The sequence below is a fragment of the Campylobacter sp. US25a genome (assembly GCF_004379075.1).
Classification (GTDB): Bacteria; Campylobacterota; Campylobacteria; order Campylobacterales; family Campylobacteraceae; genus Campylobacter_D; species Campylobacter_D jejuni.
This window is the reverse complement of record NZ_RYYM01000009.1, coordinates 1-56878: the sequence shown is the minus strand read 5'-3', so window position 1 is coordinate 56878 and position 56878 is coordinate 1. Positions and strand designations below refer to the sequence as shown.

Annotated in this window: 63 protein-coding genes and 4 tRNA genes (1 of these 67 cut by a window edge); 48 read left to right on the top strand and 19 right to left on the bottom strand. The window is 32.3% G+C overall.

Features of this window, described 5'->3' with window-relative positions; translation table 11 throughout:
* On the bottom strand, positions 1–103 hold the beginning of the coding sequence (gene ilvD, locus ELQ12_RS07295) for a dihydroxy-acid dehydratase (RefSeq protein ID WP_070274832.1). 1574 nt of this gene lie to the left of the window's left edge; the window shows 103 of its 1677 coding nt (coding positions 1–103); it begins with the start codon at positions 101–103; its stop codon lies beyond the left edge, outside the window.
* Between the two features lie 158 nt (positions 104–261).
* On the opposite strand from ilvD, the gene ELQ12_RS07290 reads away from it, so the two are divergent.
* The 3 genes from ELQ12_RS07290 to ELQ12_RS07280 all read left to right on the top strand — a co-directional run bounded on the left by ELQ12_RS07290 (position 262) and on the right by ELQ12_RS07280 (position 1821).
* Positions 262–909 carry a ferritin family protein gene (locus ELQ12_RS07290; protein WP_002855562.1) on the top strand — a complete coding sequence of 216 codons (648 nt, stop codon included), beginning with the start codon at positions 262–264 and terminating at the stop codon, positions 907–909.
* A 64-nt stretch (positions 910–973) separates the two neighbouring features.
* On the top strand, positions 974–1213 hold the full coding sequence (locus ELQ12_RS07285) for a ComEA family DNA-binding protein (RefSeq protein WP_044778569.1): 240 nt from the start codon (positions 974–976) through the stop codon (positions 1211–1213).
* Between the two features lie 32 nt (positions 1214–1245).
* On the top strand, positions 1246–1821 hold the full coding sequence (locus ELQ12_RS07280; RefSeq protein ID WP_070243334.1) for a ribonuclease HII: 576 nt from the start codon (positions 1246–1248) through the stop codon (positions 1819–1821).
* Here the strand turns inward: ELQ12_RS07280 and ELQ12_RS07275 are convergent, their stop codons facing one another.
* The 3 genes from ELQ12_RS07275 to ELQ12_RS07265 all read right to left on the bottom strand — a co-directional run bounded on the left by ELQ12_RS07275 (position 1822) and on the right by ELQ12_RS07265 (position 9209).
* Positions 1822–3267 (bottom strand): glutamate synthase subunit beta, encoded by a 1446-nt coding sequence (locus ELQ12_RS07275; RefSeq protein ID WP_134264675.1) that lies wholly within the window; start codon positions 3265–3267, stop codon positions 1822–1824. It abuts the gene before it with no gap.
* A gap of 10 nt (positions 3268–3277) precedes the next feature.
* Positions 3278–7768, bottom strand: coding sequence for a glutamate synthase large subunit (gene gltB / locus ELQ12_RS07270; protein ID WP_134264674.1), 4491 nt, complete (start codon positions 7766–7768; stop codon positions 3278–3280).
* A 133-nt stretch (positions 7769–7901) separates the two neighbouring features.
* On the bottom strand, positions 7902–9209 hold the full coding sequence (locus ELQ12_RS07265; protein ID WP_070243337.1) for a Na+/H+ antiporter family protein: 1308 nt from the start codon (positions 9207–9209) through the stop codon (positions 7902–7904).
* 204 nt (positions 9210–9413) lie between these two features.
* On the opposite strand from ELQ12_RS07265, the gene ELQ12_RS07260 reads away from it, so the two are divergent.
* Both ELQ12_RS07260 and ELQ12_RS07255 read left to right on the top strand, forming a co-directional pair.
* Positions 9414–10652, top strand: a complete 1239-nt coding sequence (locus ELQ12_RS07260; protein ID WP_044778576.1) for a sulfite oxidase — start codon at positions 9414–9416, stop codon at positions 10650–10652.
* A 2-nt stretch (positions 10653–10654) separates the two neighbouring features.
* Positions 10655–10996, top strand: a complete 342-nt coding sequence (locus tag ELQ12_RS07255) for a monoheme cytochrome C (RefSeq protein ID WP_070274248.1) — start codon at positions 10655–10657, stop codon at positions 10994–10996.
* A 25-nt stretch (positions 10997–11021) separates the two neighbouring features.
* Here ELQ12_RS07255 and gyrB read toward each other — a convergent pair whose 3' ends face one another.
* The 3 genes from gyrB to dnaA form a co-directional block, all read right to left on the bottom strand.
* On the bottom strand, positions 11022–13331 hold the full coding sequence (gene gyrB, locus ELQ12_RS07250) for a DNA topoisomerase (ATP-hydrolyzing) subunit B (protein WP_126214476.1): 2310 nt from the start codon (positions 13329–13331) through the stop codon (positions 11022–11024).
* Positions 13332–13359: 28 nt separating this feature from the next.
* Entirely contained in the window at positions 13360–14427 is a 1068-nt protein-coding gene (dnaN, locus tag ELQ12_RS07245) for a DNA polymerase III subunit beta (RefSeq protein ID WP_002870441.1), read from the bottom strand.
* Positions 14428–14586: 159 nt separating this feature from the next.
* A complete protein-coding gene (gene dnaA / locus ELQ12_RS07240; RefSeq protein ID WP_126229064.1) occupies positions 14587–15909 on the bottom strand; it encodes a chromosomal replication initiator protein DnaA in 1323 nt (440 codons plus the stop codon).
* A gap of 94 nt (positions 15910–16003) precedes the next feature.
* On the opposite strand from dnaA, the gene ruvC reads away from it, so the two are divergent.
* The 4 genes from ruvC to ELQ12_RS07215 all read left to right on the top strand — a co-directional run bounded on the left by ruvC (position 16004) and on the right by ELQ12_RS07215 (position 20635).
* Positions 16004–16486, top strand: a complete 483-nt coding sequence (gene ruvC, locus ELQ12_RS07235; RefSeq protein ID WP_083265154.1) for a crossover junction endodeoxyribonuclease RuvC — start codon at positions 16004–16006, stop codon at positions 16484–16486.
* A gap of 202 nt (positions 16487–16688) precedes the next feature.
* Positions 16689–19223 (top strand): flagellar hook protein FlgE, encoded by a 2535-nt coding sequence (gene flgE, locus ELQ12_RS07230; protein WP_134264673.1) that lies wholly within the window; start codon positions 16689–16691, stop codon positions 19221–19223.
* 245 nt (positions 19224–19468) lie between these two features.
* The gene (queF, locus tag ELQ12_RS07220; RefSeq protein ID WP_044778580.1) at positions 19469–19852 is read left to right on the top strand and encodes a preQ(1) synthase; all 384 of its coding nucleotides are present in this window, start codon (positions 19469–19471) and stop codon (positions 19850–19852) included.
* 135 nt (positions 19853–19987) lie between these two features.
* On the top strand, positions 19988–20635 hold the full coding sequence (locus ELQ12_RS07215; RefSeq protein ID WP_052949455.1) for an outer membrane beta-barrel protein: 648 nt from the start codon (positions 19988–19990) through the stop codon (positions 20633–20635).
* Between the two features lie 35 nt (positions 20636–20670).
* Here ELQ12_RS07215 and ELQ12_RS07210 read toward each other — a convergent pair whose 3' ends face one another.
* Positions 20671–21300, bottom strand: coding sequence for a hypothetical protein (locus ELQ12_RS07210; RefSeq protein ID WP_002870446.1), 630 nt, complete (start codon positions 21298–21300; stop codon positions 20671–20673).
* 319 nt (positions 21301–21619) lie between these two features.
* On the opposite strand from ELQ12_RS07210, the gene leuA reads away from it, so the two are divergent.
* Genes leuA through leuD form a run of 4 tightly spaced genes read left to right on the top strand, consistent with a single transcriptional unit; the run spans position 21620 to position 26231 of the window.
* Complete coding sequence (leuA, locus tag ELQ12_RS07205; protein ID WP_002870447.1) at positions 21620–23155, top strand: 2-isopropylmalate synthase; 1536 nt, start codon at positions 21620–21622, stop codon at positions 23153–23155.
* Entirely contained in the window at positions 23152–24228 is a 1077-nt protein-coding gene (gene leuB, locus ELQ12_RS07200; RefSeq protein WP_052859143.1) for a 3-isopropylmalate dehydrogenase, read from the top strand. The genes leuA and leuB overlap by 4 nt, the downstream gene beginning before the upstream one ends.
* Positions 24215–25627, top strand: coding sequence for a 3-isopropylmalate dehydratase large subunit (gene leuC / locus ELQ12_RS07195; RefSeq protein WP_079463277.1), 1413 nt, complete (start codon positions 24215–24217; stop codon positions 25625–25627). The genes leuB and leuC overlap by 14 nt, the downstream gene beginning before the upstream one ends.
* A gap of 1 nt (position 25628) precedes the next feature.
* On the top strand, positions 25629–26231 hold the full coding sequence (gene leuD / locus ELQ12_RS07190) for a 3-isopropylmalate dehydratase small subunit (RefSeq protein WP_126222747.1): 603 nt from the start codon (positions 25629–25631) through the stop codon (positions 26229–26231).
* Here the strand turns inward: leuD and ELQ12_RS07185 are convergent.
* From ELQ12_RS07185 to ELQ12_RS07165, 5 genes are all read right to left on the bottom strand, one after another.
* A complete protein-coding gene (locus ELQ12_RS07185; RefSeq protein ID WP_002870451.1) occupies positions 26211–26741 on the bottom strand; it encodes a GNAT family N-acetyltransferase in 531 nt (176 codons plus the stop codon). The two genes, leuD and ELQ12_RS07185, sit on opposite strands and share 21 nt — an antisense overlap.
* Before the next feature lie 27 nt (positions 26742–26768).
* A tRNA-Val gene (locus ELQ12_RS07180) sits at positions 26769–26844 on the bottom strand.
* A gap of 3 nt (positions 26845–26847) precedes the next feature.
* A tRNA-Ala gene (locus ELQ12_RS07175) sits at positions 26848–26923 on the bottom strand.
* Between the two features lie 138 nt (positions 26924–27061).
* A complete protein-coding gene (locus tag ELQ12_RS07170; RefSeq protein ID WP_070261419.1) occupies positions 27062–28018 on the bottom strand; it encodes a glycosyl transferase family 90 in 957 nt (318 codons plus the stop codon).
* A gap of 112 nt (positions 28019–28130) precedes the next feature.
* A tRNA-Ser gene (locus ELQ12_RS07165) sits at positions 28131–28218 on the bottom strand.
* A 135-nt stretch (positions 28219–28353) separates the two neighbouring features.
* Here ELQ12_RS07165 and ELQ12_RS07160 point away from each other — a divergent pair.
* Positions 28354–28430, top strand: a tRNA-Met gene (locus ELQ12_RS07160).
* A 13-nt stretch (positions 28431–28443) separates the two neighbouring features.
* Here the strand turns inward: ELQ12_RS07160 and ELQ12_RS07155 are convergent.
* From ELQ12_RS07155 to ELQ12_RS07145, 3 genes are read right to left on the bottom strand one after another with little or no spacing between them, the layout of a single operon-like run.
* Positions 28444–28542 (bottom strand): hypothetical protein, encoded by a 99-nt coding sequence (locus tag ELQ12_RS07155; protein ID WP_070261418.1) that lies wholly within the window; start codon positions 28540–28542, stop codon positions 28444–28446.
* Positions 28539–29609 carry a 23S rRNA (adenine(2503)-C(2))-methyltransferase RlmN gene (gene rlmN / locus ELQ12_RS07150; protein WP_070261417.1) on the bottom strand — a complete coding sequence of 357 codons (1071 nt, stop codon included), beginning with the start codon at positions 29607–29609 and terminating at the stop codon, positions 28539–28541. Before rlmN ends, ELQ12_RS07155 begins: the two co-directional genes overlap by 4 nt.
* Before the next feature lie 22 nt (positions 29610–29631).
* Positions 29632–30168, bottom strand: coding sequence for a purine-nucleoside phosphorylase (locus ELQ12_RS07145; RefSeq protein WP_070261416.1), 537 nt, complete (start codon positions 30166–30168; stop codon positions 29632–29634).
* Between the two features lie 79 nt (positions 30169–30247).
* Here ELQ12_RS07145 and rsmA point away from each other — a divergent pair, with 79 nt between their 5' ends.
* Genes rsmA through ELQ12_RS07130 form a run of 3 tightly spaced genes read left to right on the top strand, consistent with a single transcriptional unit; the run spans position 30248 to position 33807 of the window.
* Positions 30248–31048 carry a 16S rRNA (adenine(1518)-N(6)/adenine(1519)-N(6))-dimethyltransferase RsmA gene (gene rsmA / locus ELQ12_RS07140; RefSeq protein ID WP_002937496.1) on the top strand — a complete coding sequence of 267 codons (801 nt, stop codon included), beginning with the start codon at positions 30248–30250 and terminating at the stop codon, positions 31046–31048.
* Positions 31017–33011 (top strand): ribonuclease J, encoded by a 1995-nt coding sequence (locus ELQ12_RS07135; RefSeq protein ID WP_079264310.1) that lies wholly within the window; start codon positions 31017–31019, stop codon positions 33009–33011. The genes rsmA and ELQ12_RS07135 overlap by 32 nt, the downstream gene beginning before the upstream one ends.
* Before the next feature lie 34 nt (positions 33012–33045).
* Entirely contained in the window at positions 33046–33807 is a 762-nt protein-coding gene (locus ELQ12_RS07130) for a pseudouridine synthase (RefSeq protein WP_070261415.1), read from the top strand.
* 110 nt (positions 33808–33917) lie between these two features.
* Here ELQ12_RS07130 and ELQ12_RS07125 read toward each other — a convergent pair whose 3' ends face one another.
* The gene (locus tag ELQ12_RS07125; RefSeq protein WP_002870457.1) at positions 33918–34478 is read right to left on the bottom strand and encodes a hypothetical protein; all 561 of its coding nucleotides are present in this window, start codon (positions 34476–34478) and stop codon (positions 33918–33920) included.
* Positions 34479–34911: 433 nt separating this feature from the next.
* On the opposite strand from ELQ12_RS07125, the gene rpsJ reads away from it, so the two are divergent.
* The 25 genes from rpsJ to ELQ12_RS10660 all read left to right on the top strand — a co-directional run bounded on the left by rpsJ (position 34912) and on the right by ELQ12_RS10660 (position 48097).
* Complete coding sequence (rpsJ, locus tag ELQ12_RS07120) at positions 34912–35223, top strand: 30S ribosomal protein S10 (RefSeq protein WP_002779353.1); 312 nt, start codon at positions 34912–34914, stop codon at positions 35221–35223.
* Between the two features lie 9 nt (positions 35224–35232).
* Positions 35233–35808: a 50S ribosomal protein L3 gene (gene rplC / locus ELQ12_RS07115; protein WP_002779987.1), complete on the top strand. Its 576-nt coding sequence runs from the start codon at positions 35233–35235 to the stop codon at positions 35806–35808.
* Positions 35805–36419 (top strand): 50S ribosomal protein L4, encoded by a 615-nt coding sequence (gene rplD, locus ELQ12_RS07110; protein WP_053872657.1) that lies wholly within the window; start codon positions 35805–35807, stop codon positions 36417–36419. Before rplC ends, rplD begins: the two co-directional genes overlap by 4 nt.
* Positions 36420–36421: 2 nt before the next feature.
* On the top strand, positions 36422–36703 hold the full coding sequence (locus tag ELQ12_RS07105; protein ID WP_002856384.1) for a 50S ribosomal protein L23: 282 nt from the start codon (positions 36422–36424) through the stop codon (positions 36701–36703).
* A 1-nt stretch (position 36704) separates the two neighbouring features.
* Positions 36705–37535 (top strand): 50S ribosomal protein L2, encoded by an 831-nt coding sequence (rplB, locus tag ELQ12_RS07100; RefSeq protein ID WP_052949462.1) that lies wholly within the window; start codon positions 36705–36707, stop codon positions 37533–37535.
* Position 37536: 1 nt separating this feature from the next.
* Positions 37537–37818 carry a 30S ribosomal protein S19 gene (gene rpsS, locus ELQ12_RS07095; RefSeq protein WP_002851509.1) on the top strand — a complete coding sequence of 94 codons (282 nt, stop codon included), beginning with the start codon at positions 37537–37539 and terminating at the stop codon, positions 37816–37818.
* A gap of 10 nt (positions 37819–37828) precedes the next feature.
* Positions 37829–38254, top strand: a complete 426-nt coding sequence (gene rplV / locus ELQ12_RS07090; protein WP_002860832.1) for a 50S ribosomal protein L22 — start codon at positions 37829–37831, stop codon at positions 38252–38254.
* Entirely contained in the window at positions 38254–38955 is a 702-nt protein-coding gene (rpsC, locus tag ELQ12_RS07085; protein WP_002851138.1) for a 30S ribosomal protein S3, read from the top strand. Before rplV ends, rpsC begins: the two co-directional genes overlap by 1 nt.
* 2 nt (positions 38956–38957) lie before the next feature.
* Positions 38958–39383 (top strand): 50S ribosomal protein L16, encoded by a 426-nt coding sequence (gene rplP, locus ELQ12_RS07080; protein WP_002779441.1) that lies wholly within the window; start codon positions 38958–38960, stop codon positions 39381–39383.
* Entirely contained in the window at positions 39370–39555 is a 186-nt protein-coding gene (gene rpmC, locus ELQ12_RS07075) for a 50S ribosomal protein L29 (protein ID WP_002851566.1), read from the top strand. Before rplP ends, rpmC begins: the two co-directional genes overlap by 14 nt.
* An 11-nt stretch (positions 39556–39566) precedes the next feature.
* Positions 39567–39818: a 30S ribosomal protein S17 gene (rpsQ, locus tag ELQ12_RS07070; protein WP_002851549.1), complete on the top strand. Its 252-nt coding sequence runs from the start codon at positions 39567–39569 to the stop codon at positions 39816–39818.
* Positions 39818–40186, top strand: a complete 369-nt coding sequence (gene rplN / locus ELQ12_RS07065) for a 50S ribosomal protein L14 (RefSeq protein ID WP_002779438.1) — start codon at positions 39818–39820, stop codon at positions 40184–40186. The genes rpsQ and rplN overlap by 1 nt, the downstream gene beginning before the upstream one ends.
* Entirely contained in the window at positions 40186–40419 is a 234-nt protein-coding gene (gene rplX / locus ELQ12_RS07060) for a 50S ribosomal protein L24 (protein ID WP_002779437.1), read from the top strand. The genes rplN and rplX overlap by 1 nt, the downstream gene beginning before the upstream one ends.
* Positions 40420–40422: 3 nt before the next feature.
* Entirely contained in the window at positions 40423–40968 is a 546-nt protein-coding gene (rplE, locus tag ELQ12_RS07055) for a 50S ribosomal protein L5 (protein WP_002870460.1), read from the top strand.
* A gap of 1 nt (position 40969) precedes the next feature.
* The gene (locus tag ELQ12_RS07050) at positions 40970–41155 is read left to right on the top strand and encodes a type Z 30S ribosomal protein S14 (protein ID WP_002851478.1); all 186 of its coding nucleotides are present in this window, start codon (positions 40970–40972) and stop codon (positions 41153–41155) included.
* 9 nt (positions 41156–41164) lie between these two features.
* Positions 41165–41560 (top strand): 30S ribosomal protein S8, encoded by a 396-nt coding sequence (rpsH, locus tag ELQ12_RS07045; protein ID WP_002860830.1) that lies wholly within the window; start codon positions 41165–41167, stop codon positions 41558–41560.
* Positions 41561–41638: 78 nt separating this feature from the next.
* Positions 41639–42175, top strand: a complete 537-nt coding sequence (gene rplF, locus ELQ12_RS07040; protein ID WP_002851302.1) for a 50S ribosomal protein L6 — start codon at positions 41639–41641, stop codon at positions 42173–42175.
* Positions 42176–42184: 9 nt separating this feature from the next.
* Entirely contained in the window at positions 42185–42541 is a 357-nt protein-coding gene (gene rplR / locus ELQ12_RS07035; RefSeq protein WP_002870461.1) for a 50S ribosomal protein L18, read from the top strand.
* 11 nt (positions 42542–42552) lie between these two features.
* Positions 42553–42996 carry a 30S ribosomal protein S5 gene (rpsE, locus tag ELQ12_RS07030; RefSeq protein WP_002779428.1) on the top strand — a complete coding sequence of 148 codons (444 nt, stop codon included), beginning with the start codon at positions 42553–42555 and terminating at the stop codon, positions 42994–42996.
* A 4-nt stretch (positions 42997–43000) separates the two neighbouring features.
* Entirely contained in the window at positions 43001–43393 is a 393-nt protein-coding gene (rplO, locus tag ELQ12_RS07025) for a 50S ribosomal protein L15 (protein WP_002851292.1), read from the top strand.
* Complete coding sequence (gene secY / locus ELQ12_RS07020) at positions 43393–44658, top strand: preprotein translocase subunit SecY (protein WP_070261414.1); 1266 nt, start codon at positions 43393–43395, stop codon at positions 44656–44658. Before rplO ends, secY begins: the two co-directional genes overlap by 1 nt.
* 191 nt (positions 44659–44849) lie before the next feature.
* Positions 44850–45590 carry an MFS transporter gene (locus ELQ12_RS10675; RefSeq protein ID WP_243834133.1) on the top strand — a complete coding sequence of 247 codons (741 nt, stop codon included), beginning with the start codon at positions 44850–44852 and terminating at the stop codon, positions 45588–45590.
* A complete protein-coding gene (locus ELQ12_RS10670; protein WP_243834132.1) occupies positions 45530–46102 on the top strand; it encodes an MFS transporter in 573 nt (190 codons plus the stop codon). The genes ELQ12_RS10675 and ELQ12_RS10670 overlap by 61 nt, the downstream gene beginning before the upstream one ends.
* Entirely contained in the window at positions 46086–47015 is a 930-nt protein-coding gene (locus tag ELQ12_RS10665; RefSeq protein ID WP_243834131.1) for a CocE/NonD family hydrolase, read from the top strand. The genes ELQ12_RS10670 and ELQ12_RS10665 overlap by 17 nt, the downstream gene beginning before the upstream one ends.
* A 200-nt stretch (positions 47016–47215) precedes the next feature.
* Positions 47216–48097, top strand: a complete 882-nt coding sequence (locus ELQ12_RS10660) for a CocE/NonD family hydrolase C-terminal non-catalytic domain-containing protein (RefSeq protein ID WP_243834130.1) — start codon at positions 47216–47218, stop codon at positions 48095–48097.
* 67 nt (positions 48098–48164) lie between these two features.
* On the opposite strand, the gene ELQ12_RS07005 is transcribed toward ELQ12_RS10660, so the two are convergent.
* On the bottom strand, positions 48165–49436 hold the full coding sequence (locus ELQ12_RS07005) for an MFS transporter (protein WP_044778601.1): 1272 nt from the start codon (positions 49434–49436) through the stop codon (positions 48165–48167).
* A gap of 194 nt (positions 49437–49630) precedes the next feature.
* Here ELQ12_RS07005 and topA point away from each other — a divergent pair, with 194 nt between their 5' ends.
* The 6 genes from topA to ELQ12_RS06975 all read left to right on the top strand — a co-directional run bounded on the left by topA (position 49631) and on the right by ELQ12_RS06975 (position 56761).
* A complete protein-coding gene (gene topA / locus ELQ12_RS07000; RefSeq protein ID WP_134264672.1) occupies positions 49631–51733 on the top strand; it encodes a type I DNA topoisomerase in 2103 nt (700 codons plus the stop codon).
* A 1-nt stretch (position 51734) separates the two neighbouring features.
* A complete protein-coding gene (locus tag ELQ12_RS06995; RefSeq protein WP_126249715.1) occupies positions 51735–52571 on the top strand; it encodes a biotin synthase in 837 nt (278 codons plus the stop codon).
* The gene (locus tag ELQ12_RS06990; RefSeq protein WP_134264671.1) at positions 52552–53727 is read left to right on the top strand and encodes a cation:proton antiporter; all 1176 of its coding nucleotides are present in this window, start codon (positions 52552–52554) and stop codon (positions 53725–53727) included. Before ELQ12_RS06995 ends, ELQ12_RS06990 begins: the two co-directional genes overlap by 20 nt.
* 114 nt (positions 53728–53841) lie before the next feature.
* Entirely contained in the window at positions 53842–55110 is a 1269-nt protein-coding gene (locus ELQ12_RS06985; protein WP_002922091.1) for a citrate synthase, read from the top strand.
* 79 nt (positions 55111–55189) lie between these two features.
* Positions 55190–55954 carry a 3'(2'),5'-bisphosphate nucleotidase CysQ gene (locus ELQ12_RS06980; RefSeq protein WP_053872181.1) on the top strand — a complete coding sequence of 255 codons (765 nt, stop codon included), beginning with the start codon at positions 55190–55192 and terminating at the stop codon, positions 55952–55954.
* Positions 55955–55993: 39 nt separating this feature from the next.
* Positions 55994–56761: a hypothetical protein gene (locus ELQ12_RS06975; RefSeq protein ID WP_134264670.1), complete on the top strand. Its 768-nt coding sequence runs from the start codon at positions 55994–55996 to the stop codon at positions 56759–56761.
* A 3-nt stretch (positions 56762–56764) separates the two neighbouring features.
* On the opposite strand, the gene ELQ12_RS10655 is transcribed toward ELQ12_RS06975, so the two are convergent.
* The coding region (locus ELQ12_RS10655; RefSeq protein WP_243834134.1) for a hypothetical protein at positions 56765–56878 on the bottom strand (114 nt) is incomplete at its 5' end.

Here is a 56878-nt window from a genome sequence, read left to right as displayed (position 1 = left end):
CTATAAAAGGTTTGTCAAAATCTTCATCTTTCAAACCACAAGCACGAAGTAAAGAACGATTAGGTGCTTTTAAATGTCCTTTTTTTATCGCATCGCTTCTCATTGTAACTCCTGATAATAATTTTTTAAAATTATATTTAGCAAAGCTTAATTTTTGTGAAATTTATTTTGATATACATTTTCATAAATGATAAAAATTATTAATTGACAAAAATATTTTTTTATAATACAATGCTTTTTGATAATCAAAAAGGAGTCAAAATGAGACAATATGAAACCTATAAATGCCAAAAATGTGGCAATGAAGTAGAAGTTCAAAATGTAGGCGGTGGTAAACTTAGTTGTTGTGGTGAAGAAATGAAATGTATCACTACAGATTTAACTGCAGTAAATTTGATGAAAGCTTTTGCAGGCGAATCTATGGCAAGAAACAAATACGATTTGTTTGCTGATGTAGCTGAAGAAGAAGGTTGGCACGCGGTTGCTAGACATTTTAGAGAAGCAGCTGAAAATGAAAAATGGCATGCAAGAGCAGAATTTAAAGCTTATCATGAAATCGTTGATGGCAAACCTTTAGAGGTAACTACAAAAAATCTAGTAAGTGCTGCAGAAGGTGAAAACTATGAGCACACAACTATGTATCCAAATTTTGCAAAAATTGCTGAAGATGAAGGCAAAAAGGCTATAGCGAGATTATTTACAGCTATTGGCAAAGTAGAAATCGAACACGAAAGAGAATATCTAGCGCTTAAAAAAATGCTTGAAGAAGAAGAATTTTTTAATAGCGAAGTAGAAGAATTATGGGTTTGTGAAGTATGCGGACATATACATCGTGGTAAAAAAGCTCCAGCAGCCTGTCCTTTATGTAAAGCACCAAAAGAGTATTTTAAACGCGAATTTTTGGGTTAAGTTAAGAAATTCTTATCCTTTTTAAGATAATATTACAATTATTTTTTAATAAAAGGATAATAAAATGAAAAAATTACTATTTTTATTTTTTGCTTTAACGGCTTTTCTCTTTGGTGCTGTAAATATCAACACTGCAACGCTAAAAGAATTAAAAAGTTTAAATGGTATTGGCGAAGCTAAGGCTAAAGCAATTTTAGAATACCGCAAAGAAGCAAATTTTACAAGTATTGATGATCTTAAAAAAGTTAAAGGCATAGGTGATAAGCTTTTTGAAAAAATCAAAAATGATATCATAGTAGAATAAAAGGGCATTTTTGCCCTTCTTTTTAGAAAAATTTGAAAACTTTATTTGACACAAAAGAACTTTTAAACGAATTTGACATAAATTTAATTGGTATTGATGAAGCAGGACGTGGTGCTTTGGCAGGTCCTATGATGATGGCAGCTTGCAAACTGAACAAAAAACTTGATGGGTTGTGCGATTCTAAAAAACTAAGCGAAAAAAAACGCGAAGAACTTTATGAAATCATCATCAAAAATTCAAATTATCTCATACTTGCTTTTTCTTCAGAACAAATCGACGCACTAGGCTTAAGCACTTGTTTAAAAACAGGCTTAAAGCTTATAAAAAAGCACTTTAAAACAGAAAATAACTTCTTATATGATGGAAACACCAATCTAGGTATAAACGGGATAAAAACACAAATCAAAGCCGATGCTAGCATTTTGCAAGTAAGTGCAGCTAGCATACTTGCAAAAGTTAGTAAAGATAGGGTGATGAATTTCTTAGCTAAAGACTTTCCTTATTATAAATTTGAAAAAAACAAAGCCTATGGCACAAAAGCTCATAAAGAACTTATAGCTAAATTTGGAATTTGCAAACTCCACCGAAAAAGTTTTAAACTTTTATGATTATTTTGCTAAATTTTGATGCAAACTCAAAGCACATTCTATACCATCTTTTATAGCCCAAACAACTAAAGATTGTCCTTTTCTAGCATCTCCACAAGCAAAGATTTTTTTATGAGTGGTTTGGAATTTTTCTGTGCTTATGTTGTTTTTCTCATCTAATTTCACTCCAAAATTTTTAGCGATAGCTTCTTCGCACCCGCTAAAACCCATAGCTAAAAGCACTAAATCCGCTTTATAAGTTTTTTTAGAATTTGGAATTTCAACATTGATAGCTTTGCCTTCTTTAAACTCGCGTTTTAAATCATTTGCTTCAACACCTTCTACATGAGTTTTTCCTAAAAATTTCTTTGTCATTTTTTGATATTCCCTAGGATCTTTGCCATATACAGCAATGGCTTCTTCTAAACCATAATCAGTAGTAAAAATGTCAGCTTTTAAAGGCCAAGGATTGTTTTGGCTTCTTTGCAAAGGTCTTTTTGGACTTCTTTCAAAACGCACTATAGATTTAGCCCCTTGTCTTGTCGCTACAGCGATACAATCAATACTTGTATCCCCGCTTCCTATAACCAAGACATTTTTACCTTTGGCCGTATCTGCACCCTTGCCTGTTTTTAACAAAGTTTTGGTATTTTGCGTTAAAAAATCAAGGGCAAATTCAACCCCTTTTAGCTTTCTACCTTCTATATCAAGATCTATAGGCTTACTTGCTCCTGTACAAAGCACCAAAGCATCAAATTCTTTTAGAAGTTTTGAAACCTTATCTTTGCTGTCTATATTTTCATTCACTTTAAATTCAATCCCGCTTTTTTTAAGCAAATCCACCCGTCTTTGAACTATACTTTTATCAAGCTTCATATCAGGGATGCCATACATCAAAAGTCCGCCTATTTTATCGCTTCTTTCAAAAACACTTACTTTATAACCTAGTGAATTTAAAGTATTAGCACAAGCAAGTCCAGCGGGTCCACTTCCTATGATAGCGATTTTTTTGCCATTGTATTGCTTAGGTTTATTTACTCTTACTAAATTTTCCTTAAAAGCATTTTCTATAATGGATAATTCATTATTTTTGATGCTCACGCTTACACCATTTATCGCACACACACAAGAATCTTCACAAGGAGCAGGGCAAACACGACCGGTAAATTCAGGAAAAGGATTGGTAAGATCAAGTCTTTCATAAGCTTCTTTCCATAAAGAATGATAAATAAGATCGTTCCATTCAGGAATGAGATTGTTTAAAGGACAGCCTATATCTTTTCCTTCGCTCATCACGCCCGTATGACAAAAGGCCACACCACAATCCATACATCGTCCGCCCTGAATTTCTTGTTCTTTTTTATCCAAAGGTATAGTAAATTCTTTGAAATTTAAAACCCTTTCCTTGGGAGCAATTTTTTTAAAATCCATTCTTTTAAAGTCTAAAAAACCTCTTGCATTTCCCATTTTTTACTCCTTATTTTTGTGTGATTTTCAAAAATGCTGCTAAGTTCGGATCTTTTTCATTTTTACAAAGATCAAGCATTTTTAACATCTTTTCATAATCTCTTGGCATGACTTTAAAAAAGTCTTTTTTATCAAATTTTTCTAAGATATCTTTAGCCTTTTTAGAATCTGTATAAGCGATATGTTTTTCCATCACGGCTTTTAATTCTTTTTCATCCTTAGCATTAAGATCTTTAATGTCTACAAGCTCGGTATTTACATGCGCTTCATTGTGTCTTCCAAAGATATAAACAACGCCCCCACTCATACCAGCAGCGAAATTCGCACCCACATCGCCAAGCACTACAACTTGCCCACCTGTCATATATTCACAACCATGCACGCCTGTTCCTAAAACCACAGCTAAAGCTCCTGAATTTCTTACACAAAATCTTTCCCCTGCTATACCATCTAAATACACTTCACCTTTTGTAGCTCCGTATAAACAAGCATTTCCTGCGATGATATTTTCTTCAGGTGAAAAAGTCGCTTCATTTGAAATTTTTGCTATGATTTTTCCCCCGCTTAAACCCTTGCCTAAATAATCATTGCTATCGCCTATAATCTCAAGTTTAATGCCCTTTAACAAAAATGCTCCAAAACTATTGCCTGCATTGCCTATAGCTTTGATATGGATACTATCTTCATCTAAAGCATCTTTTCCATAAGTTTTTAAAATTTCACTTGAAAGCATAGTTGCAAAAGTACGACTTTGATTTCCTACTTCTAAAGAAAGTTTGATAGGCTCTTTTTTCTCCACAGCATTTTTACAAAGCGGAAGTAAAATTCTATAATCAATCGTTTTTTCAAGTTTATTGTCTTTATAGTCTTTAAAATGCACAGCGGTTCTATTATAAGTAGGCAAGGATTTTAAAATTTTATCCAAATTTAGCTTTCCTGCTTTACCTTGCACACTTTTTTGACGGAGTTTATCCACACGACCTATCATATCATCTAGGCGTTCAAAACCAAGCCTTGCCATGTATTCTCTAAGCTCCTGGGCTATAAAATACATGAAATTAATCACATCATCCACTTTGCCCTTGAAACGATCTCTAAGTTCTGTATCTTGAGTAGCTATACCAAAAGGACAGGTATTTAGATGACAAACTCTCATCATCGTACAACCTAAAACAATCAAAGGCGCGGTTGCAAAACCAAATTCTTCAGCTCCTAAAAGTGCTGCTATGGCTAAATCACGCCCATTCATAAGCTTTCCATCAGTTTCTAATCTTACCCTATCTCTAAGCTTGTTTAAAATCAAAGTTTGATGTGTTTCAGCCAAACCTAACTCCCAAGGAATTCCTGCATGCGGTATAGAAGTTCTAGGACTTGCACCCGTACCTCCATCATAACCTGAAACAAGGATTAAATTCGCTCCTGCCTTAGCCACACCTGCAGCAACCGTTCCTATGCCATTTTCGCTTACAAGTTTTACTGAAATTTTAGCGTCTTTGTTAGCATTTTTTAGGTCATAAATAAGTTGAGCTAAATCTTCTATAGAATAAATATCATGATGAGGAGGTGGGGAAATAAGCGTCACACCTGCAGTAGAATGTCTAGCTTTGGCTATCCAAGGATAGACTTTAAAGCCCATTAATTGTCCGCCTTCACCTGGTTTTGCGCCTTGAGCGACTTTGATTTGAATTTCTTTTGCATGACTTAAGTAGTTTAAATCCACGCCAAAACGCCCACTTGCTACTTGCTTAATGGCTGAGTTTTTATCCACACCCTCTTTGATTTCATAGCGTTCTTCATCCTCGCCACCTTCACCTGAATTTGATTTAGCACCTATTTTATTCATAGCTTGTGCTAAACACTCGTGTGCTTCTTTAGAAATAGAACCATAACTCATCGCCCCTGTTCTAAAGCGTTTAACTATACTTTCTACACTTTCAACCTTATCTATACTGATAGCTTCACTAAAATCAAATTCCATCAAAGAACGCAAATTAACTTGTTTTTCATCTACTAAAGCCGAGTATTTTTTAAAGCTTTCATAGTCTTTGTTACGACAGGCTTGCTGAAGATTAAAAATCACAAGCGGATCGATTAAATGTTCTTCTTTAGCACTTCTAAAACCATGAATTCCTTTAGAATCTAAAGCCTTATGTGTATCGTTAAAAGCATGTTTGTGTAAAGCAATGAGTTCTTTTTCAAAATCTTCTAAATCCATACCTTCAATGCGTGAAGTTGTAGAAGTGAAGTATTTATCAATCACCTTAGAGCTTAAGCCCAAACATTCAAAAAGTGCAGAGCCATTATAACTTTGCAAGGTAGAAACTCCCATTTTAGAAGCAATTTTGACTATGCCACTTGAACTTGCCTTGATGAAATTTTCTACCGCCTTTTCATAACTTAAATTTAAATCTTTATTGACAATAAGTTTTTGTATGCTCTCATAAACCAAATAAGGATTAATAACAGTCGCACCATAACCTAAAAGACATGCAAAATGATGAATTTCTCTAGGTTCACCACTTTCGATAATAAGACTTGTGTGTGTTCTTAAATTTTTTCTTACTAGATGATTATGCACTCCAGAAACAGCAAGCAAAGCGGGGATATAAGCGTTTTTTTCATCCACTCCTTTATCACTTAAAATGATAATAGAAACACCTTTTTTAACCTCATCTTCTATCTTAACGCAAAGTTCATCTAAAGCCTTTTCTAAAGTTTTTTTAGAATAATCATAAAGTATAGAAAATTCTTTAACTTGAAATTTATTTAAAGCCTTAACTTCAAAAAGTTCTTCATTGCTTATCACAGGCAGGGCTATTTTTACGCGTTTTGCATTGTTTTCATCCGGTTTTAATAAATTGCCTTCACTTCCTAGATAAATCCTTGTAGAAGTAACGATCTCTTCTCTTATAGCATCAAGAGGAGGATTAGTTACTTGTGCAAAAAGTTGTTTAAAATAATTATACAAAGGTTGATAAGTTTTAGAAAGTATAGCCAAAGGAGTATCTACACCCATAGCTGCTATAGCTTCTTTACCATTTTGAGCCATAGCAGCCACACTCATTTTAAGCTCATCATAACTCCAACCAAAAGCTTTTTGAAGTTTTAAAACCTCATCTTCTTTTAAAAACTGATGTTTATAAACTCCGCTTTTTTGTTTTTCAAGTTCAACTAAATTTTTAAGCCATTTTTTATAAGGCTTAGCATTAGCATAATGCTCTTTGATTTCATTATCAGCTATAACCCTACCTCTTGCTGTATCAACGAGTAAAAGTTTTCCAGGTTCTAAGCGTTTTTTGGCTTTAATATTTTTTTCATCTAACTTTAAAGCCCCTGTTTCACTTGAAAGTATGAGCATATCATCTTTTGTAAGATAATACCTTGAAGGACGAAAACCATTTCTATCCAAACTCGCCCCCATAATCACTCCATCAGTAAAAACTATAGCAGCAGGCCCATCCCAAGGCTCCATCAATAAAGAATGATATTCATAAAAAGCACGCTTTTTGCTTTCCATATTTTCATTTTTATGCCAAGGTTCTGGCACCATCATCATAAAAGCTTCTTCTAAAGTGCGACCATTTAGAGCTAAAAATTCTAAAGTATTATCAAACATTGCAGAATCACTGCTAGGTTTAGCTATGATGGGAAAAATTTCATCTAAATTTTCAAAATACTCACTTTGCATCAAGCCTTCTCTAGCTCTTATGCTATCAACATTTCCGCGTATGGTATTAATCTCTCCATTGTGCACCATATAACGGTTTGGATGGGCTCTTTCCCAACTTGGGAAAGTATTAGTCGAAAAGCGAGAATGCACCAAAGCAATGGCTGATTTCATATTGACATCTTTAAAATCAAGATAAAAATCGCTCAATTGAGTTGAAAGAAGCATTCCTTTATAAACTATGGTACGTGAAGAAAAACTTGAAAAATAAAATTTTGGCACATTAATAGCTCTTTTTTCTATAAGTCGACGCGTACTATAAAGCACTCTTTCAAACTCAAGTCCTGCACTTATTTTACTTGGTTTTTTCACAAAGGCTTGTAAAAAATAAGGCATAGCTTTTAAAGCACTTGCACCTATATCACTAGGATTAAAAGGCACTTCTCTAAAACCTAAAAATTCAAGTTTTTTATCCTTTAAACCTTGTAAAAATATCTCTTTTGCTTCTTCTTTTGCATCAGTATTGGGTGATAAAAACATCTGTGCTACAGCATAATCACCCTTTTTAGGAAGTTCAAAACCCAATTCTTGAGTTTTAAAAAAATCATGTGGAATTTGAATCAAAATCCCCGCCCCATCACCTGAATTTTCTTCAGCTCCTGCACCACCTCGGTGCTCAAGATTCATCAAAATTTCTAAAGCATCACAAATAACCTTATAAGAAGCAATACCGCGTATATTAGCAACTGCAGCAATACCACAGGCATCGTGTTCGTTCTTTGGGTGATATAAACCTATGCTTTGATTATTTTCTAGGATATTTTCTAAATCCATTTTGCTCTCCTTATAAGACTGATTTAAATTTTGTTAGCTTTATAAGGATTATAGCATACATTTTTCTAAAATCGATATAATTTTTATCTTAAAAATAAATAAATTAAAAAATATTTTAATAGATTTGCAAAAATTATAAAAACATGGCGATAATACTACCTAAAATCAATAATGGGCCATTATAGAAAATAAAAGTTGGTATGCAAGTATCTTTAATATGATCGTGTTGTTTATCAGCATTTAATCCTACAGTAGTTCCCATGGTTGTTTCACTGGCTGGACTTCCTGCATCTCCTAAAGCTCCTGCTACTCCTAAGATAAATATAATAAGTGCTGTACTAAAACCAAGTTCCAAACAAATAGGACAAAAAAGCGTAGCTATGATAGGTATAGTTCCAAAAGAAGTACCTATACCCATAGTGATGATAAGTCCTATTAAAAGCATGAAAAATACTGCTAAAAATTTACTTTGCTCCATCCAAGGAACGACTGAATTTACAAGATCTATTACTGATCCACTTTCTTTTAAAACTTCTCCATATCCTGCAGCAACAAGGATAACAAAAGCTATAAAACCCATCATTTTAAGCCCATCATCAAAAACTTCATTGACTTTTGAAAATTCAACTCCACCCAAAATAACCATTAAAACAAAACCCAAAAGCCCTGATAAAGGTAAATTCATAGTCAAAATTTGCAAAATTAAAGTTAAAACAAGCCCAGCTAAAACGCCCCATTCCTTACGAGTCATTTCAAGATTTTCTAAATCCACTTTAGCAATTTCTACTTCTTGATACTCTCTTGGCTTACGATAAAACACAAAAAGCGCTAGAAAAAGTCCTGCTATCATACAAATAGCAGCAAAATACATAGTATTTGTAACATCATTTAAAGATACACTTACATTATTTGCATTTAAATTATCTTTTAAAAGATCTTGAAAAGTAAGTCCAAAGCCTACTGGCAAAACCATATAAGGCGTAGTAAGTCCAAAAGTTAAAGCACAAGCAACCGCTCTACGATCGATTTTAAGTTTATTAAAAAGACTTAAAAGAGGTGGAATTAACAAAGGTATAAAAGCCACATGAATAGGAATTAAATTTTGAGAAAAACAAGAAATCAAAGCTATAGACAAAAGCAATAAATATTTTTTATGGGATATAAAATGACTTACTATCTTAATCAAATATGCAGTTAAATTTGTCTTTGAAATCGCCGCGGCAATGGCCCCTAAGAGTATATAGCTAAGAGCTGTTTTTAAATTTTCTTTCATTCCGCTTATAAGTATATTCATAGTATCTACGAGTTCAAGATGAGAAAATACACCTGCAACAAGAGCTGAGATCAAAAGACTCAAAAGCACATTAAAACGAAACAAACAAAGTAAAGTCATCAAAACAACACTGATAATGATAGGATTAGTAAGTAAAGTCAAAATCATTCCTTAAATAATTTTAAAAATTTAATTGTAGAAAAAACTTAGTTAAAATGTAATAAAACTCGAACATATAATGATTTTATTTTAATATGCAAAATTATAAAAATAATTAATTTTTTTAATCAAAAAGATTAATATAATCAATTATTTAAATTTTTAAAATTTATAATAAAATAAAAGATTATATAAATATTTAAGGATATTTCAATGAAACAAAACGATCAAAAAGAAAATCGTAGAGACTTTCTAAAAAATATAGGACTTGGTTTATTTGGCATTAGTGTATTGTCAAATTTTTCTTTTGAGAATTTTTTAGGAAGTAAGGCTTTGGCAAAAGAATTGCCTGATTTTAAAATAGAAGGTAAAAAAGATCTTATCTATCATGGTGAAAAACCATTAACAGCAGAAACTGAAATTTATGCTCTTGATTCTGATTTTACAAAACCTGAAAATTTCTTTGTTAGAAATAATGGCTTACCACCAAGCCTAGAAACGATAAAAGAAAGACTTCATAAAGGTTGGACTTTAGAAATCGATGGAGAAAGCATTATCAATAAAAAATCTTACACCATAGAAGATTTAAAAAAGAAATTTAAAACCTATACTTATGCCTTAACAGTTGAATGCGGTGGAAATGGTAGATCCGAAGTTATACCTAGCACAAAAGGAACTCAATGGGGTTATGGTGCAGTAGCTTGTGGTAGATGGACAGGAGTGCGTTTAAAAGATATTTTAAAAGATTGTGGCATCAAAAATGATGCGGTGTATATTGGATATTATGGTATAGATACAAAATTAAATGGTGAAGAAACTTCACCTATTAGTAGAGGGGTTCCTATTTCTAAAGCTTTACAAGATGAAACTCTAATAGCTTGGGCTTATGAAGGCAAAGATATTCCTTTAGTTAATGGCTATCCACTTAGACTTGTTTGTGGTGGTTACCCTGCAAGTACAAGCGGTAAATGGCTTTATAAAATTTCAGTAAGAAATAAAATTCATGATGGTGAAAAAATGGAAGGTTCTTATAAAGTTCCTGTAAATCCAGTAAAACCAGGAGATTTTAACTATAAAGGCGAGATGAAAATCATAGAATCAATGCCTGTAAGATCTGTAATCACTAATATCAAAAATGGTTCTGAAATAAAAGCAAATAAAAAATTTGAAGTTAGAGGTAAAGCTTGGGCTGGCGAACTTGAAGTTAGTGAAGTTTATGTAAGCAATGATTATGGCGTAACATGGACCAAAGCAAAAGTAGAAAAACCATTAAATAGATTAGCATGGCAAAAATGGAGTGCTCAAATATCAATACCGACAAAAGGATATTATGAAATTTGGGCAAGAGCTATTGATAGTCAAGGTAACAGTCAACCTATGGTTTTAGCACAGTGGAATCCAGGAGGATATATCAATAATGCATGCCATAGAGTTAATGTTTATGGAGTTTAAGAATGAAAAAAATTATATTGATCTTAGCATTGTTTTTAAGTGCAAGTTGGGCTCAAAATCTTGAAATTAACCCTGATACAGGATTGATTATCGATCCTGATTCACCTTTAGTGGAAGCAAATTGCTTAGCTTGTCATGGATCCAATCTCATTACCAATATGCACGCAAGTAGAAAAGCTTGGTTAGCAGCTATAAGATGGATGCAAGATAGTGAAGGACTTTGGGAAATAGAACCTGAAGATGAAGAAAAAATTTTAAATTATCTTGAAAAATATTATGGAGAAAAATACGATACAAGAAGAAGAATTCCTCTAGCTATATTCTTACAAAGCAAAACTCATTGAAGAAATCATTTCTTCAATGATAAATTTACACATCCAAATGTTTTACATCTTTAGCATGTGCTTGGATATAATCGCGTCTTGGTTCAACCTCATCGCCCATAAAGAGATTAAAGGTATCGTTTGCACTTTGTGCATCTTCAATAGTAATTTTTAAAAGTCTTCTTACGCTTGGATCCATTGTGGTTTCCCAAAGTTGCTCAGGATTCATTTCTCCTAAACCTTTATAGCGTTGTATAGTAGCACCTTTTTTAGCATTGGTTTCAACATCTTCAAGAACTTCTAAAATATCTTTATCAAATTCCAAGCCTCTATCTTTAATCTTATCAAAAATATAACTTGCTTCTTCATATAGTGGATGAGTGAAAAGTTCTTCATTGATCACAAGTTCTTCTAGGCCATTTTGAGTTTGAACAAAAGCTCGAATTTCATTTTCGTTGATATAATGATTTAAGATATTGTGTCCTTGTGTTTCTAAAAATTGTTTGATTACACTAAATAATTCTTCATTATTTGCTTTAACTAAATTTGAATTTTCTATCATATAACGTATCACAGAAATCACATTAAAACGCTTTTCAAGATCTTTTAAAATCGCACGATAAGCTGCAACGATTTTTAAATAATCTTTTAAATCATTCATTCCTATACCTTCATAATTTAAACCTTCTATTCCCGTTTCTATCAGGTATTCGCTCAAAGCTTTTTCATCTTTTAAATAAATTTGCTTTTTAGCTTTTTTATAAAGATATAAAGGCGGTTGTGCTAAATAAATATGTCCATTTGTTACAAGTTCATTCATAAAACGGAAGAAGAAAGTTAAAAGCAAGGTTTGTATATGTGATCCATCAACATCCGCATCTGTCATGATGATGATTTTATGATATCTTAGTTTTGAAAGATCAAAATCTTCACCTATACCACAGCCAAAAGCGGTAATCATATTTTGAATTTGCTCAGATTTTAAAATTTTATCCAGTCTTGCTTTTTCAACATTTAAAATTTTACCACGCAAAGGCAATATAGCTTGGAAAGATCTTTCTCTACCTTGTTTTGCAGAACCTCCTGCAGAATCCCCTTCCACAAGATAAATTTCACTTTCACTTGGATCTTTACTTTGACAATCAGCTAATTTCCCTGGTAAAGTTCCTACGCTTAAACTTTCTTTTTTACGCGTTAATTCTCTAGCTTTTTTCGCTGCTTCTCTTCCTCTAGCTGCCATTAAGGCTTTGTTCATTATAGCTTTAGCTTCGATAGGATTTTCTTCAAAATATTTAGTCAAATACTCAAAACTTGCTTTTGAAACTATAGGACGCACATAAGTTGAACCAAGTTTTCCTTTGGTTTGTCCTTCAAATTGTGGTTCAGGCACCTTTACACTTACAACAGCGATCAAACCTTCACGCACATCTTCACCTGTGATTTTATTGTCCTTTTCTCTAGCACTTGCATTTGCTTCTATATAATTACTTATCACACGAGTTAAGCCCATTCTAAAACCAGCTTCATGTGTTCCACCATCTGGAGTTTTGATATTATTTACAAAAGAGAATAAATTTTCGCTATAAGTATCATTGTAAAGCAAAGCTACTTCAACATTCACATCTTCTTCATCTACGCTAAAGAAAATTGCTTTAGTTAAAGCTTCTTTTTTATTTAAGTCTGTAACAAACTGAGAAATTCCACCTTCAAAGTGAAAACTTTCATGTTTGCCTACGCGGTTATCTTTAAAATTTATAGTGATTTTTGGATTTAAGTATGCAAGTTCACGAAATCTTTTAGCCAAAATTTCATAATCAAATTCAGTCACTTCAAAAATTTGATCATCAGGCCAAAATTCTATAGTTGTTCCTGTCTTTTTACTTTTTCCTATCACACCAAATTCACTGATAACTTTACCTTCTGAAAATTCTTGACGATAAATTTCTCCATTTCTTTCAACTGTAGCTACAAGTTTTTTAGAAAGTGCATTTACAACCGAAACCCCAACACCATGCAAACCGCCTGAAACTTTATAAGTATCTTTATCGAATTTTCCCCCTGCATGTAGGACAGTTAAAACAACAGTTAGAGTCGGCATATTTTCAGTTGGGTGTATATCAACAGGAATACCACGACCATTATCACTAACTATACAGCTTCCTTCAGTAGTGATTTCTACATCTATAGTATTACAATGTCCTGCCATAGCTTCATCGATAGAATTATCCACAACTTCATAAATCATATGATGAAGTCCACCTATATTTGTATCTCCTATATACATACCTGGGCGTTTTCTAACAGCTTCTAGGCCTTTTAGGACTTTAATATTACTCGCACCGTAATTTTCTTGCATATTTTTCCTTTATCTTTTACTTGTTTTATTACAAAATCATAGGCATGATAATCATTGATAGTCCTTGGGATTTGACTATAAATGCTGAATTAGGTTCATTTACACTTAAAGTGAATTTTTCTTCTTCTATAGAAGTTAAGAAATCAAGTAAATATTTGATCTTTATAGTAAGATTAAATTCTTCACTCACTCCTGTTTGAATTTCAAGCTCTGTTTTTGCTTCCATATTGTCTAAACTTATACCTTCAAAGATGATTTTATCTTTGTTAAAATGAAGTTTCATTTTTTCAGTTACAACGCTGATTTTTTTAAGACTATCTATAAAATCTTCAGTTGAAAAGCTAAGTTCTTGTTTGAAAGTTTTTGGTATAACTTTTTCATAATCTGGAAATTTATCGTTAATAAGTTTTGTAAAGAATTCAAAGTTTTCATTTTTAGCGATAAGCATATTTTGATCATAAAAAATTTCTATTTTTTCATAGAAAAGTTTTTGCATTTCCATGATAGCTTTTTTAGGGATACTAAAACTAAATTCTTGATTATTTGCTTTTTCTAAAGTATAGATTGCAAGGCGTTTTGTATCGGTTCCTACGAAGTTAATTTTATCTGTTTTTATATCTAAAAATGCACCGTTTAAGGAGTATTTTGGATTGTTTGTATCAATACTTGGTAATATCTTTTTAAGAGAACGACTTAAGTCACTTGAGTCAATGTCAAATTGGTTTTTTCCTTCTGTATTTGGAAAATTTGGAAAATCTTCGTGATTAAACATAGGAAGTTTATATTTTGTGCTTTTTTGTCTTATAAATAAGAAATTATCAATAGTTTCTAAAACAACTTCTTCATTATTTAAGCTTTTAATAACATCTGTAATACTTTTTGCATTTGCAGTAGCAAAACCACTTGATTCTACGCGGATTTTTTTTATCTTATAGTTGATACCTATTTCATAATCACTAGCTCTAATAAGAAGTTTATCTTCATCAACATGAAAAAAAAGATGAGAAGTAATGGTGCTTGAATCTTTTTTTTCTACATAAGCATTACATAAAATCACTGCAGATTCTAAAGTATTTTTATTGATACTGAACTTCATTTTTTCTCCTTGGTTTATTTTAATTTTAAATTCGTTGTAATAATAAGCTTGTTGAAATTGTGAAATTCTTCAAAGCAAAATAATCAAATTTGTATTTTATCATACTTTGCTTAATTTCTTTTTTTCACACTCTAGAATTTATTTTTCACATCCTTTCACTTAACTTTGACTTTTAACAAGAATTTTGTTTTTAAGTTCTTCGATTTTTGTTTTTAAAGAAGCATCATTTTCTATCATTTCTGTGATTTTTTTAACATTATGTGAAATAGCTGTATGATCTTTCATTTCAAAATAATTCGCAAGTTGTGGCATAGTCAAAGCTGTAAGTGTCCTAGCTAGGTAAATCACAATGCGTCTTGCTGTGACTATATTTTGAGTTTTTTTATTGGATTTCACATCGCTTGGTTTGATGTTAAATTCTTTACATACTAAAGATAAAATATCATCTATGGTGATATTTTCTTTCTTTTCTTTGATATGATCTTTCATCACACTTTTGGCAAGTTCGAGTGTGATTTCTTGTCCTAGTATGGTTGCATAAGCATTTAAACTTATGATGATACCTTCGATTTCTCTTATATTATCCCCTAAAGAAGTAGCGATATAGTTTATGATATCATTAGAAAGATTGATATCGTTAAATTCACATTTTTTTCTTATGATGGCTATTTTTGTATCTAGTTGAGGTGGAGTTATATCAGCTATGATCCCATGTGCAAAACGACTTTTTAAGCGTTCGGTTATACCTTTTAGCATGTTGGGTGGATTGTCTGAAGTCATGATGATTTGTCCATCGTTGTTTTTGATTTCATTAAATATAAAGAAAAATTCTTCTTGAATTTTATCGGTTTTTCCTAAAAACTGCACATCATCTATAAGCAAAACATCGCAGTTTCTATACTTTTCATGAAATTTATCTAAAGAGCCATTTTTTAAATTTGAAGTAAAATCATTGATAAAATTTTCACTTGTAGCGTAAATGACTTTTTTTCCCATTTCTAAGCTTGCATTTCCAACTGCTTGAAGTAAATGTGTTTTTCCAAGTCCTGTAGGCCCATAAACAAAGATTGGATTATAAAGTTTTCCAAGTTTGTCTTTATGTATTATAGCTTTACATGCTCCATAAGCGTATTTGTTAGAATCCCCCACAACAAAACTTTCAAAAGTAAAAGAAGGATTTAAAATCGTGCTTTGTGCCTTTATATGAGCTATGTCGATTTTTGTGCTTTTGTTGCTTTGTTTAGTACTTTGTGCTTGTATGTTTATGATGGCTTTATTTCCGCTTTGCACTTCATAAAAATGTGCGATTTTTTTGCCGTACTTTGTTTGTATGAATTTAGCCATGAGTTCATTTGGAGCATTAAAAACCAAAAGATCTGCTTTGCTTTGCTTTTCGTTGAATTTTAAATTTGATAGATAGTTTTCGTATTCGTTTTCGCTTAATTCTTTTTTTAAATTTTCAAGTATTTGGCTTGGATTCATAATCTCTCTTTAAATTTTGCATAATGTATAAATTTTATCTTAAATTTCATAAAAAAAGGTTAAAATCCGCTTTTGTATTTTATTTTCAAAAGGTATGAATTTGAAAATTTTAGGTATAGATCCAGGTTCGAGAAATTGTGGTTATGCTATCATAGAAGCCAGCAAAGGAAAAAACATTCTCATAGAAGCAGGGCTTATAAAGATAAAGCCAAGTGCTTTACAGTATCAAATCACAGAGCTTTGCGAGGGTTTGGATTTGATTTTTAAAAATCATTCTTTTGATGAGGTGGCTATAGAAGATATCTTTTTTGCTTACAATCCAAAAACTGTTTTAAAACTCGCACAATTTCGCGGAGCTCTATCTTTAAAAATTCTTCAAATTCATGGAGACTTTGCAGAATACACTCCCTTACAAGTGAAAAAAGCCGTCACAGGAAAAGCCAAAGCAACCAAAGAACAAGTTGCTTTTATGGTAAAAAGACTTTTAGGACTTAGCAAAGATATCAAGCCTTTAGATATCACAGATGCTATAGCAGTGGCTTTAACCCATGCGGCAAATTTAAGAGTTAGGGTGTGATTTAGTAATTTTCATTACATAAAAGCCCAAAGCTCCATAAACTCCTAAAATACCTTTAAATTTTTTCTATAAATTTTTAAAAAATTCATAAAAAATTTCAAAAGTTGGAACAGAACTTGCTTGTAAAACTTCACATAAACGCAAAAGTTTTTTAAAGCCAAAGCGTTAAATTTTTAAAGCAATATTTTATAAAGGATTTAAGATGATGAGATCACTTTGGTCTGGCGTAAGCGGACTACAAGCACATCAAGTTGCGATGGATGTTGAAGGTAATAACATTTCAAATGTTAATACCAATGGTTTTAAATACTCTCGTGCAGATTTTGGAACTATGTTTAGCCAAACAGTAAAAATCGCTACAACTCCAACTGATGGAAGAGGCGGACAAAATCCACTTCAAATCGGTCTTGGCGTTTCAGTAAGTTCTACTACAAGAATTCACTCTCAAGGTTCAGTTCAAACTACAAATAAAAATACTGACGTTGCTATCAATGGTGATGGTTTTTTCATGGTGAGTGATGATGGTGGTCTTACAAACTATCTTACGCGTGATGGAGACTTTAAGCTTGATGCTTATGGTAACTTTGTAAATAATTCAGGTTTTATTGTTCAAGGATGGAATATCAACTGGAATGATCAAACCATAGATAGTTCAAGAACTCCACAAAACATTTTTATCGATCCAGGCATGCATATCCCTGCAGCAAAATCAACCGAAGTAGCTATCAAAGCAAATTTAAATAGTGGTTTAAATATAGGAACTTCAAGTAGAAATCTTTATGGTCTTGACTCAGTTCATGGTTACAATACTAAAACCAACAAAGCTGAAGATGAAAACGATACAGGAACGACTCAGTTTTATACCACTTCTAAAAACTCGATTGAAGTAACCGAAAAAGGTGTGGATGCAGGATCGCTTTTTAACGCCAGTGGAACAGGGTTAAATTTAAGAGATGGTCAGGGAATTTGGGTTTCATATGCTGATGCAAAATATACTATCAATAAAACCGGAACAGCTTTTGACGAAAATAATAAAGCCACTCAAGGTGATCCAAGTGGTGTGATTTTCTGGGGTAACAAAGATAATAAAGTAACTCTTGATATCACTATAAACGGAGTTAAAATTCAAAATTCAGACATACAAAGTCTTGATGATGCTATAGCTTATATCAACACTTTCACTGCACCAACTGATACTAGAGATGGAACAGGAGTAAAAGCGGTTAAAAAGTCTGATGGAACAGGATTTGAACTTGTTAATGATAATGCTGATGGCACTACAGACAATATGAAAAATATTGATTTAACCGTAAATCAAGCCAATACAGCAGGTGAATTACATAAATTGACTTACGATGGTGATACGGATAAATTTAAAGCAGATAATTTAAAGAAAAACGGGAATTCCAATTGGATAGATGGTGCTGCTGTTAATGGTACAACTGAAAGAGCTCAAGTTATTACTGCGCATAAATATATTTATAGTTCAAATCCTGTGGATTTGCCACCTATGACAAATCCTGATGGAGGTCCATCTTTTGACGCTGGAGATGGTGCAACTCCTACTGATCCTGCTTCTAAAAACTATAGAGATGCTCTTACAGGTGGACTTTTAAATACTACTGCAAGACAGTTTAGAACCACAGAAGATTTAAGAGAGCTTTTGCAAAGAGATGCTAGATATGGGGTAGACTATGATGGAGATGGTAAATTTACTACAGGTGGAGATGTAAACCAAGCTGTAAAAGTTGTTGTAAATGATACAGGGCATTTTGCTATCTCAAATGCTAAAGAAAATTCAACTATACCAGCAGGAGCAACAGCACAAAATAGTAAAATTGAGACTGGTACACCAAAAAATATGAGTTTTAATATCACTGCTTATTCTAACAAAGAAGGCACAGTAAGCACAAACGATGCTTTTACAGCTATCTTTAAAGCTTGGGATGGTCCTTTAGTAACGGGTGGATCGATCAAAGAAAGCGAACAACTTAAACTTTCATCTTTTTCAGCCGCGCTTGATATCTATGATTCTTTAGGTTCAAAACACAGTCTTGAAGTACAGTTTGTAAAACAAAGTACCACTCAAGATGGGGGTAATGAATGGCAAATGATCATCCGTGTGCCAGAACCTGCAGAGATCAACACTACAGGAGAAGGTCCTACGAACATCATCGTGGGTAGTGCAAGATTTAACAACGATGGATCTTTGGCTAGCTATACACCAAAAACTATAAGCTTTTCACCAAACAATGGTGCTGCGCCAAATCAACAAATCAAACTTTCCTTTGGAACAAGCGGAAGTAATGACGGCCTTGTAAGCTCAAACTCTGCTTCAACTCTAACAGGACAAGCAACCGATGGTTATACTTCGGGTAACTTAAAACCTGATGCAATTCGCGTTGATGATAAAGGAAATATCTTAGGCGAATTTACCAATGGTAAAACTTTTGCAGTGGCAAAAATCGCTATGGCTTCAGTGGCTAATAACTCAGGTCTTGAAGAAATCGGCGGAAACCTTTTTAAAGTTACTGCAAATAGTGGTAATATTGTAGTAGGTGAAGCAGGAACAGGTGGTCGTGGTGAGATGAAAACCTCAGCTCTTGAAATGTCAAATGTGGATTTGAGCCGTTCTTTAACAGAACTTATCATTATCCAAAGGGGTTATCAAGCAAACTCAAAAACCATTTCAACCAGTGATCAAATGCTTCAAACCTTGATCCAGCTTAAACAATAATTTAAGCTTAGCATTCTATAAAATATTGTTTTTTGCTCCCTTAAAGGGAGCAAGCCTTGCTTTACAAGCCTATCTTGGTAGTCTTGTAATACTAGGCTTAGGCTTGAACTGCCTTCAATTTATTGCTAACTCACTCTTGCTAGGGGTGAGTTGCAATAAAATTGCATTTTCTTATCTGTATCATAATCGTTTTAAAAACTTATTTTGTTATAATTTTTGCTTGAATTTAAATTTAAGGAAAATCTATGCGTTATGGTGAAAAAGAAATCAAAGAATTTGATGTAGAAAATATGGAAATTTGGCCAAATGATGCGAAAAATGACTATATCATTAAAATCACTTTGCCTGAATTTATGTGTTGTTGTCCGCGTTCGGGTTATCCTGACTTTGCGACGATTTATCTTGAATATATGCCTGATAAATTTGTGGTTGAGCTTAAGGCGATAAAGCTTTATATCAATACTTTTATGTATAGAAATGTTTCACATGAAGCAAGTATCAATGAAATTTACAATACTTTAAAAGATAAATTAAAACCAAAATGGATTAAAGTTGTGGGGGATTTTAACCCGCGTGGAAATGTGCATACGGTGATAGAATGTCGTAGTGATATAGTTGTTCCAAAATAATATTTGAGTAAAATATTCACATATTTTTATGTAAAGATTAAATATTTTATAAAAAATTCTTATTTAATCTTTGAAGAATATATAATATAAAAAGATATAAAATTTTTAGATCGAATTTTATTATAAGGAGTTAGGATGAATAAAAAATTATTAAGCATTGTCGCAAGTGCTACTTTGTTTTCAAATTTGGCTTTAGCAGATGAGAATTCCGGTTTTTTTATAGGTGCTGATGCAGCTTGGATGCATGCTCAAGTAAAAAGTGAGTTAAAACATAAGAAGAATACAAAGCAAAATTTTAATGGAGATATTTCAGGTAATATACCATCATTTGGTCTAAAACTTGGATATCGTTTAAATGAAAATCATAGAATTTATGCTGGTTATAATTATTCTGATGAATTTAGTGATTTTATCAAAACTCCTAGAATTCAAATCGAAGGTGATTTTGCTACACATAAATTTTTAACAGGTTATGATTTTACTCCTAAGCTTTTTGAAAAAACCAGAGCTGTTTTAGGTGTGTATGGAGGATATGCAAGAACAGATCTTACCTTAAAAACAAGCTTTTTATCTTTGTCGCAAAATTTTGACGGTTATTTTTATGGAGCGAAAATAGGTGCTTTATATGATTTGACACCACATAATGAAATAGAATTAGGCTTTAAAGCAGAGCAAATTCATTATAATTCTAGAAATTTTTATCAAAATCAAGTGGGTTCAAACTTTTACGATCCTAAACAAACAAATTATGGTGTATATTTAGGATATAATTATAAATTTTAATCTAATGCAAGTTTTTATAACTTGCATTAATGAAATCAACCTCCACCAATAAAGTATTTTTCAACATCATCAAGTAATTTTTCACAAATTTGAGAATCTGTATTTTTTTCTACTATAAGATTTATATAAGTTTTAGTATCTCTAAAGCTTCCTGCTGATTTTGAATTTTCGCGAGTGAGTTTTTGAGTGTCTCTAGTGTATTCTATATTGATGTTAAATTTAAGTGCAGCACTTGCTTCGCCTAAATTTGTTTTTACTACTACATTCATTTTAGAAGCTTTAGCGAGTGTGGCTTGGGTTTTATTTATGATTTCTTTAAAGCGTTGGCAAGATCGTATGAGTGTAGCGATAAATTTGTTATCAAGCCCCTCATAAGCTACTTTGAGTTTGTTTTTGATGTCTTTTGTACTTTCTTTTTCAGGGGCTACAAAAACCATGTAAAAACCATTTTTTATAGCTACATTGTCTGTTTTTACATCGCGTCCACTTGACATAACTTTAACATAAATGGCATTATCAAGATAAACACGATCTACCATAGGGCCATAAATTTCGTATTCTTTTTTTCGGACTATGACTTCACGAGCTAGGACATTTAATTTCACATTGGCTTCGTGGATAACAGGTTCCATTTCTTTTTTAATCTCTAAGAGTTCTTTTAACATCAACATCCTTTTTGTTACTTAAAATTACAATTATATCAATAATTTTCTTAATTTAAGAATTTTACAAACACATTTACTAAAAATATGATACATTAGGGATTAATTTTAACAAAGGAGGAAAAGATGAAACAAATTTTTAAAATTTCAAATTCAGTCCAACAAAAAAGTAAAGATACTTTTAATCTACTACTGCAACTCTCACTCTAAAACTCAATTTTATTTTTAATCATTTTTTATATTTTTAAGTTTTTATCATTGTTGTCAAGTTTTTGAATTTTTTTAAATTCATTTAGTTTGTTTGGTTTTAAAGGATTAAATCATGAAAGATAATAAAATCATAATCTTTGATACCACTTTGCGTGATGGAGAACAAGCTTTAGGCAGTTCTTTGGGTATCAATCAAAAATTACAAATCGCTTTAGCGCTTGAAAATTTAGGCGTAGATGTTATAGAAGCAGGTTTTCCGGTATCTTCACAAGGAGATTTTAAAGCGGTGCAAAAGATCGCTTCTAAGGTTAAAAACTCAACCATTTGTGCACTTTCTAGAGCATTGGATAAAGATATAGATATGGCTTATGAAGCTTTAAAAGTGGCAAAGCATTTTAGGATTCATACTTTTATAGCCACTTCAACTTTACATATACAAGATAAATTAAAAAAAGATTTTGATGAAATTTTGTCTATGGCAAAAAGAGCGATTATAAGAGCAAGATCTTATACTGATGATGTAGAATTTTCATGCGAAGATGCAGGAAGAACTCCTATAGATAATCTTTGTTTTATGGTGGAAAATGCGATAAAAGCAGGCGCTAAAACTATAAATATCCCAGATACTGTGGGCTATACCCTGCCAAGTGAATTTGCTAATATCATCAAAATTTTATTTAACAAAGTGCCAAATATAGACAAGGCTATCATTTCTGTGCATTGTCACAATGATTTAGGTATGGCAACGGGCAATAGCTTAAGTGCTATTTTACAAGGTGCAAGACAGATAGAGTGCACTATAAATGGACTTGGCGAAAGGGCGGGCAATTGTGCTTTAGAAGAAGTGGTTATGGCGATAAAAACTAGGAAAGATTATTTAAAAGGTTTTTATACTGATATTAAATGTGAAAATATCTCTAAAACTTCAAAATTAGTTTCAGCTATCACTAATGAAAGCATACCTTCGCATAAAGCTATAGTTGGTAGCAATGCGTTTTCTCATAGTTCAGGCATTCATCAAGATGGAGTGCTTAAAAATAGGCAAACTTACGAGATCATAAGCCCTAGTGCCATAGGAATTCATGAAAATCGTATGTTAATGACGGCAAGAAGTGGAAGAGCTATGATAAAAACTTGCCTTGAAAATTTAGGCTATGATGAAAATACTTATAATTTAGATGATGTTTATGAGCGTTTTTTACGCCTTGCGGATAAAAAGGGTCAAGTGTATGATTATGATTTAGAAGCTTTGATGTTTTTAAGCTATGAAAATGAAGAAGAAAATGAATTTATACTTGAAAAATTAAGCGTGATTAGTGGCAATATCCCAACCGCTTGTGTTTGTATGCGTATCAAAGAAGAGCTAAAAACTGAAGCTTGCACAGGAAATGGTCCTGTTGAAGCAGTTTTTAACTGCATTGCTAGGATAACAAATTTAAAGCCTGTGTTAAAAGCTTACAGTATCAATGCAAAAAGTTCAGGGGTAGATGCTCAAGGACAAGTGGATGTGGATTTGGAATTTAAAGGGAGAAAATTCCATGGAAAAGGACTTTCAACAGATGTTATAGAAGCTTCAGCACAAGCTTTTGTGAGTGCTTACAATGCGATTTATCGCTCTTTAAAAGTAGAAGAAAGGAAAATGGCATGAAAACTTATAAAGTAGCTGTTTTAGCAGGAGATGGCATAGGACCTTTAGTGATGAAAGAAGCTTTAAAAATTTTAACTTTTATTGCGCAAAAATACAATTTTAGTTTTGAATTTAACGAAGCTAAAATAGGCGGTGCAAGTATAGATGCTTATGGAGTGGCTTTAAGTGATGAAACTTTAAAGCTTTGTGAGCAAAGTGATGCGATTTTATTTGGTTCTGTTGGTGGGCCTAAGTGGGATAATTTGCCCATAGATCAAAGACCTGAAAGAGCCTCGCTTTTGCCTTTAAGAAAGTATTTTAATTTGTTTGCAAATTTGCGTCCTTGTAAAATTTATGAAAGTTTAACTCATGCTTCACCTTTAAAAAATGAGATTATCCAAAAAGGAGTGGATATTTTATGTGTTAGAGAGCTTACAGGTGGGATTTATTTTGGTAAGCAAGATTTAGGCAAGGAAAGTGCGTATGATACTGAAATTTACACTAAAAAAGAGATAGAAAGGATAGCTCATATCGCTTTTGAAAGTGCAAGAATAAGAAAGAAAAAAGTGCATTTAATCGACAAGGCGAATGTTTTAGCAAGTTCTATTTTGTGGCGAGAAGTAGTGGCAAATGTTGCAAAAGATTATCAAGATATAAACTTAGAGTACATGTATGTGGATAATGCTGCGATGCAGATTGTAAAAAATCCTAGCATTTTTGATGTTATGCTTTGTTCAAATCTTTTTGGTGATATTTTGAGTGATGAGTTAGCTGCCATTAATGGATCTTTAGGTTTGTTAAGTTCAGCAAGTTTAAACGATAAAGGTTTTGGGCTTTATGAGCCAGCAGGTGGAAGTGCGCCTGATATAGCTCATTTAAATATAGCCAATCCCATAGCTCAAATTTTAAGTGCGGCTTTGATGTTAAAGTATAGTTTCAAAGAAGAACAAGCCGCGCAGGATATAGAAAATGCTATATCTTTAGCATTGGCACAAGGAAAAATGACTAAGGATTTAAATGCTAAGTCGTATTTAAATACTGATGAAATGGGGGATTATATTTTAGAAATTTTAAAGGAGAATAACAATGGCTAAAACTTTATATGAGAAAGTCTTTGATGCTCATGTGGTTTATGAAGGCAAAAACGAACTTCCTATACTTTATATCGATAGACATTTAATCCATGAAGTAACAAGCCCTCAAGCATTTTCAGGGCTTAAAATGGCTAAGCGTAGAATGGCAAGAGCGGATTTAACTTTGGCTACTATAGATCATGATGTTTCAACTAAAAGTGTGGATTTAAATGCTTGCTCTGATATGGCAAAAGAGCAAATTACAACTTTGATGCAAAATACTAAGGAATTTGGAGTAAGGCTTTTAGGACTTGGAGATAAAAATCAAGGCATAGTTCATATAGTAGGTCCTGAGCTTGGCTTTACTTTACCTGGGGTTACTTTAGTTTGTGGGGATTCTCATACGGCAACGCATGGAGCTTTTGGAGCTTTAGCCTTTGGTATAGGCACGAGTGAAGTAGAGCATGTCATGGCAACGCAAACTTTAAAACAAGCCAAACTTAAAACCATGAAAATCGAATGTAAAGGGCAGTTTCAAAAAGGCGTTTATGCTAAGGATTTGATTTTGTATTTGATTGCACAATACGGTACGGCAAAAGGCACAGGTTATGCTATAGAATTTTGCGGAGAACTTATAAGAAATTTAAGCATGGAAGCTAGAATGACTCTTTGTAATATGGCTATAGAATTTGGAGCTAAAGTAGGTATGATAGCTCCTGATGAAATCACTTTTGAGTATATTAAGGGAAAGGAATTTGCACCTAAAGGAGAAGAATTCCAAAAGTATTGTGAGTATTGGAAGAGTTTAAGAAGCGATGAAGGAGCAAAATATGATGAGAGCATTACTTTGGATGCAAGCAAGATAAAACCACAAATTAGCTATGGAACAAATCCTTCGCAAGTGATTGGCATAGATGAAAAAATTCCAAAAATAAGTGATTTTAAAAATCAAAGTGAGCAAAAATCTTTGCTTGATGCTTTATCTTATGTAAATTTAGAGCAAGATCAAGTTATAAAAGGGGTAAAAATCGACATTGTATTTATAGGATCTTGTACAAATGGGCGTTTAGAAGATCTTAAAATAGCCGCTGATATCTTAAAAGGGCGCAAAATTCATAAAAATGTTAAAGCTTTAATCGTGCCTGGTTCAATGCAAGTAAGAAAAGAAGCTGAAAATTTAGGACTTGATAAGATTTTTATCGATGCAGGGTGTGAGTGGAGATATGCAGGGTGTTCTATGTGTCTTGGTATGAATGATGATAAAGCAAATTCAGGTCAAAGAGTTGCTTCAACTTCAAATCGTAACTTTGTAGGAAGACAAGGTAAAGGTTCTATCACTCATTTGATGAGTCCTGCAAGTGCAGCAGCTTGTGCCATAGAAGGTGTTATTTGTGATAATAGAAAGTATTTAGGAGTTTAATATGCAAAAATTTATTATATATAAAGGTATAGCTTGTCCTTTAGAATATGCCAATATAGACACAGATCAAATTATACCTAAACAATTTTTACTTGCAGTGTCTAAGCAAGGTTTTGGCAAGCATTTGTTTCATGATTTGCGTTATTTAGATGATAAAGAAAGTGTTTTAAATATGGATTTTAATCTCAATAAAAAAGAATATCAAAATAGCTCTATTTTGGTAAGTTTTGAAAATTTTGGTAGTGGCTCTTCAAGAGAGCATGCACCTTGGGCTTTGGTTGATTATGGTATTAGAGCTATTATCGCACCTTCTTTTGCGGATATTTTTAAAAACAATGCTTTAGGAAATGGTTTGCTTACTATAGAACTTACTAAAGATGAGGTTTTGGAAATAGTTGATGAGTTAAAAAAATCCCAAGATAAAAATATAGAAATTTCTTTGTTGGAAAAAAGAGTATTTTTTAAAGATAAGATTTTTTCTTTTGATTTAGATGATTTTCACAAAATTTGTCTTTTGGAAGGACTTGATAATATAGCTTTGACTTTAAAACATGAAGCACAAATCAAAGCCTATGAAAAAAACTCAAAAAGCTTTTTGGTTTAGAATTTTTTCATAAGCTAAAAAAGGATCTTGGTAATTAGGTATGTCAAAGTTTCCACAAAAATTAAAATCAAGCTTTTTAAAAAGCGAATTCATAGGAAAATTTTTACTATGAGTATCTGCTCTTAAACTTGCCTTGTGATTTTCCAAGGCAAAATTTTCGCAAAAATTTAAAAGTTTTTGTGCCACGCCTTTGCCTTTTGCATTTTGTTTGACGGCTAAACGGTGTAGATAAAAGGCTTTATCATCATAATTTTTGTTAAAAATAACTTGTTTGTAAAATTCAGGTTCAAATTTTTCATTGATACAGATAAAGCCTAAAATTTCATCATTTTCTTTAAACACATAAAGTTCTTGTGCTTGTATGTCTTCTTGAAAAACTATTTCATTGGGATAATTCTCATCCCATTGGTGAAAATTCATAGCTTTCATAGCATTTAAAGCATCTTTTGTGATTTCAAGTATAGAATTTAAATCTTTATGGACGGCTTTTTGTATGATAGTGTTTTGCATAATAATCCTTTGTATAAGGAAGGGTGATGGTGGCTCCGATTGGACTTGAACCAACGGCCACTACCATGTCAAGGTAGTGCTCTACCAGCTGAGCTACGGAACCATATGGTGGAGCATAGCGGGTTCGAACCGCTGACCCCAACGCTGCCAGCGTTGTGCTCTCCCAGCTGAGCTAATGCCCCTTTATAAGTCTGAGATTTTATCGCAATATTACTTGTTTTTGGCTGAAAACTAAAATCAAATTTTTAATTTATGATGTAATATATGTATAAAAAGATTTATTTTTATGAAAAATTAGAGAATTAATGAGAGTAATTTTACTATTTGATTAATTCTAAAATATCTCTTTTTTTGCTAAGTTCAAGCTGTCTAGAATAATAAAAATATTTGGTCAAAACCAAAATTCCTATATGGAATTCTTTTTTCTTATCTAAAAATTTCTTAATATATTGATGAGCATTATTAATAATTTCCAATGCATCTTTTGGGCGACTTTTAAAATATTCAATTACTGCTGACAAATTCTCATTATCAATCAAAGCAAAGTGATAATTTGGTTTTAGAGTTCCTTCCATAAACCAAGTTTCGCAAGTTATTTTTGGAGCTAAAACTAAAGAATTAGAATTCATAGCCCATTTTAAGTTGCTTGCTACATCGTTACCCTCTAAAGAAATTATAAATTTATACTTCATTTGTTCTTTTTTATTTAAAAAGTTTTTTTTCCATTGGCTAGATTGTTTTGAAGTATCTCCTATATCGCAAAAAGTTCTACCAAAATAAGAATCAAAAAATTCTTTTCTATGTTTTTGAAATACTGCTCCTCTAAATATTGCTATATCCTTTTTATTTTCATAGTTTATGTTATCTTTTAAAAAGCAAAAATGCCTATTTTTATCAAGTTTTAATAAAATATTATTTATATTATTTTCCAAAGATCTCGATTTGCAAATAGTTGCTTCTTTAAAAGTATGTCTTACATCGCCAAATTCTTTATTCCATAAAAATTCATCTTTAAAGTATTTACTGATTTCATAAGCATCAAAAGCATAAGAGGTGTCTTTAAAAGGAAATTTTCCTATTTTTTCCTTTGCTGTAGGTGTAAAAAATTCATTTATTTGATTATAATATTTAACTCGAGTTTGTATTTCTTCTAAGTCTTTAATATTGTATTTTAAAATATCATTAAAAATTTTATCTAAATTTATTTGAAAAAAATATCTTGGTATAAAAGATATTCCTATTCCTTTTAAATTCATCAAAAGTCTTGATTGTAGCATTATAAAAAACCTAATAAATAAAATTTTTAATATTTTATCAAAAATTTAAGAATTTGTAAACAATAAAATAACTTTTGACAAAACAATAATTTTTAAATATTAAAAATAAGAATGGCAGACAGGAAGGGATTCGAACCCTCGAAAGCTTGCACTTTACACGCGTTCCAGGCGTGCTCCTTCAACCGCTCGGACACCTGTCTATGAAATAAAGTGTTCATTATATCTATAAAAGCTTTAAAAATAAAGAAATTTTTTAAATATTGAAAATAAAATTATTTTTTAAAAAAATCAGAAAATTTTTAGTAAAAAGTAGTATAATTATATTTTTATTTTTAGTCAGGGTAGCTCAGCTGGTTAGAGCGCTGGTCTCATAAGCCGGAGGTCGGGAGTTCAAGTCTCCCCCTTGACACCATTAAATGTAATAATTATTTTTTTTCTTTTATTACTACAAAAACAATTCCACCGAAACCTATAATCACAACAGCTGTTATAAAAACGATTTCAAAAATATCTAACATTGTCATTGTTCTTTTGCCCTTTCTTTAAGCTGTCCACAAGCAGCTGAAATGTCAAGCCCTTTACTTTCTCTTATAGTGCAAGTTATACCTTTATTACTGAGTAAATCTTGGAATTTAATCGCATTTTCTAAACTAGGGCGTTTATATAAACTTCCTTCATGTGGATTAAAGAGTATTAAATTCACTTTAGCTTTAATGCCGTTTAAAAGCTTGACTAATTCTTTAGCGTGTTCAAGCTTATCATTGATACCATCAATTAAAAGATATTCAAACATTACCCTTTTTCTTTGATCTATAGGAAATTCACGCACCGCATCCATAATCGCAGCGATATTATAAGCTTTATTGATAGGCATAAGCTCAGTTCGAAGCTCATCATTAACCGCATGCAATGATATAGCAAGTAAAACACCTAAATTCATTTGACCTAATTCTTTGATTTGTTTTGCTAAACCGCTAGTGCTGATGGTTTGACGGCGAGGACTTATGGCAAGCCCCTCATTTTGCGCTAAAATTTTTACCGCTTTAGAAACATTTTTAAGATTATCCAAAGGCTCGCCCATACCCATATATACTATATTTACACGGCGTTCATAAGGGATATTGTTTTGTTTCTTTATCCATAAAATTTGTCCGACTATCTCACCTGCACTTAAATTTCTTTTCAAACCACCCTTGGCAGTAAGACAAAAACTACATCCGCTTTTACAACCTACTTGAGAAGAAACACAGATAGTATATCTCGCATGAGAAATTCTTTTGCCTTCTGTGTCTATTTTTTCTTCTTTCATAGGCAAAAGCACACTTTCTACCCTTAAACCATCGATAAGTTCAAAAAGATATTTTATACTTCCATCTTTGCTTTGCTCATTTTTAACGCATTTTACAGGAGAAAAATGAAAATTTTGCGCAAGTTCTAAACGTAGATCTTTTGGTAAACTTGACATATCGGAAAAATCATTGGCGTATTTTTGATAAATCCATTGATAAATTTGTTTCACGCGAAACATCGGTTTGATTTTTTCTCCTAATTCTTCAGGTAAAAAATCTAAAATATTAACAAGCTCTTTCAAAATTATTTTCCTTTTTGAATTTTTAAATATAATGATATTTTTTTAAGTATTCTTCTAATTTTTCTTTTGCCTTTTGATGATTTTTTATAAAATCTTCGTGAGCATTTTCATTACAAAAATTTGTTGCACACAAAATACACTCTGCATCAATATTTAAATTTTTAGCTACGCTCAAAACAGAAAAGGCTTCCATATTTTCTGCAAAAAAACCTAATTTTGAAAATTCTTTTGCTGCTTTTGAATTTTGACAAATATAATTTGAAGAATTGATTTTGATTGTTTCACGAGAAACATTTTCTTTTTCTAAGCAAATTTCATATTTTGCAGGAGTATAAAAAGCATGTGAAATTTTAGAAAATTCTACATTAAAAGCATATGAACTTCTATAAATTTCTAAAATTTCTCCCTTATCATAAAGTCCACAAGTTCCTATAAATATGAGTTTTGATGGTTTTTCTTTTAAGCAAAGTTGACCCAAATGAAAAGCTGATTCAACCAAACCTATACCTATAGCTTTTGCAAAAGAAAAATTTTCATTTCCACCCGCACAAACAATCATTTTGATCCTTATGAAATTTTACAAAAATAATTCTACCTAAAAAGACTTAATTAAGAATTTTTAGATAAAATTATTTCTTATGGTTAAAGCAAAAAAACAATACGGACAAAATTTTTTAATCGATAAAAGCGTATTAGCAAAAATCATCCAAGCCATACCCAAAGAGATGAACAATATCATTGAGATTGGGCCTGGCTTAGGTGATTTAACGCAAGAACTTTTAAAAATTTCTCAAGTAAAAGCTTATGAAATCGATAATGATCTCATACCTATTTTAAAAAAGAAATTTCAAAAAGAACTTGAATGTGGAAAATTTAACTTGATCCATCAAGACGCAAGCGAAGCTTTTAATCCTAGTCTTGATGAAAAACCATATTTTTTGGTTGCAAATTTGCCTTATTATGTTGCAAGTCACATTATATTAAAAGCTTTAGAAGATAAAAATTGTCTAGGGCTTATTGTAATGGTGCAAAAAGAAATGGCTGAAAAATTCTGCGCTAAAGAAGGAAATAGTGAGTTTTCTTCTTTAGGTGTTTTAAGTGCAATGATTTGCGAAAGAAAAATGCTTTTTGATGTTGATCCACAATGTTTTAATCCTCCACCAAAAGTTATGTCAGCGGTGATGAGTTTGATTAAAACTAAGGATTTTGATGAACTTTGCGAAATAGAAAATTTCAAAAATTTTCTAAAAGACTGTTTTAAAGCTCCTAGAAAACAACTCTTAGGAAATTTAAAAACATATAAAGCAAAAGTTTTAGAAGTTTTAAGCACCCTTGGCTTAAAAGAAAACATCAGACCACATGAAATTTGCGTTGATTCATACCTTAAAATTTATGACAAATTAAAGGATGAATATGGACGAAAACAAAGAGATAAATAAAAACGAACAAAATCCGAACTCAAATTCAAAAAACAATAAACGCTATAAATATAAAAATCGCAGAAAAAAATTAGCCGATTCTTTGCAAAATGAAAATGATACTCCAAAAATTGATCAAAATTCTAACAAGGAAATTTCTGAAAACTCAGAGAATAAAACTGAGAAAAAAAAGAAAAAAAATCGCAATCTTCCTTCAAAACTCACAGGCAATGAAGATTGGCAAATCGCTCTTGCAGAATGTATAGAAGCTAACCGTGTTTCACATGAAAACCGCTTACACCCTTTAAAATATAATAATTCTAGCGAACATAAAATCCGCATCACTCCTTTAGGAGGCTTGGGAGAAATTGGTGGAAATATCAGTGTTTTTGAAACCAATAAAGATGCAATTATAGTAGATATAGGTATGAGTTTTCCTGATGGAACTATGCATGGGGTAGATATTATCATTCCTGATTTTGACTATGTAAGAAAAATTAAAGATAAAATTCGTGGTATAGTGATCACTCATGCGCACGAAGATCATATCGGTGCGGTGCCTTATTTCTTTAAAGAATTTCAATTTCCTATCTACGCTACACCTTTGGCTTTAGGAATGATTTCAAACAAATTTGAAGAACATGGCTTAAAAGCAGAACGCAAATGGTTTCGTCCTGTAGAAAAACGCAAAGTTTATGAGATAGGTGAATTTGATATAGAGTGGATTCACATCACGCATTCTATCATTGATGCTTCAGCACTTGCGATCAAAACAAAAGCAGGAACGATTATCCACACAGGTGATTTTAAAATCGATCAAACTCCAATTGATGGCTATCCAACAGACTTAGGACGTTTGGCACATTATGGAGAAGAAGGGGTTTTATGTCTTTTAAGCGATAGTACAAATTCCTATAAAGAAGGCTATACAAAAAGTGAAAGCTCCGTAGGGCCAACTTTTGATCAAATTTTTGCACGCACCAAAGGCAGGGTGATCATGAGCACTTTTAGTTCTAATATCCACCGCGTTTATCAAGCTATCACTTATGGTTTAAAATACGGTAGAAAAGTTTGTGTGATCGGTCGTTCTATGGAAAGAAATCTTTATACCACTATGGAATTAGGCTACATCAAACTTGATAGAAAAATTTTCATCGATGCTGATGAAGTAAGCAAATATAAAGACAATGAAGTGCTTATTGTAACTACAGGAAGTCAAGGCGAAACCATGAGTGCGCTTTATAGAATGGCAACAGATGAGCATAAATTTATAAAAATCAAACCTACAGATCAAGTGATCATTTCAGCTAAAGCCATACCAGGAAATGAAGCAAGTGTTTCTGCGGTGCTTGATTATCTTTTAAAAGCAGGAGCTAAAGTAGCGTATCAAGAATTTAGTGAAATTCATGTAAGCGGACACGCTAGTATAGAAGAACAAAAGCTTATGCTAACCCTTACTAAGCCTAAATTTTTCCTACCAGTTCATGGAGAATACAATCACATCACCAAACACAAAGAAACAGCGATGAAATGCGGTATTCCTGAAAGAAATATCTATCTTATGAGTGATGGTGATCAAGTAGAACTTTGCCAAAAATATGTTAAACGCATAAAAACCGTAAAAACAGGTAAAGTTTTTGTGGATAATCAAATCAACAAACAAATCGCCGATGATGTAGTTATAGATCGCCAAAAACTTGCAGATAGTGGTATAGTGGTTATTATCGCACAAATTGACAAAGCCACAAAAACACTGATCAACAAACCAAGAGTATTTAGCTATGGGCTAGTAGCTGACAAACACGATCATGCTTTTAGTAAAGATATGGCTGAAGTTTTAGGACAGTTTTTCATTAATGTTAAAGATGAAGTACTCAATGATCCAAGATTTTTAGAAAATCAAATCCGCCAAGTTTTAAGAAAACATATCTTTAGAAAGATTAAAAAATACCCAACCATAGTTCCAACTATTTTTGTAATGTAAAAAGGGCAAAAACGCCCTTTTTAAGGAAGATCAAATGAGAATTAATAAATTTATATCCCATAACACCCGCTATTCACGCCGTGAAGCTGATGAACTTATCAAACAAGGCTTAGTAAAAATAAACAACAAAATCGCCCTTTTAAGCGATGAGGTTAAATTTGATGATAAAGTCTTTGTTAAAGGTAAAAGAGTGCAAAAAAGAACGCAATTTAGCGTGATAATCTACCATAAACAAAAAGGTGAAATTGTCAGTAAAAAAGACGATCGTGGAAGAAAAACTATATACGATACCTTGCCAAGACAATTTAGTACTTGGCTTAGTGTAGGCAGACTGGATTATGCAAGTGAAGGCTTGCTTTTGCTTACAGATTCTCCTGTGATTGCCGATGCTTTAATGCATAGCGATTTAGAAAGAGAATACTACCTTAAAGTTAAAGGTACGGTGAGCAAACAAGTCATCGAAGCGATGCAAAATGGACTTGAGATTAAAAACGAAAAAAAAGGCGCACATGCAAAAACTAAAATTACCTCTATGAGTTTTGCTCCTTTTATTGACTTTGAAATTTTTGGATCAAGTGGAGGTTATACCAAGCTTAGAGTAATTATAAATGAAGGTAAAAATAGAGAGCTTAGACGCTTTTTTGGACATTTTGATCTTGAGGTTATGGATCTTAAGCGTGTTGCTTTTGGGGCTTTAGATCTTGGTATGTTAAAGGCAGGAAAACATCGCTATTTGGAAAATGGCGAATATGAAAAATTAAGAGATTTTTTGAAAATGAATAATATATATTATTAATTTTTTATAGGTTATTTTAATTTGAAGGGAGATTAAAATAAAAGACTTTAAATTATTTTAAAATTTTTGTAATTTATGTGAAGATGGACAAATTTAACTTAAATTGTTTTTTACATAAAATAAAAATCTTTTTCTATTTCTCTGCAAATTTGACTTTTGCAATGTAATTCTTTTTTATATTTTTTCAAAATTTCAAAAGTACTTGAGATAAAAATGCCAAAACCACATTCTTTGACATACTTAAAAACATTTTCAAATTCTTTTTGTGAAATATTGTTTAAATTTGCATTGAATTCTAAATCTTTGCTTACGATATTAAGTTGTGAGTTGAATTTAGCTCCTTGTATTTTTCCTTCATAATTTAAAGAATATTTTTGTAAAGCAAGTTTAATAAAATTATTATTTTTTTGATGTTTGTTAAGAGTGTTTTTTAAAATGTTGCCAATTTGAATATCTTTTGCATAGACATTTATTTTTCCAAAATCTTCTTTGAAATTACTGTAAATAATTCTAAGATTTTCAGTATAAGCAAGAATAAAAATTTCGTCGCCTACAAAAAAATTTTTAATATCGCAAACTATCTTTTTGTCTTTAATGTTACATTGATAATCTGCAGCACCTACTCTAGCACCACGTATTCCATAAAATTGCAAAATATCATAAATAGGCATAAAAATAAGTTCTTTATCTCTACTATAAGGATCTTTAAGAGAATTTAATCCTTTATTGATACAGGTTAGTGAATTTTCAAGGTTTACGCCAAAGACAAAAGTGCAAAACGTTAAAATGTAAAAGATGAATTTTATGCTTTTTCCTTAAGTAAATATAAAAAAATTATTTTACAAAACATTTTGATGTTATGTTTTGATAATTTAATTTTTTTGGATAATTATATATTTTATTCCTTAAAATAAATATAATTCATTGATTGTTAAAATTTTCACCAAAAAATAAAATATTTCCATTTCGTCCTTTTAAAAAGGAAAATAATATAAAATTTTCATTGAATTTCTTGACTTTGAAAACAAGATTTTATATACTCTCATTTCAATTTTTATAAATTGGTTAGTTTTTAACTAACGAGTTCTTTTTAAAGGAAATATTATGGAAAGAATTAGGCTTAAGCTAAAAGCTTATGACCATCGAGTACTAGACAGAACAGTTGCAGCAATCGTAGAAGCTGTTAAAAGAACAGGTGCGGATATCAGAGGTCCGATACCAATGCCTACTAAAATCAAACGCTATACAGTTTTAAAATCTCCACACATTAACAAAGATTCTCGTGAGCAGTTTGAAATAAGAATTCACGCGCGTATGCTAGATATAGTAGCAGCGACTCCAGATACAGTTGATTCTTTAACTAAGCTTGATTTAGCGCCAGAAGTAAGCGTTGAAGTAAGAGCTATGGGTAAGTAAGGATAAGATATGGAATATATTGTAGAAAAAATCGGAATGAGTAGAACAATTACTAATCCAAGTATCGCTGTAACTTTACTAAGAGTTGTAAATGCAAAAGTATGTGAAGTTGAAGGCGGAAAGGCTTTAGTAGCATATCCAAAAGGTAAAGCAAGTAATAAATGTGTCGCAGGACAACAAAAAAAGTATAATCTTTCTGCAGAATACAATAGATTTGCGACTTTAGAAGTAGCAAATACTGAAGCAGGAGATTTAGATGAAACTCCATTAAATGAAGCAAAAATTTTAAAAGTAAGCTTTAACACTAAAGGTAGAGGTTATAGCGGTGTTATGAAAAGACATAACTTCGCAGGGGGTCCAGCAAGTCATGGTTCAAGATTTCATAGACGCCACGGATCTATTGGTAATAGAGAATGGCCAGGTCGTGTTCAACCAGGTATGAAAATGGCAGGACACTATGGAAATACTAAAGTGACCGTTAAAAACGAAGTTGTATCTTATGATGCTGAAAACAAAATTTTAGTAGTTAAAGGTGCAGTACCAGGTTATAATGGTGCTATGGGTAAAATAAGGATTGCAAAATGAGTAAAGTAGTTGTTTTAAATGATAAATTAGAAAAAGCAGGTGAACTTGATTTACCTTCAAAATATGCGGAAGTAAATCCACACAATCTTTACTTATATGTAAAATCTTACCTTGCAAGTTTAAGAGCAAATACAGCTCATACTAAAGGTAGAAGTGATGTAAGTGGTGGTGGTAAAAAACCTTGGAGACAAAAAGGTCGTGGCGGTGCTAGAGCGGGTTCAACAAGAACTAACGTTTGGGTAGGCGGTGCGGTTGCTTTTGGTCCAACAAATGAAAGAAACTACTTCCAAAAAGTAAATAAAAAACAAAAAAGATTGGCGCTTGAAAGAGCTTTAGCAGATAAAGCAGCTAAAGGTGTGTTATTTACTGCTGATTCTTTAGCTATTGAAAGTGGTAAAACAAAAGATGCAAACGCTGTGATTAAAAAACTTGGCGTCAAAGATGCTTTAATCGTTAAAGATTTACTAGATGAAAAAACACTTTTAGCTTATAGGAATTTAGCAAATTGCTATGTAGTTGATGTAAGCGAAGTAAATGCTTATTTAGTATCTGTATTTAATGCTGTTATTATGGAAAAATCAGCGTTAGAATCTATTACAAAAGAGGGATAATTATGGCAGATATTACTGATATAAAGACTATACTTTACACAGAAAAAAGTTTGAATTTGCAAGAGCAAGGTGTCGTAGTTATTCAAACTTCGCCAAAAATGACTAAAACAGGCTTAAAAGCGGTTTTAAAAGAGTATTTTGGTGTAACTCCAAAAAGCATCAATTCCTTAAGAATGGATGGAAAAGTTAAGCGTTTTAGAGGTCGTTTAGGTCAAAGAAACGATTATAAAAAATTCTATGTTAAGCTACCTGAAGGTGTTAGCTTAGAAAATACGGAGGCTTAAGATGGCAATTAAAACTTATAAACCATATACTCCAAGTAGAAGATATATCACAGGTTTAAGTTCTGAAGATATTACAGCTAAACCAAGTGTACGCTCACTACTTGTTAAACTTCCAGCACACGCAGGTCGTAACAGCTATGGAAGAATTACAAGTCGTCATAAAGAAGCGGGTGCTAAAAAACTTTACAGAATTATTGATTTTAAACGTCGTAAATTCGGTATAGAAGGCAAAGTAGAAGCAATCGAGTATGATCCATATAGAAATTGTAGAATTGCTTTGATTGCTTATAAAGATGGGGAAAAAAGATATATTCTTCAACCACGTGGATTAAGCGTTGGCGATATCGTTGTAGCTGCTGAAAGCGGACTTGATATTAAACCAGGTAATGCAATGAAGCTTAAAAACATTCCTGTGGGTACTATTGTTCATAATGTTGAATTAAAGCCAGGCAAAGGGGGTCAAATGATCCGTTCTGCAGGTGCTTATGCACAACTTATGGGTAAAGAAGAAAAATATGTTATCTTAAGACTTGCAAGTGGCGAAATGAGACAAGTTTTAGCTGAATGTATGGCAAGTATCGGCGAAGTTGGAAATGAAGAATGGGCTAATGTAACTATCGGTAAAGCAGGTAGAAATCGCCATAGAGGTATCCGTCCACAAACTCGTGGTTCTGCTATGAACCCAGTAGATCACCCGCACGGTGGGGGTGAAGGTAAGAAAAATTCAGGCCGTCATCCAGTAACTCCATGGGGTAAACCAACCAAAGGTGCGAAAACTCGTCGTAAAAAAGCTAGCGATAAGCTAATAATTTCAAGAAGAAAAGGAAAGTAAGATGGCTAGATCACTAAAAAAAGGTCCTTTTGTTGATGATCATGTAATGAAAAAAGTCATCGCTGCTAAAAAGGCTAATGATAATAAACCAATTAAAACTTGGTCAAGAAGAAGCACAATTACTCCTGATATGATAGGACTTACATTTAATGTTCATAATGGTAAAAGCTTTATTCCAGTTTATATTACTGAAAATCATATCGGTTATAAACTTGGTGAATTTGCTCCAACACGCACATTTAAAGGGCATAAAGGCTCTGTGCAAAAGAAAATTGGTAAGTAAGGGATAAGATATGAGTAAAGCATTAATTAAATTCATAAGATTATCTCCAACTAAAGCAAGATTGATTGCTAGGGAAGTTCAGGGGATGAATGCAGAATTAGCTATGGCTAGTTTAAAATTTATGCCAAATAAAGGTGCAAAATATATCGCAAACGCAATTTCAAGTGCAGTAGCAAATGGTGGCTTTGAAGCAAACGAAGTGATTGTAAAAAGTTGTCGCGTGGATGCAGCTGCGGTGTTAAAAAGATTTAGACCAAGAGCTAGAGGAAGTGCAAGTCGTATTAGAAAACCAACTTCACATATTTTAGTAGAAGTGGCAAAAGCAGAAGTGAAAGCTGAAGAGAAAAAAACAGTAGCTAAAAAAACTACTACAACAAAAGCTCCAGCTAAAAAAACAACAAGCACTAAAAAAGCAACAGCGAAAAAGGAAAGCTAATGGGACAAAAAGTTAATCCAATTGGTCTAAGACTAGGAATCAATAGAAACTGGGAATCAAGATGGTTTCCAACTAAAGCAAATTTAGTAGAAAATATCGGTGAAGATTACAAAATCAGAGCTTTCTTAAAAAGAAAACTTTATTACGCAGGAATTAGTCAAATTTTAGTAGAAAGAACTGCTAAAAAACTTCGCGTTACTGTAGTTGCCGCAAGACCAGGTATCATCATCGGTAAAAAAGGTAGTGATGTTGATAATTTAAGAAAAGAATTGCAAGATTTAATCGGTAAAGATGTAAATATCAATATCAAAGAAGAAAGAAAAGCAGGAGCTTCAGCTCAACTTGCTGCTGAAAGTGTTGCAACTCAACTTGAAAAAAGAATTGCTTTTAGAAGAGCAATGAAAAAAGTAATTCAAGGCGCGCAAAAAGCAGGTGCTAAAGGGATTAAAGTTTCAGTTTCTGGTCGTTTAGGCGGTGCTGAAATGGCAAGAACAGAATGGTATCTTGAAGGACGCGTTCCACTTCATACTTTAAGAGCAAAAATCGATTATGGTTTTGCAGAAGCTAGAACTACTTATGGAAACATAGGGGTTAAAGTATGGATCTTTAAAGGTGAGGTATTACACAAAGGTATGCAACCTGAAAAAACTGAAGAAAGTGCTCCAGCTAAAAAGCCAAGACGCACAAGAAGGGGTAAATAATCATGTTAATGCCAAAAAGAACTAAATATCGCAAAATGATGAAAGGGCGTAACAGAGGTTATGCTAATCGTGGAACAGAATTTACTTTTGGTGAATTTGCATTAAAAGCAACTGAAGCAGGACGCATTAACTCACGCCAAATCGAAGCAGCGCGTATTGCTTTAACTCGTTTCGTTAAAAGACAAGGAAAAACTTGGATTAGAGTTTTCCCAGATAAGCCTTTGACAAAAAAACCTTTAGAAACTCGTATGGGTAAAGGTAAAGGTGCTGTTGAGGAATGGGTAATGAATATCAAGCCAGGCCGTATCATTTATGAAATGGCAGGAGTAAGCGAAGAAATGGCAAGAGAAGCATTGACTTTAGCAATGCATAAACTTCCATTTAAAACTAAGTTTGTTACAAGAGAGAGCCAAAATGAAATATACTGAGATTAAAGATAAAACAGCAGCTGAGCTTGCAACAATGCTAAAAGAAAAAAAGGTGCTTTTATTCACTTTAAAACAAAAGCTAAAAACAATGCAACTTACTAATCCAAAAGAGATTAGCCAAGTAAAAAAAGACATTGCTAGAATAAATACAGCAATTAACGCTTTAAGATAAGGATAGAGAAAATGGCATTTAAAAGAGAAATTCAAGGCGTTGTTGTTAAAATCGCTGGTGAAAAAACCGCAAGTGTTTTGGTTGAAAGAAAAGTGGTTCATCCAAGATATAGAAAAATTGTTAAACGCTTTAAAAAATATCTAATTCATGATGAGAGAAATGAAGTTAAAGTGGGTGATACTGTTGTTGCAGTAGAATGCAGACCACTTTCAAAAAGAAAATCGTTTCGCTTAAAATCTGTATTAGCTACAGGAGTTGAGTAATGATTCAAAGTTTTACTAGACTTGCAGTTGCTGATAATAGCGGTGCAAAAGAATTAATGTGTATCAAGGTTTTAGGGGGTAGCAAAAGAAGATACGCTACTGTAGGTGATGTAATCGTTGCATCTGTTAAAAAAGCTTTACCAAATGGAAAAGTTAAAAAAGGTCAAGTGGTAAAAGCGGTTATCGTTAGAACTAAAAAAGAAATTCATAGAGATAATGGTTCTTTGATTCGTTTTGATGAAAATGCTGCAGTTATTCTTGATAATAAAAGAGAGCCTATCGGAACTCGTATCTTTGGGCCAGTGGGCAGAGAAGTTAGATATGGTGGCTTTATGAAAATCGTTTCACTAGCACCGGAGGTATTATAATGGCGGTTAAATTAAAAATCAAAAAAGGTGATAGCGTTAAGGTTATCACAGGTGATGATAAAGGTAAAACAGGTAAAGTTTTGGCGGTATATCCAAAAACACTTAAAGTGGTAGTTGAAGGATGTAAAATTGCTAAAAAAGCTATTAAGCCGAGCGAGAAAAACCCAAATGGTGGTTTTATCAATAAAGAAATGCCAATGGATATTTCCAATGTGGCAAAAGTTCAGGAGTAAGCGATGATGAGATTAAAAGAAAAATACAATCAAAGCATTAAACCTGCATTGGTTAAAGAATTTGATATTAAAAATCCTATGCTTATCCCTGTGATCGAAAAAGTAGTTATCAGTGTAGGTGCTGGTGAGTTAGCTAAAGATCAAAAAGTATTGCAAAATGTTGCAGATACTATTTCTTTAATTGCAGGACAAAGGGCTGTGATTACTAAAGCTAAAAAATCAGTTGCAGGATTTAAAGTTCGCGAAGGTTTTCCTGTAGGTGTAATGGTAACTTTAAGAAAAGAAAATATGTATGCTTTTCTTGATAAATTAATTTCTATTGCTTTGCCAAGGGTGAAAGACTTTAGAGGTTTAAGTAGAGATGGTTTTGATGGACGCGGAAACTATAACTTCGGTCTTGATGAGCAGTTGATGTTCCCAGAAGTGGAGTATGATAAAATTTTAAGAACTCATGGTATGAATATTTCTATAGTTACAACAGCACAAAATGACAAACAGGCACAAAAGTTATTAGAACTTATCGGTGTGCCATTTACAAAAGGAAAGTAAGATGGCTAAAAAATCAATGATTGCAAAAGCGGCACGCAAGCCTAAATTTAAGGTTAGAGCTTATACGAGATGCCAAATTTGTGGGCGTCCGCATTCGGTTTATAGAGATTTTGGAATTTGCAGAGTTTGCTTAAGAAAAATGGGCAATGAAGGTTTGATTCCAGGTCTTAAGAAAGCAAGTTGGTAAGGATAAAATATGATAAATGATATTATTTCAGATTCACTCACTCGTATCAGAAATGCAGGAATGAGAAAGCTTGAAACAACCAAGCTTTTACATTCTAAAGTTGTAGAAGCTTTAGTTGGAATTTTTCAAGCTAAGGGCTATATTGAGAGTTTTAATGTTATTGAAGAAGATAAAAAGAAATTTATCAATGTAGTTTTAAAATACGATGAAAAAGGTAAGAGTGTTATCAATGAGCTTAAAAGAATTTCTAAGCCCGGTCGTCGTGTTTATAAAGGTAAAGATGAAATCAAGCGTTTTAAAAATGGTTATGGTACTATCGTAGTTAGCACAAGTCGTGGCGTTTTAGCTAATGATGAAGCTTATAAAGCAGGTGTTGGCGGCGAAATTTTATGTACTATTTGGTAAAAAATCTGCTTTTTATGGCATTGGGTATCCATTCTTTTAAAAAAGTAGAAATATCCTAGACAAATAAAAAGGAAAAATATGTCTCGTATAGGTAAACAACCGATTGCTATTCCAGCAGGAGTAGAAGTAAAATTAGAAGGAAATTTGCTTAAATTTAAAAAAGGAAATTTGGCAAAAGAACTTGATACTAAAGCAAATGTAAATGTTGAGATTAAAGATAATAATATTCTTTTTTCTCCAAAAGGTGAAGATAGACAAAGTAGAGCTTATTGGGGAACTTACAGAGCTTTAGCTTACAATATCGTTGTAGGTTTAACTCAAGGTTTTTCAAAAACTCTTGAAATCAATGGAGTTGGTTATAAAGCAGCTTTAAAAGGTAAAGTTTTAGAACTAAGCCTTGGTTTTTCTCATCCTATTAATTATGATATTCCAGAAGGAATTGAAATTGTAGTGGATAAAAATACTATTGCAGTTAAAGGAAGTGATAAACAAGTTGTAGGTCAAGTTGCTGCTCAAATTCGTGAATTTAGACCACCAGAGCCATATAAAGGAAAAGGCGTTAAGTATTCTGATGAACGCATTATCCGCAAAGCTGGTAAGACATCTAAGAAGTAAGGGTAGAATATGAGAGCAAATGTATTAAAAAGAAAACTAACTTTAAGAATCAAAAGAAAAAAAAGAATTAGAGCGAAAATTTCAGGTTGTGAAAATTTTCCAAGAATTTCTGTATTTAAATCGAACAGAACTCTATATATCCAAGCGATTGATGATGTAAAAGCTGTAACTTTAGCAGCAGTTGATGGACGCAAACTTGGCGTTAAAGCAAATAAAGATGGCGCTAAAAAAATTGCTGCTGAATTTGCTAAAACTTTAAAAGCTAAAAAGATAGAACAAGCTGTTTTTGATAGAAATGGTTATGTATATCATGGTGTTATTGCAGTTTTGGCTGAATCTTTAAGAGAAAATGGCATTAGGCTATAAGGGGTAAATCGATGGAAAAATATAATAGAGAAGAATTTGAAGAAGTAATCGTCGATATCGGCAGAGTTACTAAGGTTGTTAAAGGTGGTAGAAGATTTAGATTTACTGCTTTAGTTATCGTTGGAAACCGCAAAGGTTTGGTAGGTGTTGGTTATGGTAAGGCTAAGGAAGTTCCAGATGCTATCCGTAAAGCTGTTGACGATGCGTTTAAAAATATCGTTGAAGTTAAAACTAAAGGCTCAACTATCGCTCATGATGTAGAGGTAAAATACAACGCAAGTAGAATTTTACTTAAACCAGCTAGTGAAGGTACAGGAGTTATCGCGGGTGGTTCTACACGCCCTATCGTGGAACTTGCAGGTATTAAAGACATCTTAACCAAGTCTTTGGGTTCAAATAATTCAGCTAATGTGGTTCGTGCTACAATCAAAGCTTTAACAATGTTAAAAGGATAAGAAGATGAATTTAACAAAAGCAGCGGGTTCAACGCATAAAACTAAAAGAATTGGCCGTGGTCAAGGTTCTGGCATGGGTAAGACTGCTACTAAAGGGGGTAAAGGTCAAACTGCTAGAAAAGGTTATAATGAAAAAAGAGGTTTTGAAGGGGGTCAACAACCACTTCAAAGAAGACTACCAAAAGTAGGTTTTACTTCTAAAATTCAAAAACCTTATGTGATTAATGTTGAAAAAATCACAGCTGTAAAAGAGCTTAGTGAAATTACATTTGAGAGCATTAAAAGTGTTCACAAAATTTCAAAATCTGTGAATAAAATCAAATTAATTGGTGCAAGTGCAAAAGACTTAGTATCAAAAATCAAAGACGAGAATATTAGCGTCACCGGATCAAAATAATGAATAGAGCATTGACGAATAAGATTTTAATCACCTTAGCATTTTTGTTTGCTTATAGGGTTCTGGCTTATGTGCCAGTTCCTGGCGTCAATGCTGATGTGATTGCGGAATTTTTTAATAACAATCAAAACAATGCTTTGGGTTTATTTAATGTTTTTAGTGGTGGAGCGGCTGAACGCTTTTCTATCATTTCTTTAGGTATTATGCCTTATATTACTGCTTCTATTATCATGGAGCTTCTTGCGGCAACTTTTCCAAATATCGGTAAGATGAAAAAAGAACGTGATAGTATGCAAAAATATATGCAAATTATCCGTTATGCGACTATTGTGATTACTTTGGTTCAAAGTATAGGCGTTGCTATAGGTTTGCAAAGCTTACATGGTCGTGGTGGTGCAGGGGCTATAATGGTGGAAGATTTAAATATGTTTATCGCACTTTGTGCTATTTCTATGCTTGCAGGAACTATGCTTTTAATGTGGCTTGGCGAACAAATTACACAAAGAGGTATAGGAAATGGTATTTCTTTAATCATTTTTGCAGGTATTGTTTCAGGTATTCCAAGAGCGATTTCAGGAACTGTAGGACAAATTAATTCAGGTGAGATGAATTTCTTAACCGCTTTTGCAATTTTTGCTTTGATTTTAATCACTATAGGCGTGATTATTTATGTAGAACTTGGAGAAAGAAGAATTCCTATTTCTTATTCTCGTAAAGTTGTAATGCAAAATCAAAACAAACGCATTATGAATTATATTCCTATTAAACTCAATCTTAGTGGAGTTATTCCACCGATTTTTGCTAGTGCGATTTTGATGTTTCCAACAACGATTTTACAAACTAGTACAAATCCTTATCTGCAAGCCATTAATGACTTTTTAAATCCAAATGGTTATTTGTTTCATGTTTTAACTTTCTTGTTTGTAATTTTCTTTGCTTATTTTTATGCTTCTATTGTATTTAACGCTAAAGACATAGCAGAAAATTTGAAAAAGCAAGGCGGTTTTATCCCTGGAATTCGTCCAGGTGAAGGAACTTCAAATTATCTTAATGAAGTGGCTTCTCGTTTAACTTTATCAGGTTCTATTTATTTAGGGCTTGTTGCAACCTTGCCTTGGGTTTTGGTGAAATTTATGGGTATGCCTTTTCATTTTGGCGGTACTTCTGTACTTATTGTAGTTCAAGTAGCGCTTGATACAATGAGAAAAATTGAAGCTCAAATTTATATGAGTAAATACCAAACTTTAAGTGCGGTAGGTTTGTAATATATTTCAACAAGGGTAATTTTCCTTGTTGAAATAATTTTTTTATTTTATTCTTTTTCTTGTATGTTTTATTTTTATCAAATGTGTAAATAATCTACAAAAATTTAAATTAGCTTTTAAAATTTTTCTAATTTTTTTAAAAAAATACTAAAAATATGTAATACTAAAATTAGATTTGTTTAGGAGAAGCCATGAAGAATACTTTAAAAAAGAATTTTTTCACTTTGATTTTGCTTTCTTTTTGTGGCTCTATTATTTATGGTTTGCCTTATTTTAGAAAGTATTATTATGATGATTATATGGCTTTGTATCATTTAGATAATTTTCAAATGGGTTTATTAGGTAGTGCTTATGGTTTGTTAGGACTTTTTTCTTATGCTTTGGGTGGATATTTAGCAGATCGTTTTGCTCCTAAGAAGCTTTTGATCTTTTCTTTGGTGGCTACAGGATGTGGGGGTTTGCTTCATCTTTATTTTGCTTCGCTTAAGGCTCTTATGATTATTTATGGGCTTTGGGGTATTACTTCGCTTCTTACTTTTTGGCCTTCTTTGATGAAAATCATACGCACTTTAGCCAGCGAGCAAGAGCAAGCAAGAGCTTATGGGGTCTTTGAAGGGGGTCGTGGTGTGGTTAGCGCTATACATTTAGCTATTGCTACGGCTATTTTTGGCTATTTTCAAACCAAGGCTTTAGCTTCTAAGGGTATAGAGATGATTATCATTTTTTATTCTTTAGCTCCTATAATTAGTGCAGTGATTTTGTTTTTTCTTTTAAAAGAGAGTAAGCATGAAAAAAGTGAAAATTTAAAATGGAGTGATTTTTTATCTCTTATTAAAAATCCTGCTTTATGGCTTGTGGTGGCCATCACTTTTTGTACTTATTTTTTCAATATGAGTTTTTATTATTTTACCCCTTTGCGAGTAATGTTATAGGTACTTCTGCTGTATTTGCAGCTATTTTAGCGGTTTTAGCCTCTTATATACGCCCCATTGCTTCTATAGTAGGTGGTTTTGTAGCTGATGGTTTTGGAAAGGCTAAGGTTATGTTAGTGGGTTTTGTAACCATGGGACTTGGAGTGGTGCTTTTAATGTTTAGTGCTTATTGGGGTGGTTTTATACAAATGGTGGCTTTAACCTTAGCTTGTGTGATTGTTTATGTGGCTATGTATTCTAATTTTAGTATTTATTATTCTTTATTAAGCGAGGGTAAAATTCCTGTACATTTAGCTGGTATGGCCATAGGTATAGTTTCTACTTTTGGATATTTGCCTGAAGTTTTTGCACCTGTTTTAGCAGGAGATTTGCTTGATAAATATCAAGGAGTAAAGGGTTTTCATATCTATTTTAGTATCATGATTGCTATGGCTATTATGGGTGCTATTTTTTGTTTGTTTTGGATAAAAAAATACAATAAAAAAGGAAAAAAATATGAAGAAAATAATTAAAGATTTTAAATTTAAAGTGAAAGTGATAGAAAATATTTGGATTACTTTAAAGGATGGCACAAGGCTTTCTTCTAGAATTTGGTTTCCACAAACCAATGAGAAACTTCCTGCTATTTTAGAATACATTCCTTATAGAAAAAATGATGGTACAAGAACAAGAGATGAACCTATGCATGGCTATTTTGCAGGCAATGGTTATGTTGTTGTAAGAGTGGATATGAGAGGCAGTGGGGAATCTGATGGGCTCTTAAAAGATGAGTATTTAAAGCAAGAACAAGATGATGCCTTAGAGCTTATAGAATGGATAGCCAAACAAGAATGGTGCAATGGCAAAGTAGGCATGATGGGTAAGTCTTGGGGTGGTTTTAATTCTTTGCAAGTGGCTGCTAGAAGACCTAAGAATTTAAAAGCCATTATAGTGGTGGGTTTTACCGATGATAGATACAATGAAGATATACATTATAAAGGCGGGTGCTTACTCAATGATAATTTTTGGTGGGGCAATATCATGCTTGCTTATCAAGCCCGTTTTGTAGATCCAAAAATCGATCCAAATGGAAGAGAGAAATGGCTTCATAGACTTGAAAATATGCCTTTATGGCCTGCTTTATGGATGGAACATAATTTAAAGGATAAGTATTGGAAACATGGCTCGGTGAGTGAAAATTATGAGGATATACAAGTACCTGTTTTTGCTTTAGATGGATGGGCTGATTCTTATACCAATCCTGTTTTTACTCTCATGCAAGGTTTAAAGGTTCCAAGAAAAGCCATTATAGGCCCTTGGGCTCATGTTTATCCGCACGATGGTTTTCCAGCTCCTGCTATGGGATTTTTACAAGAAGCTTTAAAATGGTGGGATAAATGGCTAAAAGATGAAGATAATGATGTTCTTGATTGTCCTATGATATAAGCTTATATAGAAGATCCTTTAAAACCTAGTTCTAAAGTGAGTGAGGTTAAAGGGCGTTTTGTGGGATTAGAAAGTTATCCTAGTAAGGATATAAATTATCATACCTATTTTTAAATCCTTATAGACTCACTCAAGAAAAAAGCAAGCAAAGCATTAAGATTAATACCCCACAAAATCATGGACTTTTAGCTGGAGAGTGGATGGGAGCAGCCGTTTTGGGAGAAAGTCCTGCAGATCAAAGATTAGATGATGGTTTGGCTGTGGTTTTTGAAAGTGAAATTTTGCAAGATGAGCTTGATGTTTTAGGTTATCCCTTGTTAAAAGTGAAATTAAATAGCGATAAGCCTAAAGCTATGCTTTTTGCACAACTTAGTGAAGTAAGGGAAGATGGCTTTGTACAAAGGGTGAGCTATGGGGTTTTAAATTTAGCCTTAAATAAAGAAAGAAGTGAATTTACACCCTTGATAAAAAATGAATGGATCCAAAGAGAGCTAAGGCTTGATTGTTGTGGGCATCGTTTTGCTAAGGGATCTAAGATAAGACTTTCTTTGGCTACAACCTTTTGGCCTATGTTTTGGCCTATGCCTGAAAATGTGACCTTGACTTTGGATTTAAATGAATGCGATTTTGCTTTACCTGTTTTTAGTGGCAAGGATAGCAATAAAGTGAATTTAGAAGCTCAAAGTGCTCCTTTAACTCCTCTTACTTTGCTTAAAGAAGGTAGGGTAGATAGGAGTATAACTTATGATATTTTAAGCGATACTTACACTTGTATAACCGATGGAGTGGGTGGAGTTTTTGGCGAAGGTATTTATAGATTTGATGAGATTGATATTTTAGTAGAACACAATCTTAAAAGAGAGCTAGTCCTTCAAAATGAAGATCCTCTAAGTGCTAAATACACTATCACTCAAAAGATGAAAATTGGTAGGGAAAATTGCATGATGGATGCTGATATTATTCTTACTCAAACCAGTGATAAGGAGTATTTTTATATCAAGGGTAAAATGCAGGTTAAGGAAAATGAAAAACTTGTCTTTGATAAAAATTATAATTATAAAACTCTACGAAAGAGTTTGTAAATCCTAGATAATTAAATCTAAATTTATCAGGTTTAATTAAAAATTATGAAGAATATAATTAATTGAATTAATTTATCCTAGGTTTTTGCTTTAAAAATAAAAACACAATGCACACTATAAAAATTACTATTGACCATATTAAAAAAGCATCTACAAGACCCATTTGCCTAACGATAGGTTGAGAGATAATAGGACTTAAAAATTGTCCTAAAAATATACAACTTGCTAAAATTCCATAAGCCCTAGCGCGAGCATTTTCAGGACAGATTGAAAAAAGATAAGCCGTATTATTTACAAGCATAATACCTCCGCCCATTCCAAGCAAAGCTAAGGCGATTAAAACTGTGAAAAAGCTATCTACTAAAAAAAGCAGCAAAAAAGAACAAGATACGATAAAAAGAGTTAAAACATAGATAGTTTTAATACTTAAGAATTTTATAATATATCTATAGCTTAGAGAGAAAAAACCATAACATAGTGCAGACACAGACATCGAAATACCTATATATTTAGGATCCAATCCTAAATGTTCTTCTATATAGTAAGGAAGTTGAGTTGGCGAAATATAATAAACTACCATGATAAAAAAACCTATAAAATAGATAGGAAAAAATTGCCAATAATTTGTTTTTGCTTCTATTTTTGTATGATTATAGAATTTAAATTTTCTAGGTTCAAAAAGATAAATGATAGCCATTAAGGTAATTAAAATTCCAAGTCCATATACCAAAAAAGGATAACGCCAAGAATAACTTGAAACAAATCCCGCAATAGAAATAAAAACAGCACCCCCTACCGCACAAAAAAATCCTTGAAGACTTAAAGCATTTTCTCTGCGATTAAAGCCACCGCGACTATAATAATCTCCAAGTAAAGCCGAAGCGCCTGTCATTATAAAAGCAGTTGCCATACCAAAAATAGCTCTTGAAGTCAGTATAGCATAAATATCATTTAAGAAAAAGCCACTTACCCCAGAAATAGTCCAAATCACCATAGCTGGAAGAATGAATTTTAATTTGCCAAATTTATCCATTAAAATACCAGCAAATGGAGATAAAATGACAACAAAAATAGCAGGAATGGTTAAAACTAAGCGAACAAGTATATCAAGATGAGTTAATGTGAAACTTGAAGCAAGAGTAGCGCCACTTTGGGTTAAAAGTTCTTCAAAATGTCTGTTGATAGCAGGCAGAGCAGATGAAATGACCACACTTCCTAGCATAGTCATAGCGGCCATAGAAAACACAGCCGCTTTAAATCCGGACTTTTCAGTAATTTGAATTATTTTTCTATCCATTTTTGTGTCATTTGGATGAAATTTATAATTTTTGCTATTCATAATTTTTGCCTTTTTTATTTTATTATACTCCAAAAATTATGATTTGTATTTAAAATTACTTAAAATTATATTTTATTTATTTTGTTATGATAGTTTTGTTTTTAAAATATTTTAGCTTAATTAAAATATATTTTATAAGTAGAATTTTAAATATTTTTAGCTAAATTCAGCTTTTTATTTAACAAGGGTGCAAAATGAAGAAAAATTTAATCATAGTAGAATCTCCTGCAAAAGCTAAAACCATAGGAAATTTTTTGGGAAAAGATTATGAAGTTATCGCTTCTAAAGGACATATTAGAGATTTACCTAAATCAAGCTTTGGGATTAAAATAGAAGATGATGAATTTATCCCTGAGTATAGAATTACAAGTGATCATAGCGCCTTAGTTAAAGAACTTAAAAGCAAAGCCAAAGATGCCAAAGAAGTTTATCTTGCAACGGATGAGGATAGAGAAGGAGAAGCCATAGCTTATCATATTGCAAAAGCTATAGGCAAAGATGAAAATACCTTGCCACGCATCGTTTTCCATGAAATTACTAAAAGTGCTATAGAAAATGCTTTAAAAAATCCAAGAAAATTAGATATGCACTCTGTAAATGCCCAACAAACTAGACGCCTTTTAGATCGCATTGTAGGATATAAACTCAGCCCTTTATTGGGGCAAAAAATTCAAAGAGGACTTAGCGCAGGGCGTGTTCAAAGTGCGGCTTTAAAGATCATAGTCGATCGTGAAAAAGAAATTCGTGCCTTTGTACCACTAGAATATTTTAGCATAGATATGATTTTTCAAAAAGATTTAGATGCAGAACTAGTTGAGTTTGATAAAGCTAAGATAGAAAAACTTACCATTACCAACAAAGATCGTGCTAAGCTTATACTAGAGGCTTGTAAAAATGAAGCTTATACTATAAGCGACATTGAAAGCAAAGAAAGAAAAATCGTTCCACCGCCTCCTTTTATGACTTCAACTTTGCAGCAAAGTGCTAGCAATCGCCTTGGTTTTAATCCTAAAAAAACCATGATGATAGCTCAAAAACTCTATGAAGGAGTAAATACTCACGAGGGCGTGATGGGGGTTATTACGTATATGAGAACCGATAGTTTAAATTTGGCCAAAGAAGCTATAGAGAATGCAAGAAAATTCATACAAGCAAATTTTGGCAAAGACTATCTTCCAAGTAAAGCAAATGTATACACTACAAAAGCCAAAGGCGCTCAAGAAGCTCATGAAGCTATACGCCCTACAAATTTAAGTTTTACTCCAGAAATTGCAGCTAAATTTTTAGACAAAGATGAGTTAAAACTTTACACACTTATTTACAATCGCTTTTTAGCCTGTCAGATGAATCCTGCTATCTCTCAAACTCAAAATGTATTTGTAAAAAATGATAGAGCAGTTTTTAAAATAGGCGGTAGAAAAATCCTTTTTGAGGGATATTATAAAGTTTATGGTGATATGGATAAGGATAAAATTTTACCAAATTTTAAAATAGGTGAAAATTTAAAAATACAAAATTTAGAAATGAACTCACATTTTACCGAACCACCTTCAAGGTATTCAGAAGCAGGACTTGTAAAAAAACTTGAAAGTTTAGGCATAGGTCGCCCTTCTACTTATGCACCAACCATTTCTATACTTACAAGCCGTGATTATGTAAAAATAGACAAAAAACAACTTATTCCTAGTGAGGTTGCTTTTAATGTAACCGAAGTGCTTGAAAAAAATTTTAGCGATATAGTGGATAGTAAATTTACTTCAAATCTTGAAAACACTTTAGATGAAATCGCAGAAGATAAGGCAGATTGGCAAGAAACTTTAAAAGAATTTTACTATCCTTTTATGAGAAAAATCGAAGAAGGAAAAACAAAAATCGCCAGTCAAAAAACTGTTACAAAATTAGGTGAAAGTTGTCCTGATTGTGGCGGGGAACTTGCTATTAGAAAAGGACGTTTTGGAGAATTTGTAGCGTGTTTAAATTTCCCAAAATGTAAGTATTCAAGAAATTTAAAAAGTGAAAGTAAAAATGAAAGCGAAAATACTGCCGCAAAAGCTAAAGCTAATGGTACAGGTATTACTTGTCCAAGTTGTCAAAAAGGTGAAATCGTAGAACGCTTTTCAAAACGCGGTAAATTTTATGGCTGTAGCGCTTATCCAAAATGCAATTTTATAAGCAAATACAAACCAAGTGAAGAAAAATGCGAAGAGTGTGGCGAAACTTTAGTGATAAAAGAGCTTAAAAAAGGTACATTCTTAGAATGCTTAAAGTGCAAAATCAAAAAAGAAATGAAGGATTAGAATGCAAATCATGCTTTGTGCTATTTCAAATATAGCGAGTGGAAATTGTTCAGAAGACTGTAAATACTGCACTCAAAGTGCATATGTAAAAACAGATATTCAAAAATATCGTCGTAAAGAACTTTCGCAAATCGTTTTAGAAGCAAAAATGGCAAAGAAAAATGAAGCCTTGGGTTTTTGTTTGGTTACAGCAGGACTTGGGCTTGATGATGAAAAGCTTGAGTATGTTTGCGAAGCTGCTAAGGCCGTGCAAAAAGAAGTGCCTAACTTGCTTTTAATTGCCTGTAATGGCATGGCAAGCGTGGAACAACTCAAAGAACTTAAAAAAGCAGGAATTTTTTCTTATAATCACAATCTTGAAACTTCTAAGGAATTTTTTCCACAAATTTGCACCACGCATACTTGGGAAAGTAGATTTCAAACCAATTTAAACGCTAAAGAAGTAGGGCTTATGCTTTGTTGTGGTGGAATCTATGGTATGGGTGAGAGTGAAGAAGATAGGCTAAGTTTTAGAAAATCTTTGCAAGAATTACAACCTTTTTCAACGCCTATTAATTTTTTTATAGCAAATGAAAATTTAAAACTACAAGTTCCAAGACTTAGTGCTGATGAAGCCTTAAAAATTGTTCGTGATACCAAAGAAGCTTTACCGCAAAGCGTGGTAATGGTAGCAGGTGGGCGTGAAGTGGTATTGCAAGAAAGACAGTATGAAATTTTTCAAGCAGGTGCTGGGGCTATTGTTATAGGAGATTATTTAACCACTAAAGGTGAAGAACCAAGTCAAGATATAATAAAATTAAAAAAAATGGGATTTACTTTTGCATCAGAGTGTCATTGATACACAGGCTTTAATCGATTTAAAAATTCTTATTGTTATAGCCTTGTGTTTGCTTTTTTCTCCGCATATTGCAAGAATTTTTCGCTTACCTATTTCGGCTACTGAAATTATTTTAGGGGCAATAATAGCGTATTTTGGTTTCATAGGAAAAAGTGAAAATTTTGCACTTTTAGCCAATGTAGGTTTTTATTATCTAATGTTTATAGCGGGCATGGAGGTAAATTTAAGAGCCTTTTTTAATATGGATAAAGAAGTTGTCAAAAAAAGTTTTTTTTATATTTTTTTACTTTACGCTTTATCTTCTTTTATAGTATGGATTTTTGGACTTTCTTTAGTATTTATTATCATTATACCTGTGATGAGTGTAGGGCTTTTATCTTTACTTTTTAAGGATTTTGGAAAAGAGTGTTATTGGCTAAATATTGCTATGATAGTAGCTACTTTAGCTGAGGTGATTTCTATTGTGCTTTTGACTATAGCGGGAGCTTTTTTGCGCGAAGGAACAGGTATTATTGATGTAGCGCAAAGTATTTTATATCTTAATATCTTTTTGGGACTTTGTTTGCTCGGATTTAAAATGCTTGGTGTGCTTTTTTGGTGGTATCCTCAGCTTAAAGTTGTGCTTATGCCATGGGAAGATAAAAATGAAAAAGATATAAGATTTTGTATGGCCATTTTTATACTGATTATTGTTGCTATGGTTATTACAAAACTTGAAATCGTTCTTGGCTCTTTTATAGCAGGTTCATTTATAGCTACTTTTTTTGATCATAAAAAAGATCTTGAGCACAAGCTTTCTACTTTTGGACACGGGTTTTTGATCCCTATTTTTTTTATCCATATAGGCTCAACCTTTGATCTTAAAATGATTTTAGATTATAAAATCGTTTTACAAGCATTTTTACTTATGTTTGTTATGGTGGGTTTAAGAATTTTATGTGCAAGTGTTTTTTTAAAAAGAATTGGTTTTAAAAATATGATTTTATTTGGTCTTAGTCATTCTATGCCTTTAACCTTGCTTATAGCAACAGCTACTCTGGGTTATTCGGGCAAGGTTATTGATGAGAAGCTTTATTCAGCACTTATTTTAACAGCATTATTTGAGGCTATTATTGTTATGAGTATGATTAAATTTCTTTCTAATTCTAAAAAATGAAAGTTACTTTTTTACTCAAAAAAGCAAACAAAATCTTAAAAATTCAATAATAAAAAAACTCATAATCGTCCTTTTTTGTTAGAATTAATAAAAGTAACAATAAAAGGAGCGAAAATGTCAAATTCCGTTACTATAACCGATAATAGAAATGGAAAAAGCTATGAATTTCCTATATATGATGGTACAACTGGGCCAAGCGTTGTAGATATGTCAAGTTTTTATAAACAAACAGGAATGTTTTCTTATGATGAGGGCTTAACTTCTACAGCTACTTGTAAATCAAAAATCACTTATATTGATGGAGAAAACGGAATTTTAATGCACCGTGGCTATCCTATAGAGTGGCTTGCTGAAAACAAACTTTATTTAGATGTGGTTCATCTTTTACTTTATAAAGAATTACCTGATGCTACGCGTCTTGAAGCGTTTCGTTATGAAATGAAAAAGCGTTCTTTTATCCATGAAGGTATGCATCGTCTTTTTGATTCTTTCCCTGATAATGCTCATCCTATGGCAGTTTTACAAGGTGCTGTTTCATCGCTTAGTGCTTTTTATCCTGATCATTTAAATATGAACGTAAAAGAAGAATATATGGAAATGGCAGCTAGAATAGTAGCTAAAATCCCTACTATAGTCGCCACCGCTTATAGATATAAACATGGCTTTCCTATGGCTTATCCAAATTTAGATCGTGGTTTTACAGAAAATTTCTTATATATGTTAAGAACTTATCCTTACGATCATGTAGAGCTTAAACCTATAGAGGTAAAAGCACTTGATACAGTTTTTATGCTTCATGCAGATCATGAGCAAAATGCTTCAACTTCAACGGTTCGTGCTGTGGGTTCAACTCATGCTCATCCTTATGCCTGTATAGCAGCAGGTATTGGCGCACTTTGGGGTCATGCACATGGTGGAGCTAATGAAGGTGTTATTAGAATGCTTGAGCAAATAGGTAGTGTTGATAGGGTAGATGAATTCATCAAAAGGGCTAAGGATAAAAACGATCCTTTCCGTTTGATGGGCTTTGGGCATAGGGTTTATAAAAATTTTGATCCTAGAGCAAAAGTGCTTAAAAAACTTCGTGATCAACTTATTGATGAGTTGGATATTGATACCAATCTTATTAAAGTAGCAACGCGTATAGAAGAGATTGCTTTAAGCGATGATTATTTTGTTCAAAGAGGGCTATATCCGAATGTTGATTTTCATAGCGGACTTATTTTAAAAGCCTTAGGTATTCCAAATGAAATGTTTGCTACTTTATTTGTTATAGGACGCACCCCAGGATGGATAGCTCAGTGGATAGAACAAAAAGAGCAAGAAAGTCTTAAAATAGTCCGTCCAAGACAACTTTATTTGGGTGAAACTAGTAAAATTTAATTAAAAATTTTTGTGGAAATTAAAAATTCCACAAAATCTTCTTGTATAATTTTAAAAATCTTATAGAAAGTTTATAATCATGCTTAATCTTGATAAATTTTTAGAAATTGCTATAAATGCTAGCAATCAAGCTTCTAAGGCTATTTTAGAAGAGAGAAAAAATTTCAAAACTTGGGAAAAAGAAGATAAAAGCCCGCTTACATCAGCAGATCTTGCTTCTAATAAAATTTTAAATGATATTTTAGGTTTTACGGATATTAAAATTTTATCAGAAGAAAAATTACTCAGCAAAGAAGAATGTGAAGAATTAAAAACTTTTTGGCTTATTGATCCTCTTGATGGAACAAGTGGTTTTTTAAAAGGCAGTGATGAATTTTGTATTATGATAAGTTTGGTTCATGACAATCGCCCTGTTTTATCGCTTATACAAAATCCATCAAAAGGTGATATGTTCTATGCTCATGCAAAAACTAAGGTTTATAAAAATGATAAACCTTTGCAAATTGACCAGCAAGAATACGAGAAAAATAAATATAAAGCCTTATTGAGTGTTAATCATCTTAGCAAAGAAGATGAAGACTTTGCAAAAGAGCATCAATTAAAAGCTATTAATATAGGCTCTGGATTGAAATTTTGTGCTATTTTAGAAGCTAAGGCAGGAGTTTATAAAAGATTTGAAAAGCTTAATATTTGGGATATTGTAGCAGGAGATTTTTTGATTAATCAAAATGGAGGATTTATGGGAGATTTTTCTAAAAAATACATTTTATATAACCCTTTAAATTATAAATCCAGTCCTTTTATTTGTGTTTCATCTAGGAATTTTTTACAAGATTTTTTATAAAATAAAGAGTATAATTTTATATTTAAATAATTTATAGGGATGAAGATGAGGTATTGTTTCGTTTTGTTTTTAAGTTTAGTTTTAAGCTCTAATCTTTTGGCAAATAATTTTTCTCAGAAAAAGGTTATTAAAATTGAAAAAAGCGCAGATAGTTTTGAGCTAATAGATCTAAATCAAAATGTTGCAAATCCAAATCTAAATCAACAAAAAGCATTGTTCGATAGTTCTACCTTGATTGAAAAAAAATCGCAAATCACCAAAGATAAGGATATTGATTTTGCTATTGTATTAACTTTTAGGAAAAATTTTGGTTATTTTTTAGATGGTTTTAGGGTGAGTGATAAGGAATTTTCTACATTATTTGCTAAAAATTTGATTCAAAGTTTAAAGCTTAATTGGGTTAATTCTGCTGCAAATGGTATTTATCAAAGTCCTAAAACTTTGTCATATTTTAGCCCTAAGGATGCAAAACTTATAAATGTAAGTCCTTTTTTAACACAAGAAAAAGATAAGGCTAAAATGTATGCTAAATTTACAGATTATGTTGTGGTGGTAAATTTGCAAGATTTTTATGTAAATATTACAAATTATTTTATCACAACTAGTAAAGAGGGTGTGGCTAATGTTAATTTTAAAATTATTTCTACAAGCAATGGAAAAATTCTTTCAGCTAAAAATGCAAAATTAAATTTGACATTAAAAGATCAAGATGCAAAGCAAAATTATCAAGATATTATAAACCAAATGCCAAAAATGCTAGCTGATGTTATCAAAAACCAAATTTTCCACCTAAAGCTCTTAAACTAAGCTTTAGTTTAAGATTTCTTTAATCAGTTTTTGCAAATTCCTTTTTGTTTCTTCTTGTTCTTTTATGATAAAACATTTTGCTTTTGGCCAAAAATAACTTTTAGGATTTTCAAATTT

Bases quoted from the DNA above. Each gene is read 5' to 3' on its own strand.
- ELQ12_RS07290 (WP_002855562.1), top strand. From the start codon at position 262: ATGAGACAATATGAAACCTATAAATGCCAAAAATGTGGCAATGAAGTA.
- ELQ12_RS07285 (WP_044778569.1), top strand. From the start codon at position 974: ATGAAAAAATTACTATTTTTATTTTTTGCTTTAACGGCTTTTCTCTTT.
- ELQ12_RS07275 (WP_134264675.1), bottom strand. From the start codon at position 3,267: ATGGGAAATGCAAGAGGTTTTTTAGACTTTAAAAGAATGGATTTTAAA.
- gltB (WP_134264674.1), bottom strand. From the start codon at position 7,768: ATGGATTTAGAAAATATCCTAGAAAATAATCAAAGCATAGGTTTATAT.
- ELQ12_RS07265 (WP_070243337.1), bottom strand. From the start codon at position 9,209: ATGATTTTGACTTTACTTACTAATCCTATCATTATCAGTGTTGTTTTG.
- ELQ12_RS07260 (WP_044778576.1), top strand. From the start codon at position 9,414: ATGAAACAAAACGATCAAAAAGAAAATCGTAGAGACTTTCTAAAAAAT.
- ELQ12_RS07255 (WP_070274248.1), top strand. From the start codon at position 10,655: ATGAAAAAAATTATATTGATCTTAGCATTGTTTTTAAGTGCAAGTTGG.
- gyrB (WP_126214476.1), bottom strand. From the start codon at position 13,331: ATGCAAGAAAATTACGGTGCGAGTAATATTAAAGTCCTAAAAGGCCTA.
- dnaN (WP_002870441.1), bottom strand. From the start codon at position 14,427: ATGAAGTTCAGTATCAATAAAAATACTTTAGAATCTGCAGTGATTTTA.
- dnaA (WP_126229064.1), bottom strand. From the start codon at position 15,909: ATGAATCCAAGCCAAATACTTGAAAATTTAAAAAAAGAATTAAGCGAA.
- ruvC (WP_083265154.1), top strand. From the start codon at position 16,004: ATGAATTTGAAAATTTTAGGTATAGATCCAGGTTCGAGAAATTGTGGT.
- flgE (WP_134264673.1), top strand. From the start codon at position 16,689: ATGATGAGATCACTTTGGTCTGGCGTAAGCGGACTACAAGCACATCAA.
- queF (WP_044778580.1), top strand. From the start codon at position 19,469: ATGCGTTATGGTGAAAAAGAAATCAAAGAATTTGATGTAGAAAATATG.
- ELQ12_RS07215 (WP_052949455.1), top strand. From the start codon at position 19,988: ATGAATAAAAAATTATTAAGCATTGTCGCAAGTGCTACTTTGTTTTCA.
- ELQ12_RS07210 (WP_002870446.1), bottom strand. From the start codon at position 21,300: ATGTTAAAAGAACTCTTAGAGATTAAAAAAGAAATGGAACCTGTTATC.
- leuA (WP_002870447.1), top strand. From the start codon at position 21,620: ATGAAAGATAATAAAATCATAATCTTTGATACCACTTTGCGTGATGGA.
- leuB (WP_052859143.1), top strand. From the start codon at position 23,152: ATGAAAACTTATAAAGTAGCTGTTTTAGCAGGAGATGGCATAGGACCT.
- leuD (WP_126222747.1), top strand. From the start codon at position 25,629: ATGCAAAAATTTATTATATATAAAGGTATAGCTTGTCCTTTAGAATAT.
- ELQ12_RS07185 (WP_002870451.1), bottom strand. From the start codon at position 26,741: ATGCAAAACACTATCATACAAAAAGCCGTCCATAAAGATTTAAATTCT.
- ELQ12_RS07170 (WP_070261419.1), bottom strand. From the start codon at position 28,018: ATGCTACAATCAAGACTTTTGATGAATTTAAAAGGAATAGGAATATCT.
- ELQ12_RS07155 (WP_070261418.1), bottom strand. From the start codon at position 28,542: ATGACAATGTTAGATATTTTTGAAATCGTTTTTATAACAGCTGTTGTG.
- ELQ12_RS07145 (WP_070261416.1), bottom strand. From the start codon at position 30,168: ATGATTGTTTGTGCGGGTGGAAATGAAAATTTTTCTTTTGCAAAAGCT.
- rsmA (WP_002937496.1), top strand. From the start codon at position 30,248: ATGGTTAAAGCAAAAAAACAATACGGACAAAATTTTTTAATCGATAAA.
- ELQ12_RS07135 (WP_079264310.1), top strand. From the start codon at position 31,017: ATGAATATGGACGAAAACAAAGAGATAAATAAAAACGAACAAAATCCG.
- ELQ12_RS07130 (WP_070261415.1), top strand. From the start codon at position 33,046: ATGAGAATTAATAAATTTATATCCCATAACACCCGCTATTCACGCCGT.
- ELQ12_RS07125 (WP_002870457.1), bottom strand. From the start codon at position 34,478: ATGCCTATTTATGATATTTTGCAATTTTATGGAATACGTGGTGCTAGA.
- rpsJ (WP_002779353.1), top strand. From the start codon at position 34,912: ATGGAAAGAATTAGGCTTAAGCTAAAAGCTTATGACCATCGAGTACTA.
- rplC (WP_002779987.1), top strand. From the start codon at position 35,233: ATGGAATATATTGTAGAAAAAATCGGAATGAGTAGAACAATTACTAAT.
- rplD (WP_053872657.1), top strand. From the start codon at position 35,805: ATGAGTAAAGTAGTTGTTTTAAATGATAAATTAGAAAAAGCAGGTGAA.
- ELQ12_RS07105 (WP_002856384.1), top strand. From the start codon at position 36,422: ATGGCAGATATTACTGATATAAAGACTATACTTTACACAGAAAAAAGT.
- rplB (WP_052949462.1), top strand. From the start codon at position 36,705: ATGGCAATTAAAACTTATAAACCATATACTCCAAGTAGAAGATATATC.
- rpsS (WP_002851509.1), top strand. From the start codon at position 37,537: ATGGCTAGATCACTAAAAAAAGGTCCTTTTGTTGATGATCATGTAATG.
- rplV (WP_002860832.1), top strand. From the start codon at position 37,829: ATGAGTAAAGCATTAATTAAATTCATAAGATTATCTCCAACTAAAGCA.
- rpsC (WP_002851138.1), top strand. From the start codon at position 38,254: ATGGGACAAAAAGTTAATCCAATTGGTCTAAGACTAGGAATCAATAGA.
- rplP (WP_002779441.1), top strand. From the start codon at position 38,958: ATGTTAATGCCAAAAAGAACTAAATATCGCAAAATGATGAAAGGGCGT.
- rpmC (WP_002851566.1), top strand. From the start codon at position 39,370: ATGAAATATACTGAGATTAAAGATAAAACAGCAGCTGAGCTTGCAACA.
- rpsQ (WP_002851549.1), top strand. From the start codon at position 39,567: ATGGCATTTAAAAGAGAAATTCAAGGCGTTGTTGTTAAAATCGCTGGT.
- rplN (WP_002779438.1), top strand. From the start codon at position 39,818: ATGATTCAAAGTTTTACTAGACTTGCAGTTGCTGATAATAGCGGTGCA.
- rplX (WP_002779437.1), top strand. From the start codon at position 40,186: ATGGCGGTTAAATTAAAAATCAAAAAAGGTGATAGCGTTAAGGTTATC.
- rplE (WP_002870460.1), top strand. From the start codon at position 40,423: ATGATGAGATTAAAAGAAAAATACAATCAAAGCATTAAACCTGCATTG.
- ELQ12_RS07050 (WP_002851478.1), top strand. From the start codon at position 40,970: ATGGCTAAAAAATCAATGATTGCAAAAGCGGCACGCAAGCCTAAATTT.
- rpsH (WP_002860830.1), top strand. From the start codon at position 41,165: ATGATAAATGATATTATTTCAGATTCACTCACTCGTATCAGAAATGCA.
- rplF (WP_002851302.1), top strand. From the start codon at position 41,639: ATGTCTCGTATAGGTAAACAACCGATTGCTATTCCAGCAGGAGTAGAA.
- rplR (WP_002870461.1), top strand. From the start codon at position 42,185: ATGAGAGCAAATGTATTAAAAAGAAAACTAACTTTAAGAATCAAAAGA.
- rpsE (WP_002779428.1), top strand. From the start codon at position 42,553: ATGGAAAAATATAATAGAGAAGAATTTGAAGAAGTAATCGTCGATATC.
- rplO (WP_002851292.1), top strand. From the start codon at position 43,001: ATGAATTTAACAAAAGCAGCGGGTTCAACGCATAAAACTAAAAGAATT.
- secY (WP_070261414.1), top strand. From the start codon at position 43,393: ATGAATAGAGCATTGACGAATAAGATTTTAATCACCTTAGCATTTTTG.
- ELQ12_RS10675 (WP_243834133.1), top strand. From the start codon at position 44,850: ATGAAGAATACTTTAAAAAAGAATTTTTTCACTTTGATTTTGCTTTCT.
- ELQ12_RS10665 (WP_243834131.1), top strand. From the start codon at position 46,086: ATGAAGAAAATAATTAAAGATTTTAAATTTAAAGTGAAAGTGATAGAA.
- ELQ12_RS10660 (WP_243834130.1), top strand. From the start codon at position 47,216: ATGGGAGCAGCCGTTTTGGGAGAAAGTCCTGCAGATCAAAGATTAGAT.
- ELQ12_RS07005 (WP_044778601.1), bottom strand. From the start codon at position 49,436: ATGAATAGCAAAAATTATAAATTTCATCCAAATGACACAAAAATGGAT.
- topA (WP_134264672.1), top strand. From the start codon at position 49,631: ATGAAGAAAAATTTAATCATAGTAGAATCTCCTGCAAAAGCTAAAACC.
- ELQ12_RS06995 (WP_126249715.1), top strand. From the start codon at position 51,735: ATGCAAATCATGCTTTGTGCTATTTCAAATATAGCGAGTGGAAATTGT.
- ELQ12_RS06985 (WP_002922091.1), top strand. From the start codon at position 53,842: ATGTCAAATTCCGTTACTATAACCGATAATAGAAATGGAAAAAGCTAT.
- ELQ12_RS06980 (WP_053872181.1), top strand. From the start codon at position 55,190: ATGCTTAATCTTGATAAATTTTTAGAAATTGCTATAAATGCTAGCAAT.
- ELQ12_RS06975 (WP_134264670.1), top strand. From the start codon at position 55,994: ATGAAGATGAGGTATTGTTTCGTTTTGTTTTTAAGTTTAGTTTTAAGC.